Origin of the sequence: Stenotrophomonas pavanii (assembly GCF_900101175.1) — a bacterium.
Taxonomy (GTDB): domain Bacteria; phylum Pseudomonadota; class Gammaproteobacteria; order Xanthomonadales; family Xanthomonadaceae; genus Stenotrophomonas; species Stenotrophomonas pavanii.
This window is the reverse complement of the sequence record NZ_FNFQ01000011.1, coordinates 1-57,671: the sequence shown is the minus strand read 5'-3', so window position 1 is coordinate 57,671 and position 57,671 is coordinate 1. Positions and strand designations below refer to the sequence as shown.

Here is a 57,671-nt window from a genome sequence, read left to right as displayed (position 1 = left end):
CCCGCGACCTCCGGCGTGACAGGCCAGCATTCTAACCAGCTGAACTACCGCTCCGTTCTTGCAAAAACCCTTTCGTCTTCTTCCCGGACCTGCCGGTGAGAAGACAAGGCCCCCAGCTTTCGGCCGGGGGCCTCGATGTAATGGCGGAGCGGACGGGACTCGAACCCGCGACCTCCGGCGTGACAGGCCAGCATTCTAACCAGCTGAACTACCGCTCCGCGTTGTTACCTTTCTTGCTTTCAGCCGGCCTGGACCGGGGAGAAAACAAAGCCTCCAGCTTTTGGCCGGAGGCCTCGTTGAATGGCGGAGCGGACGGGACTCGAACCCGCGACCTCCGGCGTGACAGGCCAGCATTCTAACCAGCTGAACTACCGCTCCACACTCAAACTTTTACCGCGGTGCTGTGGTGGGTGCTGAGGGTTTCGAACCCCCGACCCTCTCCGTGTAAAGGAGACGCTCTACCGCTGAGCTAAGCACCCCAGCGAGCCGCTTAGTTTACAGCATCCTTCAGGGCCTTACCAGCCTTGAACGACGGATTCTTCGAAGCAGCGATCTTGATGGTGTCGCCGGTCTTCGGGTTGCGGCCGGTGCGGGCAGCACGGTCGCGGACCTGGAAGGTACCGAAGCCAACCAGGGTGACCGCATCGCCGTCCTTCAGCGCCTTGGTGATGGCAGCAACGACGGCATCGACAGCGCGGCTGGACTCTGCCTTGGTCAGGTCGGCAGCTTCAGCAACGGCATCGATCAATTCGGTCTTGTTCATTCTCTACAACTCCTTTGGCGGTGGGTTCCGCGGATTCGACAGGGAAGCAACCGCATGCCATCTGCATGCGGCCGCCATGTGGAAACGGTTCGCCGAATTCAGCGATCACCAGACTGCGATCACTCATTCGCGAGTGCTGCTTTTATACCAGCGGCCCTACCCCCACGCAAGCTGAAAGCCAGCAACGACGCGGGTTTCGGGCCATCGGACAGCGCGCGTCAATGCTTGACGCGCGCGTTTCCACTCGGTTTGGCCTTGCTGCGCACCGTGACGCGCTGCGCACTCTTGCGCGCCTTCTTCGGTGCCAACGGACGCTCCAGCGCCAGGTCCAGGACTTCTTCGATGTACTTCACCGGCACGATCTTCAGATCGCGGGTGACGTTGGCGGGGATGTCGGCCAGGTCCTTGCGGTTCTCCTCGGGAATGATGACCGTGCGGATTCCGCCACGCAGTGCAGCCAGCAGCTTCTCCTTCAGTCCACCGATGGCCGTGACGCGGCCACGCAGGGTGATCTCGCCGGTCATCGCCACGTCGGCACGCACCGGCACCTTGGTCAGCATCGATACCAGCGAGGTGACCATCGCCGCGCCGGCGCTCGGGCCGTCCTTCGGCGTAGCGCCATCGGGCACGTGCAGGTGCACGTCGTGCTTCTGCAGGAAGTCGCTGTCGATGCCAAAGCCCACGGCGCGCGAACGCACCACCGACAGCGCGGCCGACGCCGATTCCTTCATCACGTTGCCGAGCTGGCCGGTCAGGATCAGCTGGCCCTTGCCCGGCACCAGCGTCGATTCGATCTGCAGCAGGTCGCCACCGACTTCGGTCCAGGCCAGGCCGGTGACCAGGCCGATCTCGTTCTCCTCCTCGGCACGGCCGAAGTCGAAGCGACGCACGCCCAGGTACTTGTCCAGGTTCTTGCTGGACACGCTCACCAGCGCCTTCTTCTTCGCGCCCTTCTTCGCCTTCGCCGGCTGCGGGCCGGCCAGCGCGATCTCCTTCACCACCTTGCGGCAGATCTTGGCGATCTCGCGTTCCAGGTTGCGCACGCCCGACTCGCGCGTGTAGTAGCGCACGATGTCCTGGATGGCGTCACTGCCGATCTCCAGCTCTTCCGGCTGCAGGCCGTTGGCCTTGACCTGCTTGGGCACCAGGTAACGGGTGGCGATGTTGAGCTTCTCATCCTCGGTGTAGCCGGGGATGCGGATCACTTCCATGCGGTCCAGCAGCGGGCCGGGAATGTTGAGCGAGTTCGAGGTGGCCACGAACATCACTTCGGACAGGTCCAGGTCCACTTCCAGATAGTGGTCGTTGAACGCGTTGTTCTGCTCGGGGTCGAGCACTTCCAGCAGCGCCGAGGACGGATCGCCGCGGAAGTCCATCGACATCTTGTCGATCTCGTCGAGTACGAACAGCGGGTTCTTGCTGCCGACCTTGTTGAGGTTCTGCACGATGCGACCCGGCATCGAACCGACGTAGGTACGACGGTGGCCACGGATCTCGGCCTCGTCACGCACGCCGCCCAGCGACATGCGCACGAACTTGCGGTTGGTGGCCTTGGCGATGGACTGGCCCAGCGACGTCTTGCCCACGCCCGGCGGCCCGACCAGGCACAGGATCGGGCCCTTCATCTGCTTCACGCGCGACTGCACCGCCAGGTATTCAAGGATGCGCTCCTTGACCTTCTCCAGGCCGTAGTGATCGGCATCGAGGGTGTCCTGCGCCACCTTCAGGTCCTTGCGCACCTTGCTGCGCTTCTTCCACGGCACGCCCAGCAACCACTCCAGGTAGTTGCGCACGACCGCCGCTTCGGCCGACATCGGCGACATCTGCTTGAGCTTGTTCAGCTCGTTGCGCGCCTTGGCCTCAACGGCCTTCGGCATGCCGGCCTCGGCGATCTTGCGCGCCAGCTCTTCCAGCTCGCCAGGCGCATCGTCCAGGTCACCCAGTTCCTTCTGGATGGCCTTCATCTGTTCATTGAGGTAGTACTCGCGCTGGCTCTTCTCCATCTGCGACTTCACGCGGCCGCGGATGCGCTTCTCCATCTGCTGCACGTCGATCTCGCCGTCGACCAGGCCCACCAGCATCTCCAGGCGGTCACCCACGGCCAGCGTTTCCAGCAGGCGCTGCTTGTCGGCCAGGCGCACGCTGATGTGCGCGGCGATGGTGTCGGCCAGGCGCGCCGGCTCGTCGATGCCCGACAGCGTCTGCAGCAGTTCCGGCGGCAGCTTGCGGTTGGTCTTCACGTACTGCTCGAACAGCGACATCAGCGAGCGGGCGATCGCCTCGACCTCACGCGCTTCGCGCTCGTCGGTGGCGTCGATCTCCACTGCCTGCCCGTGCAGCGAGCCATTGCGCTCGTCGACGTGGGTGACCTGCACGCGCGACAGGCCTTCGACCAGCACCTTGATGGTGCCGTCGGGCAGCTTCAACAGCTGCAGCACCTGCGCCAGCGTACCGACCTGGTAGAGGTCGGCCGCATGCGGGTCGTCGGTTTCGGCAGACTTCTGCGCCAGCAGCAGGATGCGCTTGTCCGCTTCCATTGCCTGCTCAAGCGCGTGCATGGACTTGTCACGGCCGACGAACAGCGGGATGACCATGTGCGGGAACACCACTACGTCGCGCAGCGGCAGGACCGGCAGGTCGAGGGTTTCACTTGGGGAACGGGCCATGGGGGCTCCAGGGAAGGGGAAAACCGCCTCCGGGAGGGCATCTTCCGGAGACAAAAAAAGCCGATGGCCCCGTTATGGGGCCATCGGCTTTCAGATGCAAGGCATTCCTTGAAAATCCTTTCCAATCAACAACCTGGAAGGATCACTCGGCGCCTGCGGCCTTCTGTTCAGGGGCCGCCGGGGTCTGGTAGATCAGGTACGGCTCGGACTTGTGCTCGATCACCGATTCGTCCACCACCACCTTGCTGACGTTTTCCTGCGACGGCAGGTCGTACATGGTGTCCAGCAGGACCGATTCGACGATGGTGCGCAGGCCACGGGCACCGGTCTTGCGCTTGAGCGCCTTGCGGGCAATGGCCGACAGCGCGTCCGGGCGGAACTCCAGCTCGACGTTCTCCATCTCGAACAGCTTCTTGAACTGCTTGGTGATGGCGTTCTTCGGCTCGGTCAGGATCTTGATCAGGGCCGGCTCGTCCAGCTCCTCCAGGGTCGCCACCACCGGCAGGCGGCCGACGAACTCGGGGATCAGGCCGAACTTGATCAGGTCTTCCGGCTCGACTTCGGCCAGCACCTTGCCCACTTCCTGCTTGCGCTCGCTGCTCTTGACCTTGGCACCGAAGCCGATGCTGCCGATGTCGGTGGAACGGGCCTGGATCACCTTGTCCAGCCCGGCGAACGCGCCGCCGCAGATGAACAGGATGTTCTTGGTGTCCACCTGCAGGAATTCCTGCTGCGGGTGCTTGCGGCCACCCTGCGGCGGCACGCTGGCCACGGTGCCTTCGATCAGCTTCAGCAGGGCCTGCTGCACGCCTTCGCCGGATACATCGCGGGTGATCGACGGGTTCTCGCTCTTGCGCGAGATCTTGTCGATTTCATCGATGTAGACGATGCCCTGCTGCGCCTTCTCGACATCGTAGTCGCACTTCTGCAGCAGCTTCTGGATGATGTTCTCCACGTCCTCGCCCACGTAACCGGCTTCGGTCAGCGTGGTGGCGTCGGCCATGGTGAACGGCACGTTGAGCAGGCGGGCCAGGGTTTCGGCCAGCAGCGTCTTGCCCGAACCGGTCGGGCCGACCAGCAGGATGTTCGACTTCGCCAGTTCGACGTCGTCGTTCTTCTGCCGGCTCTCGATGCGCTTGTAGTGGTTGTAGACGGCCACGGCCAGGGTGCGCTTGGCACGGTTCTGGCCGATCACGTACTGGTCGAGGACCTCGAGGATCTCGCGCGGCTTGGGCAGCGAACTGCGCGCCGACTGCGCCTTTTCCTCAAGTTCCTCACGGATGATGTCGTTGCACAGCTCCACGCACTCATCGCAGATGAATACGCTCGGACCCGCAATCAGCTTGCGCACTTCATGCTGGCTCTTGCCGCAGAAAGAGCAGTAGAGGATCTTGCCGGTGTCCGTGGAACGACCTTGGCGGTCTTCGCTCATGCTTCGCTTACCCAGTTACCCCACCCGCTGAACGGGGGTTCGATTCGAGAATAGCACAGGGCCGAGGGGACACCAGTCCCGCCCGACCCTGCAGGAACGGAGCCTCCCTGGCCCCGTGAAGGCCGGTCAGCCGGCCTGGATCGACTCATCCGGACGACGCTCCAGGACCTGGTCGACCAGACCGTAGGCCTGCGCCTCGAAGGCGCTCTTGAAGTTGTCGCGCTCGGTGTCGCGGGCGATCGTCTCCAGCGACTGGCCGGTGTGCTTGGCCAGTATCTCGTTCAGGCGCGAACGCAGGGTCAGGATCTCACGCGCGTGGATGTCGATGTCGGTGGCCTGGCCCTGGTAGCCGCCCAGCGGCTGGTGGATCATCACGCGCGAGTTCGGCAGCGCATAGCGCTTGCCGGCTTCGCCCGCGGCCAGCAGCAGGGCGCCCATCGAGGCGGCCTGGCCGATGCAGGTGGTGCTCACATTCGGCTTGATGTACTGCATGGTGTCGTAGATCGCCATGCCGGCGGTGACCACGCCACCCGGCGAGTTGATGTAGATGTTGATGTCCTTTTCCGGGTTTTCCGATTCCAGGAACAGCAACTGCGCCACCACCACGTTGGCCATGTGATCGTCGATCGGGCCCACGAGGAAGATCAGGCGCTCCTTCAACAGGCGCGAATAGATGTCGTAGGCACGCTCGCCGCGGCTGGTCTGCTCGACCACCATCGGAACCAGGTTCAGGGCTTTGGTTCGGTTGTCCATTACGTGAGGTACCTATCTTGGGGGGCAACAACCCCGCGCCGGCAAAGGCGCGGGGCATCCGGTGATCCGCCGGCTTACTGGCGGATCGCGTCCTGGAACGACAGCTTCTCTTCGGTGTGCTGGGCACGCTCGGCGATCCAGTCGATCACCTGCTCTTCCATCACACGGTTCTGCAGGCCAGACATCAGCTGGGGGTCGTTGCGGTACATCTCAATGACCTGCTCCGGCTCTTCGTAGGTCGAGGCGATCAGACGCATCGTTTCGTTCAGGCGCTTGGCTTCCAGGCGCAGGTCGTTGATGCGGGCCACTTCACCGACCAGCAGGCCGACCAGCACGCGCTTGGCGGCAGCGTCCTTGAAGCCTTCGTGGGCATCGGCCGGGATCTCGCCGACGTTCTGGCCGTTGCGGCGCAGCTGCTCGACCTGCTGGGCCAGCATGGCGCGGGCTTCGTTCTCGACCAGGCGCGGCGGCATTTCCACCGACGAGTAGGCCGCGATCAGCTGCTCGCCCACTTCACGGCGCAGGCGGTTCATCAGCGCGCCCTTCAGCTCACGCTCCAGGTTGGCGCGGATGTCGCTGCGGAACTGCTCGACATCGCCACCCTTCACGCCGAAGCTCTTGATGAAGGCTTCGTCGACCGCCGGCACGACCGGCTCGGACACTTCGGCAACCTTGACGGTGACCTGCACGGTCTTGCCGGCCAGCACCGGCACGCGCCAGTCAGCCGGGAACTCGACGTCCAAGGTCTTCTCTTCACCCTTGGCCAGGCCGACCAGGCCCTTTTCGATGGTGTCGAACATCATGCCCTGGCCGAGCACGATCGAGCCCTTCTCGGTGCCCTCGGCCGGCAGGCGCTCTTCGCCGGCCTGCGACCAGGTTTCCACCGCGACCAGGTCGCCGTCCTGTGCGCCACGGCTGACCGGGGCCCAGGTACGACGCTGGTTCTGCAGGTTCTCGATCATCTGGTCGATGTCGGCGTCGGTGATCTCGGCAGTGTGGCGAACGACGGTCAGCTTGCTGACGTCGATGTCGCCGAAGTCCGGCACCACTTCCACGGTGGCCACGAAGGAGAACTCACCCTCGTCGCCCTTGTCGATGCGCGGGCTGCCGACGACGCGCAGGTCGTGCTCGCGCACGGCCGCGTCGAAGGTCTCGCGCAGCAGGCCGTCCAGCGCCTCGCCACGGACCTGCGCGCCGAAGCGCTGCTCGATCACCTTGGCCGGCACCTTGCCCGGACGGAACCCCTTGATGCGGGTGGTACGGGCGATTTCGCCCAGGCGGCCGGCGATGTGGCTCTGCAGACGCTCTTCCGGCAGCGAGAAGCTCAGGCGGCGTTCCAGGTTGCCGGTGGATTCGATCGAAGCTTGCATGTTGACTCCTGCCACCGGTGGCCCAGGCCCCCGGCTCGATGATTGGGATGAAACGGTTGTAAGGACACGACGTCTGGGACGCGCCTGCTTGCCGCAGCCCTTTAGTTTCGCCCAATTCGGCCTGCACTGCCAGCGCGTGCCGGTCAAGGGGGCGCCGAGGGCCCGATCAGGGCGGGGACAGGCCGGCACTGGTGCGAAAGGGGGGACTCGAACCCCCACGCCTTGCGGCACTGGAACCTAAATCCAGGGCGTCTACCAATTCCGCCACTTTCGCGTGGCCGGCACAGGCCCACATTGTCGCAGGCAGCGTCGGCCAGCGGAAGGCCTGCACAAAGATGAACACCTGCAACTGCCGGTTTCCGGGCACCGCGTCACTGACCCCGCGCACTGCGCGGCGCCGGCGTGACGCACAGGCAAGAAAAAAGCCACTTGGCGAACCAAGGGGCTTTCGTCTGGTGGGCTGTCAAGGATTCGAACCTTGGACCTATTGATTAAGAGTCAACTGCTCTACCAACTGAGCTAACAGCCCGAAATCGGGGCGCGAATTATGGCTTGATCACAGCGGTGGGTGCAAGCACTTTTTTCAACGATGTTGAACCAAGTACCGCTGTTCCAGCACCGCGGCAGATCCACGCCCTGCGCGGGTACCGCCACGTGTGATCCCGGAAATCGAAGGGGTCACACTTATAAGAGAAAAGCCACCTGGCGTGCCAGGTGGCTTCTGTCTTGGTGGGCCGTCAAGGATTCGAACCTTGGACCTATTGATTAAGAGTCAACTGCTCTACCAACTGAGCTAACGGCCCGTGAAACTCAGACGCACATTGTAACGTGCATTCTGTTTATTGCAATACCGCTCCGGCTGCGCCGATACGGTTGAAACAGTGGGGTGGCTGAGGGGATTCGAACCCCCGACCACCGGAATCACAATCCGGTACTCTAACCAACTGAGCTACAGCCACCACTGAAACTTCTGCTCCCCTGCCGATGCTGCCAGCAGTGGAACCTGATGCGTTGCGACCGGGTGGGACCAGAAGGCCGTCCCCTGAAGCGAGTCCGGCATTTTCCGGGAGTCGCGAAGGAATTGCAAGCATTTCTTCACATTGATGTGCCGGTCGCCATTCCGGCCCGCGTCGCGCTGCGCACGCGCCCGCCTCAGCGCTGATCCTCATCCAGCAGTGACTTGAACAGATCGGCCGACGGCATCTGCGAAAGCGGGATGTCCGCCATCTTGAACCACTGCGCCGGCGCTTCCGGATGCGGTCCCGACAGCACCACCCTGCCCTTCCCGTGGCGATACGACGCAGCCGCAATGTCGCCATTGGTGTAGCGGGAAATCACCTTGAACCCTTGGTCGCGTGGCGCCTTGGGCAGGTAGGGACCGTCCTGGAAGTACACCGTCTGGCGACGCCCGTCCCAGACGACGGGAATCACGGCATCGTCTTCATCCTGCACAGGGAATCCCGGCCTGCCGGCCTCGGCGTCCAGGTCCTGCGCCAGCAGGCCCAGATGCGATGCACCGGCCAGGTAGGCCCCCATGCACAGGCCGATGTAGGTTCCGCCTGCATCGACGAAACGACGGATGACTGCCGCCCCCTCTTCGCCCACCGCCGCCATCGCGGCGTCGATGTCCTGCCCGCCCCCCGGCTGCACATAGGCCCGGTAGCGCGACGTGGCCAGCGAATCGACATCCACTGCCTCACCCGGGCCGACGAACACCACGTGATAGTCCGGACGCGAACGATGGATGGCCTGTTCGACGGCCTCCGAACACCCTGGGCAACCGGCGTCGCCGCGGTACACCGCAATCACGGGGGCATTGGCGGACGCGTGCACGGCAAGCCCCAGGCCCATCGCCAGCAGCAGACAGCGCGATCGCGCAACGGTGTTCATCAAGGGATGGCTCAGCGCAGTCACCCCGGCATGGGGCAGGCCGACTATGCCTCGGCCACGACGGACCAGATTGAATGCGCGCCAACACAGCGCTGGACCAGGCAGAGGCCGGTAACGACAGGACCTGCAGGAGATGGGTGAAATGGCGCGCCCGACAGGAATCGAACCTGTAACCGCCGGCTTAGAAGGCCGGTGCTCTATCCAGTTGAGCTACGGGCGCCCGGACCGGAACGGTGTCCAATCCGACGTGATGTGGGATTGGTCGGGGTAGAGGGATTCGAACCCCCGACATCCTGCTCCCAAAGCAGGCGCGCTACCAGACTGCGCTATACCCCGGTCTTGCAATCCCCTCGGGCCAGGCCCGGGGAGCTGGTCATTGTCGCCAAGCCGGTCGCGAACTGTCAACGCGGCCGGCTCAACGCTGGTCCCCGCCACAGCGCCGTACGCAGTCATCGGCTATGCTCGCGGTCATCGGCCGGATGGCCGTCCCGATCCTCATTCGCACGGAGAATACGCATGCGCAGCGGCAACCCGGCTCTTTCCGAGTCGACCTTCCTCGACCTCGCCAGCGGTTCGGTGGTGACCAGCCCCGACCAGGTGATGACCCTCAACGGCACCGCCAACAAGACCGGCCTCCTGCTGCTGCTGACCGTGCTGACCGCAGCGTTCGCCTGGAGCCAGTCGGTCGACGACTACGGCCAGATCTCCGGCAGCGCGAGCCTGTACGCCATCGGCGGCGCGATCGGCGGCCTGGTGCTGGCGCTGATCACCATCTTCAAGAAGGAATGGTCGCCGGTGACCGCGCCGATGTACGCGCTGGTCGAAGGCCTGTTCCTGGGCGCCGTGTCGGCGCTGTTCAACATGAAGTACCCGGGCATCGTGTTCCAGGCCGTGCTGCTGACCTTCGGCACGCTGGCCGCGCTGCTGGTCGCGTACCGCAGCGGCGTGATCAAGGCCACCGAGAACTTCAAGATGGGCGTGGTCGCCGCCACCGGCGGCATTGCCCTGCTCTACCTGGCCTCGTTCGTGCTGGGCTTCTTCAACATCAACGTGCCGGTGATCCACGACGCCAGCTGGCTGGGCATTGCCTTCAGCCTGTTCGTGGTGGTCGTGGCCGCGCTGAACCTGGTGCTGGACTTCGACTTCATCGAAACCGGCGTCGCCCAGCGTGCGCCGAAGTACATGGAGTGGTATGGCGCATTCGGCCTGATGGTGACCCTGGTCTGGCTGTACGTGGAATTCCTGCGCCTGCTCTCGAAGATCCAGCAGCGCTGAGTCCAGCCACGCCGTAAACGACAGGCCGCGATCCGCAAGGGTCGCGGCTTTTTTTGTAGAGTCGAGCAAGCCCACACGTCCCCTGCCCCCATGCCCGACACCTTCCACAGCTACCGCCCGGCGGAGGGCCACCGCCTGCCGCATGACCCGTTCAACGCCATCATCGGCCCGCGCCCGATCGGCTGGATTTCCAGCCAGGACGCGGGCGGCACGTTGAACCTGGCGCCCTACAGCTTCTTCAACGCCTTCAACTACACCCCGCCGATCATCGGGTTCTCCAGCCAGGGCCGCAAAGACTCGCTGCGCAACATCGAAGCCACTGGAGAGTTCGTCTGGAACCTGGCCACCTTCGACCTGGCCGAGGCCATGAACGAAAGCTGCCGTGCGGTCGCGCCGGATGTCGACGAGTTCGTCCTCGCCGGCCTGTCCCCGCTGGCCTCCACGCAGGTCGCACCACCGCGGGTGGCACAAAGCCCGGTCAGCATGGAATGCCGCTGCACCCAGATCGTGCGCCTGCGCGATGCCGCCGGACAGGACACCCAAGGCTGGCTGGTGCTGGGCGAGGTGGTGGCGGTGCATATCGATGCACGGTTGCTGATCGATGGCATCTACGACACTGCCGCAGCGGCACCGATCCTGCGCGGCGGCGGCCCCGCCGATTACTTCCGTATCGGCGCCGAACAGCGCTTCCGCATGTTCCGCCCGACCTGATCCCAGCCCTTTGCGGGGCAATCCGCAGACTCACCGACGCTATCACCACCACGGCTGCGGCCACGCGGCTATCCGGCCGCGCCCATCGGTGCAGCGTAGTGCGCCGCGAGGTGCTCGACCAGCGCGCGCACCTTGGGCGCGAGCGCACGTGCATGCGGATACAGCGCGAAATAGCGCCGCTGGCCGGCATGCCAGGCCGGCAGCACCCGGATCAAACGACCGGCGCGCAGGTCCTCCTGCACCGTCAACGCGGTGAACAGGCTGATACCCATTCCGGCCAGCGCGGCGGCGTACAGCGCAGGCGTGGCATCCACACGCAGGCGCTGCCCGGCTTCAACGCACACGCAGGCGCCGCGCGGCCCCTGCAACTGCCAGGGCGGCATTGATGGGGTGGGACTGAAACCCAGCAGCGTGTGCTGCTCCAGATCCGCAGCCTGCCGCGGCAGGCCATGCCGGGCCAGGTAGGCCGGTGCGGCGACCAGGATGCGCGGGCAGCTGGCCAGCTCGCGCGCGACCAGCTGGCTGTCCGGCAACGAAGCCGCGATGCGCAGAGCCAGGTCGAAACCACCGCCCACTACATCGACCAGCTGATCATCCGCCGACAGGTCCAGCGTGACCTGCGGGTAACGCTGCAGGAACGAGGGCAGCCAATGCGGCAGTTCCTGGCTGGCCACCACCTGCGGCACGCTGATCCGCACACTGCCACTGGGTTGCGCCTGCCCGGCGCGGGCACGATCGTCCGCCTCCTGCAGGCGGTCCAGCAGCGTTGCCGCCTCGCGGTAGTAATCGCGCCCGGCCTCGGTCAACGACAGCCGACGGCTGTTGCGATCAAGCAGGCGCACCTGCAGGTGTTCTTCCAGCTGCCGCAGTTGCCGTGACATCGCCGAATGGGTGGTGCCCAGGCGTTCGGCGGCGGAGGTAAAGCTGCCCGCGTCAACGATGGCGCGCAGCGCACGCAGGGCGGCGAAGTGATCCATCGGCGGGCAGCTCCACGTGGCGGGGCCCACGGCATGCGGGCCCCGCCAGCTTATCAAGCGCCGTCGCCGGCCTTGCGCACCGGCAGTGCCAGGATCGCGTCAGTCGTAATGACATCACCAAAGGCGTCCTCGATCTGGGCCAGCGAGGCTTCATGCAGCGCGCGATGGCCGATGCGCTGCCCGCCAGCCAGATCCAGGTCGCGGCTGGCGCTGGCATCGGACGAGACGATCACCCGGTAACCACGGGGCGCGGCCGCCGCGTCGCGCGCGGCACCAGCCACGCAGGCATGGGTCTGCAGGCCGGTGACGATCAGGGTGTCGATGCCAGCGTTCTTCAGCACCTGATCGAGCACGGCGGCGGAGGCGCCGGCGAACACGCTGACGTTGTCCTTCTGCACCACGGTCTCGCCCTGGCGCGGCTGCAGGTCGCGATGGAAGGCCGCGTTGATGCTGCCCTGCGCGAACAGCGGCGCACCCGCCGGCAGGACGTGCTGCACATGGATCACGCGGATGCCATGAGCATCGGCGAAGTCGACCACCCGCTTCGCCTGGCGCAGCGCGGCCTGGCCATCGGGAATGACCATGCGGCCACCGACAAAGCCCGGTGCGGCCTTGGCATCGAAGTACTCGTTCTGGAAGTCGATCACCAGCACGGCGGTCTTCGCCGCGTCGAGCGAGCTCGCACGCGGTGCCCCTGCGATGTGGCGGATGGTGGGATGGGCCGGCTCGGCGGCGGCGACCGGGGCGGTGGCGGCCATGCCGATCAGACTGGCCAGGCCGAAAGCGGTGAGATTCATGTGCGGATTCCTGCGATGGGTGTGGAGCACAGGATGCGGAGCGCCTGGCGCACGAACCAGCCCCGCAGGGGCACATGATCTGTGCAAAATCCGCACAGGCCATCCCCCCGAAGCCACCCCATGGGTGGCTGCGGACCAACGCCCCGTCATCCACACATGGCGTGGATCTACCGGGTCTGCCCATAACGCAACGGGGCGCCCGAAGGCGCCCCGCTGTGGATCCAACCGAGGTCGGCCGGCCGCTTACAGGCGGCGGGCGATGGCCTGGGCAAAGCTCATGGTGGTGCCGGTGCCGCCCAGGTCGCCGGTCAGCGAATCCTTGGCTTCCATGGTTGCCACGATGGCCTTGCGCAGGCGCTCGGCGTTTTCCGGCTGGCCGACATGGTCCAGCATCTGCGCGGCAGCCAGCAGCAGCGCGCACGGATTGGCCTTGCCCTGGCCGGCGATGTCCGGCGCGGTGCCGTGCACGGCTTCGAAGATCGCCGCGTCCTTGCCGATGTTGGCACCCGGGGCCAGGCCCAGGCCGCCGACCAGGCCGGCGCACAGGTCGGAGATGATGTCGCCGAACAGGTTGGTGGTGACGATCACATCGAACTGTTCCGGACGCATCACCAGCTGCATGCAGCAGTTGTCGACGATCATTTCCTGGAATTCGATGTCCGGATACTGCGCGGCCACTTCACGGGCGACATTCAGGAACAGGCCCGAGGTCGACTTGATGATGTTGGCCTTGTGCACGGCGGTGACCTTCTTGCGGCCGGTGCTCTTGGCCAGCTCGAAGGCGTAGCGCACGATGCGCTCGGAACCCTTGCGGGTGATGCGGGTGCCGGAGAAGGCGGTTTCGCCGTCGGCCGACACTTCCTGGCCTTCGGCCAGGTAGGCACCTTCGGTGTTCTCACGGACGGTGATCAGGTCGACGTTGTCGAAACGCGACTTGGTGTTCGGGAAGGTGTGGGCCGGACGCACGTTGGCGTACAGGTCGAAGTGGCGGCGCAGGCTGACGTTGATCGAGGTGAAGCCACCACCGACCGGGGTGGTCAGCGGGCTCTTCAGCGCGACCTTGTTGCGCGCGATCGATTCAAGGGTCACCGCCGGCATCAGGTCGCCGTGCTTCTCCAGGGCCACCAGGCCGGCGTCGGCGTCTTCGTACTCCAGGCCCGTCTTGAGCTGGTCCAGCACGAACAGGGTGGCGTCCATGATTTCCGGGCCAATGCCGTCGCCGCGGATGACCGTAATTTTCTGCGTCATTGATCGATGTTCCGAACAGGGGGAAAAACGCCGTCCGGACGTGCCCGGAAACGCCGGCGCAAAGGAAGTTTCACCGGCAATTATGCCTGAGCCGGGGCCGAGGTCCCAAATAGACCATGGTCCCAGTGCCCGGCTCAGGCAGAATTGCCCGCGCATCCCACCTTATCCCCGCGCCTGTCGGCGCGCCCCTTCAACAAGAAGGGGCTCCTGGGCTGTTGGATCGTGGGGAAGGCCCCCTTGCAGGTCCGGTAGTGCCGGCCGCTGGCCGGCAACCTCGGCCATGCCGGGTTCAGGAAATGCCGGCCAGCGGCCGGCACTTCCGGAGCACTCAGTGCTCGTGCGCTGCCGGGGCGGCGGCGCCACCTTCAAGCTGGTCGAGGAAATCGACCGCGCGGCGCAGGTGCGGGATCACGATGGAACCGCCCACCACCAGGCCGACCGAGAAGGTCTCGAAGAACTCCTCACGGGTGACCCCGGCGTCCTTGCACTGGGCCACGTGGTAGCTGATGCAGTCGTCGCAGCGCAGCACCATCGAGGCCACCAGGCCCAGCAGCTCCTTGGTCTTCACATCCAGCGCGCCGGCCTGGTAGGTCTGCGTGTCCAGCGCGAAGAAGCGCCGCACCACCTGGTTCGGCTCACCCAGGATGCGCTCGTTCATGCGCTTGCGGAACTCGGTGAACTCGGCGATGCGGTCCTTGCTGCCGTCGTCGGCCGCGCTCATGCCTGGCCCTGCCCGGCCAGCAGCGGCTCGAGCTTGCCTTCACGGTGCAGGGCCATCATGTCGTCGTAGCCGCCGACGTGGACGTCGCCGATGAAGATCTGCGGCACGCTGGTACGGCGGGTCTTGGCCACCATCTTCTCGCGCTCGGCCGGGTCCAGGTCGATGCGGACCTCGGTCCACTGCTGGCCCTTGCTCTTCAGGAAGTTCTTGGCGGCCACGCAGTACGGGCAGACGGCGGTGGAATAGAGGGTGATGGCGGGGGCACCGCCGGCGGTCTGGGCTGTCACGGGAAACTCCACGATGGATCGACGGTCTACATATGGTACCGGTGCGCTGGAATTTCCACGCCACGGCCGCAACACTGTGGATTAACGAATGGTTGCCCCCTGCCCTGCCACGCTGGGCGCGCCCCGCCCGAGGACCTTCTGCTTGCGAGCCCTGCTGCTGACTACCGCCGTCACCCTGGCCCTGGCCATGCCGCTGGCCCAGGCCCAGGAGAAGCTGCCTGACATCGGCTCCTCGGCCGGCGAGCTGCTGACCCCGGCCCGCCAGGCCGAGTACGGCGCAATGATGCTGCGCGAGCTGCGCAACTATGGCTACCTGCTGGACGATCCGCTGGTCAACGACTGGCTGCAGACCATGGGTACCCGGCTTGGCTCCAACAGTGACCAGCCACGGCAGCCCTATACCTTCTTCGTGATGAAGGACCGCCAGATCAACGCCTTCGCCACCCTCGGCGGCTACATCGGCGTCAATGCCGGCCTGGTGCTGACCGCCGAGCGCGAGGACGAGGTGGCTGCGGTGCTGTCCCACGAAATCGCCCACGTCACCCAGCAGCATGTGCTGCGCGGCGTCGAGCGTGCCCAGCGTGACCAGATCCCGATCCTGCTGGGCATGCTGGCGGCGGTGGTGGCCGCGCAGGCCAGCAACAGCACCTCGTCCGGCAACGCGACGATGGCCGCGATCAGTTCAGGCATGGGCCTGATGCAGCAACGGCAGATCAACTACACCCGTTCCAACGAGTCCGAGGCCGACCGCCTCGGCATCCGTACCCTGTCGCGCAGCGGCTACGACGTGGATGCCATGGCCGGCTTCTTCGAACGGATGTCGGCGGCCATGCGCGGCAATGAAGGCGGCTACAGCGTGCCCGAGTTCCTGCGCACCCACCCGGTCAACATCACCCGCATCAGCGAGGCCAAGGCCCGCGCCGAGCAGATGAAGAAGGATACGGTGCTGCTGACCACCAGCACCCCCAGCGGCGAGCGCAGGGAGCGGGTGGACCCGGCCGATCCCAGCCTGGGCGAGCCGCTGCTGCGCGGCAACAACCCGCTGCTGCCCAGCAGTGTGCTGCGCCTGCCGATCGGCCAGCTCAACCGCGGCGCCAGCGGTGACTTCGAGTGGGCACGCGAGCGCCTGCGCGTGCTCAGTGCCGATTCCACCCCCGAGCTGGAACGCGAGTATGCCGATCTGGCCAAACGGCAGAAGGACGGTCTCAATGATGCACAGCGCTATGGCCAGGCCCTGGCGATGATGCGCGGTGGCCGTGCCGGTGCCGGCCAGGCCCGGCAGACCCTGGCGGGCCTGCTGCAGACCCATCCCGGCAACCTGTGGCTGGCGCTGGGCCTGGGCGAGGCGGAGTCGCGTGCGGGCCTGGCCGCCCAGGCCAACAGCCGCTTCGAGCAGCTGCTGCGCGAACATCCCAACAGCCGCCCGGTGGCGTTGACCTATGCCGAGATCCTGAACGAGCAGGGCAACCGCGAGGCCGGCCAGCGGGCGCAGGCGATGCTGCGCCCGCTGCTGTCGCAAAGCGGTAATGATCCGGTCTTCCAGCAGCGCTTTGCCCGCGCCAGCGAGCTGGCCGGTGACAGCGTGCGCGCCAGCGAAGCCTATGCCGAGGCGGCGTTCCTCAGCGGGCGGCCGGAACAGGCGCTGCTGCAGCTGCAGGCGCTCAAGCGCAACCCGGCGCTGGACTATATCGGCCGCGCGCGCGTCGACGCCCGCATCGAATCGATCACCCCGACCGTACTGGAGCTGCGCCGCCAGGGCGTGCAGGACCCGGACCTGGACCGCCGCTGAGCGCTGCATGACCGGCCGATGGCAATCCCGGCCGGTTCCGCCCGGGAAGTCACAAACATGTCATCAAACCGTAGTCTACTGGCACCACTCCAGTAACCGAGCCCTACGGTGTCCTCGTGCAGAAACGCATCCTGATCGTCGATGACGAGCCCGCGATCCGCGAAATGGTCGCCTTCGCCCTTCGCAAGGGCGATTACGAACCGGTCCACGCCGGCGATGCCCGGGAGGCCCAGACCGCGATCGCCGACCGCGTCCCCGACCTGATCCTGCTGGACTGGATGCTGCCCGGCACCAGTGGCCTGGACCTGGCCCGTCGCTGGCGCAAGGAAACGCTGACCCGCGAAGTGCCGATCATCATGCTGACCGCCCGTGGCGAAGAGAACGACCGCGTCGGCGGGCTGGAGGCCGGCGTCGATGACTACGTGGTCAAGCCGTTCTCGGCGCGCGAACTGCTGGCCCGTATCCGTGCGGTCATGCGCCGCGCGCGCGAGGATGACGAGGACGGCAGCGTGGCGGTCGGCCCGATCCGCATCGACGGCGCCGCGCATCGCGTGTTCGCCAACGACCAGCCGGTGCCGATCGGCCCGACCGAATACCGCCTGCTGCACTTCTTCATGACCCACCCCGAGCGCGTCTACACCCGCGCCCAGCTGCTGGACCACGTGTGGGGCGGCAGCGTGTACGTCGAAGAGCGCACCATCGACGTGCACATCCGCCGCCTGCGCAAGACGCTGGAACCGTTCAACGCCGAGAACATGGTGCAGACCGTGCGCGGCGCCGGCTACCGCTTCTCCACTGCCACCTGAGTCTCGTCGTGCCGGCGCCGTGCACCTGCGGGTGCCGGTGCCGGCAACTCTGCTATAACCCTCGGTTCACCCCAGTGAACCGCCGCACCTCAACGACGAGATCGCAATGCCCCGCCACATCCGCTCTGCCTGGTTGAAGACCCTGGCCACTGTTGCCGCGGTACTGCTGTTCGCCGGACTGGTGGGGGGAGTCACGGGCCACCTGTGGCTGTGCATCGCGCTGGCCGCCCTGGCCACCCTGGCCTGGCACTACTGGCGCCTGCGCAGCGTGCTGCGCCGGCTGACCGCCCGCCAGCGCTGGGACACCGCCGAAGAAGGCACCGGCGTCTGGAACGAACTGGACCGCCTGCTGTACCGCAACCAAGTGGAAATGCGCGTGCGCAAGCGCCGCCTGCTGGACATGCTGCGCAGCTACCGCGCCGCTGCCGCCGCACTTCCCGATGCAGTGGTGGTGCTGGACCGCAACAGCCAGCGCGTGCAGTGGTTCAACGAAGCGGCCACCGCCCTGCTTGGCCTGCACCACCCCGGCGACCTCGGCGAGGCCCTGGTCGAGCGCCTGCAGCCGATGCCGCTGGCGCACTGGCTGGCCGGTGGCCGCAATGCCGAACCGATCCTGGACGTGCCCTCGCCGGTCGACCCGGCGATCCGCCTGAACCTGCGCCTGATTCCCTATTCGTCGGACTACTGGCTGCTGATCGCGCGCGACGTCAGCAAACTGCTGCGCCTGGAACAGGTGCGCCGCGACTTCGTGGCCAATGTTTCACACGAACTGCGCACGCCGCTCACCGTGGTCCACGGCTACCTGGACATGATGGACCCGGAGGATTTCCCCGGCACCGGCCCGATGCTGGAAGAAATGCGCAAGCAGAGCCAGCGCATGGCCCAGCTGGTGGAAGACCTGCTGACCCTGTCGCGGCTGGAATCGCAGGAGCACAGCGAGGAAGAGACCGTGGCCATGCAGCCGATGCTGGCGACCCTGCGCCGCGAGGCCGAGGCGCACAGCCAGGGCCGCCACCAGATCAGCATCGACGATCTGGCCGGTGTCGACCTGCAGGGCTCGACCAAGGAACTGCACAGCGCGTTCTCCAACCTGGTCACCAACGCGGTGCGCTACACCCCGGCCGGTGGCCGCATCGCGGTGGAGTTCCGCCGCGAAGGCGACGGCGCCGTGCTGGCGGTGCGCGATTCCGGCTACGGCATTCCCGCCACCCACCTGCCGCGCCTGACCGAGCGTTTCTACCGCGTGTCCAGCAGCCGCTCGCGCGAGAGCGGTGGCACCGGGCTGGGCCTGTCGATCGTCAAGCACATCCTCGGCCTGCACCACGCACGGCTGGAGATTGAAAGCGAAGTCGGCAAGGGCTCGGTGTTCTCCTGCCATTTCGATGCCGACCACGTGCGCCCGCGCGAGTCCGCCCCCCTGACCTCCATCGAAGAATGACGCCATGAGCAGCCTCGGATCCCTCCCCCTCCCCGTGAGCCCGGACAACGATCCGTTGCGCGACCCGGCGCTGTACATCAACCGCGAGCTGTCGCAGCTGGATTTCAACTTCCGCGTGCTGGCGCAGGCCATGGACCCGCAGGTGCCGCTGCTGGAGCGCCTGCGCTTCATGTGCATCTCCTGCACCAACCTCGACGAGTTCTTCGAGATCCGCGCCGCGGCCGTGCGCCACGCGCAGGAGTTCGGCCTGCCGCCGGCACCGGACGGCATGAGCCCGCAGGCCATCCTCAACGCCATCCATGACCGCGCTGCGGAGCTGGTGGACCAGCAGTACCGCTGCTGGAACGAGACGCTGCGCCCGGCGCTGATGGAGGCCGGCATCGGCGTGCTCGGTCGCCATTCCTGGACCGATCGCCAGAGGCGCTGGCTGCGTGCCTACTTCCGCAACGAGATCATGCCGGTGCTGTCGCCGCTGGGCCTGGACCCGGTGCACCCGTTCCCGAAGATCCTCAACAAGTCGCTGAACATCGTGGTGGTGCTGAAGGGCACCGATGCCTTCGGCCGCGCCGGCCACCTGGCGATCGTGCGTGCACCGCGCTCGCTGCCGCGCATCATCCAGCTGCCGGAGAAGCTGGGCGGATCGCAGAACTTCGTGTTCCTGTCGTCGGTGCTGTCGACCTTCGTCGATGAGCTGTTCCCGGGCATGGAAGTCCAGGGTGCCTACCAGTTCCGCGTCACCCGCAATTCCGAGCTGGTGGTGGACGAGGAGGAAGTGGAAAACCTGGCGCTGGCGCTGCGCGACGAACTGGTCGACCGCGGCTACCGGCCGGCGGTGCGCCTGGAAATCGCCCACGACATGCCGCGCGAGATCGTGCGCACGCTGCTGCAGAATTTCGGCCTGACCGAGAACGCGGTGTACCGCATCGATGGCCCGGTCAACCTCAACCGCATCATCCAGCTGTACGACCTGATCGCGCAGCCGGACCTGAAATACCCGCCGATGACCCCGCGCACGCTGCGCGACAGCGACGGCATCTTCGAGACAGCGGCGCGCCAGGACCTGCTGCTGCACCACCCGTTCGATGCGTTCACTGCGGTGCTGGACCTGATCCGGCAGGCGGCGATCGACCCCAACGTGCTGGCGATCAAGCAGACCCTGTACCGCACCGGCAAGGATTCGCTGATCGTCGATGCGCTGATCCAGGCCGCGCGCAACGGCAAGGACGTGACCGTGGTGGTGGAGCTGCGCGCCCGCTTCGACGAAGAGGCCAACCTGGGCCTGGCCGATCGCCTGCAGGAGGCCGGGGTGCAGGTGGTGTACGGCGTGGTCGGCTACAAGACCCACGCCAAGATGCTGCTGATCGTGCGCCGCGAGGGCCGCAAGCTGCGCCGCTACGTGCACCTGGGTACCGGCAACTACCACAGCGGCACCGCCCGCGCGTACACCGACATCAGCCTGATCACCGCCGACGCGGACATCGGCAACGACGTGCACCTGCTGTTCCAGCAGCTGTCCGGGCTGGCCTCGAAGATGAAGCTCAAGCGCCTGCTGCAGTCGCCGTTCACCCTGCACACCGGCATCCTCGGCCGCATCGAGCGCGAGACGCGCATCGCCGCCGCCGGTCGCCCCGCGCGGATCATCGCCAAGATGAACGCACTGAACGAGCCGCAGGTGGTTCGTGCGCTGTATGCCGCGTCGCAGGCCGGCGTGCAGATCGACCTGATCATCCGCGGCGCCTGCACCCTGCGCCCGGGCGTGCCGGGCATCTCGGACAACATCCGCGTCCGCTCGATCGTCGGTCGTTTCCTGGAACACAGCCGGGTCTACTGGTTCGGCAACGACGGCGCGCCGGAGATGTACTGCGCCAGCGCCGACTGGCTGGAGCGCAACCTGCTGCGCCGGGTCGAGACCTGCTTCCCGATCCTCGATCCGGAACTGGCCAAGCGGGTCTACCGCGAAGTCCTGCAGAACTACCTGGACGACAACCTCAATGCCTGGGAGCTGGACGCGGACGGCGTGTACCACAAGCGCACCCCGGCCCACGACGAAGCCCCGCATTCGGCACAGATGGCGTTGATGCAGGGGCTCTGACCCGGTAGGTGTCGACCAAGGTCGACACCCACCAGCAGCAGCGCAGAACGCCGTCCGGCAGGTCGCAGAGAACTGTCGAAGGCGGGGTGGGTCCGGTGGCAGGGGTGTGAGCCGCATGGATGCGGCGACCAAGCCCCCATGGACGGGTTCACGGCGTCTCCTGCCATCGGACCCAGCCCGCCATCCCACGGATAGCCTGCTGTTGCTGTGGCTGTTGCCGTTGATTCGGCAGGTGCAGGGCGCAGCCCTGCCGCACTCCCCTCTTCCAATATGTGAAGGCCGCGCGGTGACGAGCACACCGCCCCTTCGGCTAACATTCGTCCATGCCGCATACCACCACGACTCCGCCCGCATTGCAGGATGGCGACCTGCTGGCCGCCATCGACCTTGGCTCCAACAGTTTCCACATGGTCATCGCGCGCTACACGCTTGGCCAGCTGCGGGTGATCGACCGCCTGCGCGAGACCGTGCGCATGGCCGATGGGCTGGACGGCAAGGGCGGCCTCTCCGCTGCGGCCCGCCAGCGCGCGCTGGAGTGCCTGGCGCGCTTCGGCCAGCGCATCCGCAATGTGCCGCCGCACCGGGTACGCGCACTGGCCACCAACACGGTGCGCCAGCTGCGCTCGCCGCAGTCGTTCCTGGTCCCGGCCGAAACCGCACTGGGGCATGCCATCGAAGTGGTCAGCGGCCGCGAAGAAGCCCGCCTGATCTACCTGGGCGTGGCCCATGCGCAACCGCCCAAGCCCGGCCAGCGCCGGCTGGTGATCGACATCGGCGGCGGCTCCACCGAGTTCATCATCGGCATGGGCATGCAGACCCTGGAGCGTGAAAGCCTGCAGGCCGGCTGCATCGCCAGCACGCGGCGCTTTTTCCCGGGCGGCAAGCTGAGCAAGAAGCGCTGGAAGGACGCGCTGGCCGAGATCGGCCGCGAGTTCCAGCCCTTCGCCAGCAAGTACCGTGCGCTGGGCTGGCAGGAAGCACTGGGCTCGTCAGGCACGCACAAGGCGATCAGCGAGATCTGCGCGACGATGAAGCTGAGCAAGGGCGCGATCACCGCCGAAGCCCTGCCGCAGCTGCGCGATGAACTGCTGAAGGCCAAGAAGATCGACGATATCCAGTTGCCGGGCCTGTCCAGCGACCGCCGCCCTATCATCGCCGGCGGCATCCTGGTGCTGGAAGCCGCGTTCCAGGCGCTGGGCCTGCAGAAGCTGCTGGTCAGCAAGGCCGCGATGCGCGAAGGCATCCTGTATGACATCGTCGGCCGCGCCGGCGAGAACGACCTGCGCGATGAATCGGTGGCTGCACTCAGCCAGCGCTACGGCATCGATACCGTGCAGGCCGAGCGCGTGCAGGAGACCGCGCTTTCGCTGCTGGAACAGGTGCAGGAACGCTGGCGGCTCGACGCCGACGATGCGCGCATGCTCGGTTGGGCCGCGCGCCTGCACGAGCTGGGCCTGATGATCGCGCACAGCGGCTACCACGTGCATGGCAGCTATGTGCTGGAACATTCGGACATTGCCGGCTTCTCGCGCCAGGAGCAACAGATGCTGGCGGCGCTGGTGCGCAGCCACCGCCGCAGCGTGGCCAAGACCGCCTTCGACGCCCTGCCCGAACGCCTGCTGCTGACCGCGCGCCGGCTCGCGGCGCTGCTGCGGCTGGCGGTGCTGCTCAACCGCGCCCACGAGGATGCCCCGCTGCCGGCGCTGGAACTGACCGCCGACGATAACCGGCTGTCGCTGATCGTGCCGCAGGCGTTCATCGATGCCCGTCCGCTGCTCCGCGCCGACCTGATCGGCGAGACCGACGGCATCGCCGGGCTGGGCATCCAGTTCCGCCCGTTCGTCGCCTGAATACGCTGCCCCGTGCCTTGCACGGGACCGCTCAAGTGACGCACTTCGCTGTCCCACTTTGCGCAGTCTGGCGGTTTTTTGTGCTGCTTCGCAACACGACGGCACCGTATCGCGTCCCGGCCCTCTCACGTAAGCGCCTGCTTTTGTTCACGTTTCGTGAAGGCAGAAGGTGCCTCGTGACATAAATTGATACGAACTCTTTACAGAGCATTAACTAACGAGACTACTATCGGGTCACCGGCTCGGTCATCAACCCAGCTGGCTCCTTCGACGCCCACTTTGGCGTCTTGTGCACGACCTGAGAGAGAGAGCTCGCCATGACTTCACGCACCACCGCACTGGGGCAGGCCATCCGCTATGCCCTGGTTACCACCGCAACGCTGGCCGCCCTGCCCGCGTTCGCCCAGGACGGCAGCAACGCTACGCCCACCAACCTCGACCGCATCGAGATCACCGGCTCGCGCATCCGCCAGGTGGACGTGGAAACCGCCCAGCCGGTGTTCGCGATCAGCCGCAACGACATCGAAAAGCAGGGCTTCAGCTCGGTTGCCGACATCCTGCAGAACGTCACCGCGATGGGCAGCCCGACCATCAGCCGCGCCAATGCGCTGACCGCGGGTGAAAACGCGGGTGGCACCTACATCGACATGCGCAACCTGGGCACCCAGCGTACGCTGGTGCTGGTCAACGGCAAGCGCCTGGGCATCAGCACGTCCGGCTACCAGGACATCTCCACCCTGCCGGTGTCCGCCGTGGAACGCATCGAGGTGCTGAAGGACGGCGCCTCTGCGATCTATGGCTCCGACGCCATGGCCGGCGTGGTGAACATCATCACCCGCTCCAATGTCACCGGCGTGACCGCCAACGTCTACCACGGCCAGTACAGCCAGGGCGACGGCGCACGTGACCGCTTCGACGTGGTCGCCGGCTGGAGCAACGATCGCCTGTCGCTGACCCTGTCGGCCGAACACGCCGAAGAAAAGGGCGTGTGGGCGCGCGATCGCGGCTTCAGCAAGTACGGCATGACCGATCGTCATCCGTACGACAGCAGCAACTGGACCACGATCAGCCAGTACGGCCAGTTCACCGGTCTGCGCGGCCCGGGCTGTACCGCCACTGCGGGTTGCGGCTACTCCCTCAACCGCGGCGCGGATCCGACCAATCCGGCCAATTACCACCTCACCGATAGCACGCCGTTCACCGGTGACGTGAGCAACGCTAACGACCAGATGCACGTGATGTATCCGGTCAAGCGTGACTCGGTCTATTTCGACGGCCGCTTCAAGATCACCGACAACGTCAACTTCCGTACCGAGCTGGGCTACAACCAGCGTGAGTCCACCCGCCAGATCGCGGGCTATCCGCTGCAGTCGAGCACCGCCGGTGTCGGCTCGATGTCGATCAACAGCTACTTCAATCCGTTCGGCCGCCAGCACGGTTACGCTACCCCGACCGCCGTGGCGTGGAACCGCCGCACCTGGGAGGTGCCGCGCGTGACCACCAGCGAGCTGAAGACCTACCGCGCGGTGGCGTCGTTCGACGGTTCGTTCGAGATCGGCAGCCGCTACTTCGACTGGGAAGTGGGCTACCAGTACAACCGCAATGAACTGGAATCGGTGGCGACCGGCAACCTGCACAAGGCTCGCGTCGCCGGCGGCGTCGGCCCGTCGTTCTACAACGCCGCCACCGGCAAGGTGCAGTGCGGCACCGCCGCTGCACCGATCTCCTATGACGTGTGCAAGCCGTGGAACCCGCTGGTGCCGTACGGCACGACGGCGGCCGATGGCCTGTACGGCAACGAAGAACTGCAGGCGTGGCTGTTCCCGGAAGAGATCACCAAAGGCCGCACCACCTCCAAGAACTTCTTTGCCAACATCGCCGGCAGCATCGTGACCCTGCCGGCCGGCGACCTCGGCTTCGCGTTCGGCGTGGAAAGCCGCAAGGAAGAAGGCAAGTACACCCCGGATGCCCTGGCCCAGACCGGCGCGACCACCAACCTGGCCGCTGGCCCGACCGGCGGTGACTACACCGTCAACGAAGCCTACCTGGAAGTGAACGTTCCCGTGCTGGCCGACCTGCCGGGCGCGAAGGAACTGACCTTCAACGGCGCAACGCGCTTCTCGGACTACAACACCTTCGGCAACACGCTCAACAGCAAGTTCGGCTTCAAGTGGAAGCCGATCGACTCGCTGATGGTGCGTGGCACCTGGGCCGAGGGCTTCCGTGCACCGACCATCAGCGACCTGTTCGGTGGTGGTTCGGAGACCTTCGCGCAGTTCAGCGATCCGTGCGACACCCGCTTCGGTTCCTCGGCCTCCAGCGCGGAAGTCCGTGCACGTTGCGCACGCGACATCGCCAATGCGAATACCTTCCGCCAGCTGCGCCAGGGTGGCACCCCGGTGAACACGTCGACGGACGCGACCCCGGTGCCGTTCACCTCCGGGTCGAACCCGCTGCTGACGCCGGAAACCTCGACCAGCAAGACGCTGGGCCTGGTCTGGAGCCCGAGCTTCATCCAGGGCTTCAACGCCTCGCTGGACTGGTGGAAGATCCGCATCGACAACACGATCATCGCCGACACGCCGACCCAGATCCTGCAGGACTGCTACGAATCGGGTATCCAAGCGCGCTGCTCGCGCTTCCAGCGTGACCCGGTGACCGGCATCGTGACCAACCTGAAGTTCGGCAACCGCAACGCGGGCTTCATGGAAACCGAAGGCTACGACCTGGACGTGAGCTACCGTCTGGATACCCGGTTCGGCAAGTTCAACGTGAACTCGGCCACCACCTACGTGTCCAGTGCGACCTACCGCACCTCCAACGACAACTCGATCGTCCCGATCGTCACCAACGGCATCGGCAGCGCCTTCCGCGTCCGTTCCAACCTGGTGCTGGGCTACGAGCGGGGCAACTTCGGCGCGAGCTGGACCGCGCGTTACTATTCGGGCGTGAAGGAAACCTGCTCGAACATCGCGCTGTACCCGGACGAGTGCTCGGATCCGGGCGTGTACGCACCGTGGTACAAGGGCGCACGCAACTACAACGAGCGCGGCGCGGTCACCTTCCACGACGTGCAGGTGCGTTACTCGCTGCCGTGGGATGCCACCGTGTCGGTCGGTGCCAACAACGTGTTCGAGAAGTACGGCCCGGTCATGTACAGCAAGCCGAACTCGGCCTTCTCGTACTACGGTGGCTACGATATCGGCCGCTTCATCTACATGAAGTACCAGCAGCGCTTCTGATCCATCGCGCTGTAACGGAAGCATGACGACCACGGCCCTTCGGGGCCGTGGTTTTTTATGGGCCGCAGCGCCCATGCGGTGGCCGGCGCCGCCGTCATCTGATGGTCGCAAAGCGGTCATGTCGGCTACATCGCCAGGCCCGAGCATGCCGGAAACCGGGAGGCCCGCCATGCGCTATGCCATCGTCACCGAGACCTATCCGCCGGAAGTGAACGGCGTCGCTCTCACCGTACAGGGCCTGGAGCAGGGTCTGCGTGCAGCCGGCCACGAGATCGACCTGGTCCGCCCCCGCCAGTCCAGCGAAGCGCTGGACTCGGCACCCGGCACCTTGCTGGTTCCCGGCGCCGCGCTGCCGCGCTACCCCGGACTGCGCTTCGGCCTGCCGGCCCCGATCCGGCTGGGCCGCCATTGGCAGAAACAACGCCCGGATGCGGTGTACATCGCCACCGAAGGACCGCTGGGCTGGTCGGCACTGCGCACCGCGCGCCGCCTTGGCATTCCGGTCGCCAGCGGTTTCCACACCCGCTTCGACGAGTACCTGCCCGACTATGGCGTGGCGTGGCTGCAGGCCGCGGCCATGCGCTGGATGCGCCGTTTCCACAATCAGGCCGACGCCACCCTGGTGCCGACCCGCGAGCTGCAGCAGTTCCTCGGCGAACAGGGCTTCGAGCGCGTGCGCCTGCTGGCCCGCGCGGTGGACAGCCAGCAGTTCGATCCGGGCCGGCGCGATCCCGCGCTGCGCGAGGAATGGGGCGTGGATGGCAACGGCCTGGTGGCGATCTATGTCGGCCGCATCGCTGCCGAAAAGAACCTCGGCCTGGCAGTGAAGGCGTTCCGCCGGCTGCAGCAGATCCGGCCCAAGGCACGCTTCGTGTGGGTCGGAGATGGCCCGGCCCGCGAAAAACTGGCACATGAAAACCCCGACTTCATCTTCTGTGGCATCCAGCGCGGCGATGCGCTGGCCCGGCACTTCGCCAGCGGCGATCTGTTCCTGTTCCCCAGCCGCAGCGAGACGTTCGGCAACGTGACCCTGGAAAGCATGGCCAGCGGTGTGGCCACCGTGGCCTTCGACTACGGCGCCGCGCGCGAGTACCTGCGCAATGGCGAGAACGGCGCAGCCGTGGACAGCGACGAGCAGTTCATCGATGCCGCCGTGCGACTGGCCGCCGATGACGCGCAACGCCGCGAACTGGGCGGCAATGCCGCACGCGCGATGAAGCGACTGCATCCACAGCAGGTGGTGGCCGAGTTCGATGCACTGCTGGCCGAACTGGCACAGTCGCGGAGGAACGGCCATGCGCACTACGCCGCTTGAGCTGCTGGCCGGGCGCGAAGCACGCTGGTGCCGGCGCGCAAACCACTACTGCCGGCGGCGGCGCGTGCGTCGCCTGTTCGCAGTCATCAGCCGGCTCGGCGATGGCGTGTTCTGGTACGTGCTGATGGCCGCGCTGGTGATGCTGGACGGCTTCGACGGCCTGCGCGCCTCGGTGCACATGGCCGCCACGGGCCTGGCCGCGCTGCTGCTGTACAAGGGCCTCAAGCGCTGGACCCGGCGCCCGCGGCCCTACGCGGCCGACCTGCGCATCCGCGCCTGGGTAGCGCCGCTGGACGAGTTCAGTTTTCCCTCCGGGCACACCCTGCACGCGGTGTCGTTCACCATCGTGGCACTGGCCTACTACCCGTGGCTGGCACCGCTGCTGGTGCCGTTCACCTGTGGCGTTGCGCTGTCGCGGGTGGTCCTGGGCCTGCACTATCCTTCCGATGTGCTGGCCGCCACCGCCATCGCCATCGTGCTGGCCTCGGCCAGCCTGACCTGGTTGCCACTGCCGGTGTAAACCGGGGTCAGATCCCTGTTCCCCCGGTGAGGGATCTGAGCCCACGATGCCGGCGGCGCTACCGTCCTCCTTGATGGCCTAGAATGCGGCCATGACCACGCTGTTCATTTCCGACCTGCACCTGGACCCCAGCCGTCCGGAGATCACCGACCTGTTCCTGCGCTTCCTGCGCGAGCAGGCGCCCGGCGCCGATGCGCTGTACATCCTCGGCGACCTGTTCGAAGCCTGGATCGGCGACGACACCCCCTCGCCCGCCGCCGATGCGGTGGCCGACGCGCTGAAGGTGCTGTCCGACAGCGGCGTGCCGGTGTACTTCATCCGTGGCAACCGCGACTTCCTGCTTGGCGAGGACTACGCACGCCGCGCCGGCCTGCGCATCCTGCCCGACCCCTGCGTGATCGAGCTGTACGGCCGCCCGGTGCTGCTGCAGCACGGTGACCTGCTGTGCACCGATGACATCCCCTACCAGCAGTTCCGCGCGCAGACGCGCGACCCGGCGTTCCAGGCGCAGTTCCTGTCGCAGCCGCTGGCCGCACGCATCGCCTTCGCGCAGAAGGCGCGCGAAGCCAGCCAGGCCCGCCAGTCGGAAATGAAGCAGGGCGATCGCGCGCAGTTCGAGACTGTCACCGACGTGGCCCCGTCCGAAGTCGATGCCACCTTCGTGCGCCACGGCGTGGACACCATGATCCATGGCCATACCCACCGCCCGGCCATCCATACGCTGCAGGCCGGCGGCCGCGACCGCACCCGCATCGTGCTCGGCGACTGGTACGAACAGGGTTCGGTGCTGCGCGTGGACGCCAATGGCTGGTCGCTGGATACCCTGCCCCGCGGGTAATTCCCGCCGGCAGGAAATCCGCGGCCGCGCAAGGCGGCCGCGGACAGTACGGACTCAGCGGAAGGCCGCGATGGTGGCCTTGGTGTTGACCAGCACGCGCTGGTTGTCGGCGGTACTGGCATTGCCCATCGGGATGCCGTTGTAGCTGATGTTCGGGTTGGACCAGTAGTTCAGGCGCGGGCAGCTGCGGGTGCAGTTGTAGGCCATGATCGTGCGCCAGCCGGTGCCGGTGGCCGGCTCGTAGCGGTAGCCATGCCCATAGGCATAGGGCGAGGTGCTCGAGTCGGTGGCGATGTCATGCCGTGCACTCTGCAGGTGGCCGATCTCGTGCGCGAACGAGTAGTAGCCGGTCGCGCAATCCCAGTACACCGCCGCGAACGCGGTCGATGCCGTCGAGCCGATGCCGGAGGCCAGCCCGCAGTAGGCCGTGTTGTTGATCAGCAGGACGCCCACGTCGGCGGCGGTGTTGTTGCGGCTGGTATGGATGCTGTCCATGTAACCGTCGCTGGTGCCGCGGAAGCGCGCCAGGTCGGTATCGAAGCTGCCCGACTCGGTGTAGCTGGTGGTCTCGTAGCCGGCCAGCTGCATGGTGATGCCGACGTTGCTGTTGACATAGCCCTGGTTGGACTCGGCCACCGCCAGCTGCACCAGTGACTGCATGTTGCCGCCGTAGGCGGTGACGGCGGCATTGGTCGCCACCACCAGCACGCGGATGGTGGCCGGCGTGCCCGACGACGCCTGCGCGATGCCGATGCGATCGTTGTTGCCCATCGGGATCTTCGGCAGCTGGTTGTAGTCGGCCGGATGGTCGGCCGGCATCCGCGATTCATCCACTTCCACCAGCACGTGGCGGTTGCCCAGCGGGCGCAGGCGGTACAGCTTGCCGTCCTTGCGGATCGAACCGGTGATGGTGTTGCCCGAGCGCACCAGGATCAGCGAATTGCCGGGATCGTCCTGCCCGGTGGACGTCGCTGCGGTCAGCTTGTCCGAGGGCGAACGGAACTGGCCATACCAGATGCTGCCGCCGTCGGGCAGCGCCTCGACCTTGCTGCGTACCGCCTGCACGCGCTGGCCGAGCAGTTCGAATTCCAGCTGCGGCTGTGCAGTCGCGGCTGCATCAACGCGCACTTCCTGTACCGTCGCGGTGGACGGGGTGGCCAGCAGCTTTCCCAGCGCCGGCTCACTGCTTGCCGATGCCCGGCTGATGACCGTCACCGGCTCGAACAACGGTGCCGCCTGCGCGGCCGCTGCGACCGACAAACCCAACACCAGGCCACCTGCCGCTTTACCAATCGATCTGGACAACATTGCGTCGCTCCTTGAATGATGTGAACAGCGTTGATGCAGCACGACCCGGTTTGCCGGGTTTGGCCATATGGCCTGCGCGGGTCGCGTGAATTCAATAGGCGCGAGGAATGAAAGTCAGGATTTGTGATCCACCGCAGCTGCGTTCAGTCAGGTCAAAAGCGTCACTACACTTCGACAATACACCGCTTTCGCGCTACCGTGACGCGGCCACCACGGGAAATACACATGGCACCCTCGCAGGACACGGACGAAGATGTCGGCTTGCTGCGGATCGGCCTGTTCTTCGATGGCACCCGCAACAACGCACACAACCTGGCGCGTGGCCGACCACGGCCGCCCCAGCCGCGCCCGGCGCAGCTGCGTGCGGATGACGATTCGACCTACCAGAGCCGGCTGACCAGCAGCTACGACAACGGGCCGACCAACATCGCGCGCCTGCAGCAGCTGTACCCGGACAGCCGCACCGGCACCTCCGCTTCTCCCTCGTTGTCGATCTACGTCGAAGGTGTCGGCACCCGCGATGACGCCGACGACGATCTGATCGGACTGGCGTTCGGCATCGGCGCCAGCGGTGTGCGTGCCAAAGTGCAGCGTGCACTGCAGGTGCTGCTGCCGGCTGCGCTGAGCGCGCTCGCGGCACGCTGGCGGCAGCCGCTGCGACGCGTGCAGCTGGATCTGTTCGGCTTCTCGCGCGGTGCAGCGGCCGCGCGTGACGTTGCCAACCAGGTGCAGGCCTGGGATGGCGCGCACTGGCGCCAGCTGCTGCAGGGCGCCGGCCTGGCGTGCACTGCGGACTTCGACCGCGCCGATCCGGTGCTGCGCTTCATCGGCCTGTTCGACACCGTGGTGGCGGTCAACGGCGGGCGTGCCGATGAACAGCCCCGCGTCGCGCTGCGGCCCGGCGTTGCCAGGCAGGTGCTGCAGCTGTGTGCGCGTGACGAGCACCGCCAGCACTATCCGCTCACCAGCGTCGCGCCGCCCTTTGCCGAGATCGCGCTGCCTGGCGTGCACGCCAACATCGGCGGCGGCTACAACCAGCTCGACGAAGGGCCCAAGCTGCTCAGCCGTCCGCGCCGGCAGATGCTGCGCCGCGCGGGCGTGGCCGACTACCAGACGCCACCGCTGGCGGTCCTGCAGGCGACCACCGCCTACGCCGAGGCACAGGCCGACGCCGAGCGCTGGCGGCAGCAGCTGGGCGTGGACGAAAAGGAAGTGTGGGTGGATGTCTGGCACCAGTGGCAGCAGCAGCGGCGCGCCGGCAGCCGCAGCGTGCTGCTGTCACCGGTGCTGTACGTGACGGCCGCCGTGGTACTGCGGCGGCGCATCGACTGGCGCTACCAGCTGATCGCGCTCCAGGTGATGCAGCAGCATGCCATCGATGCCGGCGTGACCTGGCGCGCCAACGCTGCCGGGGTTCCCGGCTGGGAACTGCCGTCGGCCCTGCAACCGATCGCACGGCGGCTGGTGGCCGGCCGGGCGTTGACCCAGCCTCAGGAGGCACTGTTGCGGCGACGCTACCTGATGCAGTCGGCGCACTGGAATTTCGACGCACTGGGCGACACCGCCCTGACCTATGCCGCCGACGCCGGTGTCAGCGAGCTGCCGTATCGGCCCGGCCCCGGCCTGTTCTACATCAACCGGCCCACCGTGGATGGCAAGCGCGTGGTGCTGCCCAACGCATGAAAAAGGGGACGGAGGGGATTAAGTCGTTTGTGCCACAAACGACTTAATCCCCTCCGTCCCCTTTTCTTCAACCGGCCTGTTCGACCAGGTTGGCCAGCTCATCGGCGTCGAAGCCGGCCAGCAGGCGCGCTTCGATGTTGAACGGCCCGTGCAGGTAGCCGCCGGCGTATTCCACCAGCAGCGCCTTGAACCGTGCGCGCGGTTCGACGCCGGCGCGGTCGCAATACCAGCGGTACCAGCGCGAACCGGCGGCAACATGCGCCACTTCCTCGCGCAGGATCACTTCCAGTACATCGGCGGTTTCGCCATCACCGACGTTGCGCAGCTTCTCGATCATGCCCGGGGTGACGTCCAGGCCGCGCGCTTCCAGCACGCGCGGGACCAGCGCCATGCGCGCCAGGCCGTCATGCGCGGTCTTTTCGCACATTTCCCACAGGCCGTTGTGCGCGGGGAAATCAGCGTAGTCGTGGCCGAGCGCCTGCAGGCGCTCGCGCAGCAGCATGAAGTGCCGTGATTCGTCGTCGGCACAGCTGACCCAGTCGGCATGGAACGCTGGCGGCAGGCCGCGGAAGCGGTACACCGCGTCCCAGGCCAGGTCGATCGCATTGAGTTCGATGTGGGCGATGGCGTGGATGAAGGCCGCTCGCCCTTCCACGCCGCCCAGTCCACGCCGCGGCACGTCGCGCGGATGCACCAGCACCAGCTGCGCCGGCCGGCCGGGCATGCGGATCGGTTCCGGCGGCGGCGCATCGGCGGCCACCTTCAGGCGGCCGGCACGGAACGCGGCGGCATAGGCCTGGGTCAGCGCGACCTTGCGCAGCGGGTCGGCCTCGGCCAGGCACTGCTGCGCCGCGCGCAGCAGGTCACCTCCGGCGTCGGGCACCGCGACCACGCCTGGACCTCAGGCGCGGCGCTTGTGCTTGGCGTCGTCCGAACGCAGCTGCTGGATGCGCTCGAAGTAGCCCGGCTCGATACCGGTCGGGTAGTGGCCGTTGAAGCAGGACGAATCGAAACTGCGCAGCGCCGGGTTGCCCTCGCTCACCGCCGCTTCCATGTCCTCGATGTCCTGGTAGATCAGCCAGTCGCACCCCAGGTGGGCTTCGATCTCTTCCACGCTGCGGTTGTGCGCGACCAGCTCTTCGGCCGCCGGCATGTCGATGCCGTAGATGTTGGGATAGCGCACCGGCGGTGCCGCGCTGGCCAGATAGACCTTGCGCGCGCCGGCATCACGGGCCATCTGCACGATCTGCTGGCTGGTGGTGCCACGCACGATCGAGTCGTCCACCAGCAGCACCACGCGGTTGCGGAACTCCAGGTGGATCGGGTTGAGCTTGCGGCGCACCGACTTCACGCGTTCCCCCTGCCCCGGCATGATGAAGGTGCGGCCGATGTAGCGGTTCTTGATGAAGCCTTCGCGGTACTTCACACCGAGCACGTTGGAAATCTCCAGCGCGGCGTCGCGCGAGGTATCCGGGATCGGGATGATGGTGTCGATGTCGTGGTCCGGGCGCAGGCGCAGGATCTTCTCGCCGAGCTTGATGCCCATGCGCATGCGCGCCTTGTGCACCGAGACGTTGTCGATCATCGAGTCCGGGCGCGCGAAGTACACGTACTCGAAGATGCACGGAGTGTGCTCGACCGGCTCGGCGCAGATCTCCGAGAACAGCTCGCCGCGTGCAGTGATCACCAGCGCTTCGCCCGGCTGCACGTCGCGCACGCGCTGGAAGCCCAGCACGTCCAGCGCCGCCGACTCGGACGCCACGATGTACTCGTCGCCCTCGGCATGGCTGCGCTTGCCCAGCACCAGCGGACGGATGCCATGCGGGTCGCGGAAGGCGACCAGGCCCAGGCCCAGCACCACGCTGACCACCGCATAGCCGCCCTTGCAGCGCCGATGCACGCCGGCCACCGCGCGGATCGCGGCTTCCGGGCTGAGCTGGCGCTGCTGCTCCAGTTCGTAGGCGAACACGTTCAGCAGCACTTCGCTGTCCGAATCGGTGTTGACGTTGCGGCGGTCCTGTTCGAACACCTGCTGGCGCAGCGCCTCGGTGTTGATCAGGTTGCCGTTGTGGGCCAGCGCGATGCCGTACGGCGAATTGACGTAGAACGGCTGTGCCTCGTCCATGCCTTCCGAGCCCGCGGTCGGGTAGCGCACGTGGGCGATGCCGACGCTGCCTTCCAGGGTGGACATGGTGCGGGCGTCGAACACATCGCGGACCAGCCCGGTGGCCTTCTGCACGCGCAGGCGGCTGCCACTGGCGGTGGCGATGCCTGCCGCGTCCTGGCCGCGGTGCTGGAGAACGGTCAAGCCGTCATACAACTGCCCGGCGACGTTCTGGTTGCCGACGATTCCGACGATGCCACACATGGTGCGAGGTCTCCGCTGGGCTGTGCCCAGTTACAAGGAAGGTGGCCGTACCTGGCCGCGGTGGTCGCCGCGCCTGCGGTCGACGTTGGCCGGATCGCCCGGCTCGATACTGTCCGGCAGTGCTGGGGCGTCCGGGCGCACTTCGGCCGGATCGTATGCATCGCCCTGTTCCGCTTTCGCGGGCCGCAGCCATCCGCCGCCCGCCACTACCTGGTTGAGGATGCCATTATCGCCTGCCTCGCCCGGCTTTCCCAACCCGGCGCCCGCGTTCTTCCCCAACTCCATCAGTGCAGATGGGGACAGCATGTCGGTGGGCAAGGCCTTGGGCAGCATATCGGCGCCGGGCACCTGCCAGTGCGGCAGCTTGCCGTTCATCCAGGCCACGGCCGGATTCAGCACCGGGCGTACCGCCGAACGCTTCCAGGACGGCTCGGCGGTCAGCGGCGTGAAACCCGCCAGCAGTACCAGGATCGCCGCGATCAGGCCGCCGCGCACGGCGCCCAGCACGCCGCCCAGCAGGCGGTCCAGGCTGGTCAGCATGCTGCGGTGGATCATCGCCTTGATGACCATGCCGATCACCGCGACCACGATCATCACGCCGATGCCCACGCCCAGGTAGCCGCCGACGAAGTGCTCGCCGCCGGGCGCGGCCGGGGCCGCCCACCAGCGCGCGGCGTCGTTGCCGAAGGCGAAGGCCGCCCATGCAGCCAGCAGCCACGACAGCGTGCCGATGACGATGCCAACAAAGCCGCGCAGCATCCCCAACAGGGTCGAGGCGGCGATCACGATCAGCAGCACCACGTCGATCATGGCGCCCCGCTCCTTCGGCGGCGCTGGCAACGGGCCTGCGCGTCGGTCATGGGTGCGGTCGGACCATGCCGGCGACGCCGACCTTGGCAGCGACCTGCGCCTTCAGCTGTTCGGCATCCGCGCGGTTGGCCACCGGACCCACGCGGACGCGATGCAGGGTGCCCTTTTCGGTGCGCACCTGCTCGACGAACGCACTGAAGCCGGCGGCGCGGACCTTGTCGCGCAGCGCAGCGGCATCGCTGGCCTGGCCGAACGCGCCCAGCTGCACGGCGAAGCCGACGCCACTGGCCGCCGGTGCGGCCGGCGTGGCCGGCGCCGTGGCCGGCTTGCTGGCGGTGGCCTCCGGCTTCGGTTCCGGCTTGGCCTCAGGCTTCGGGGCCTCAGGCTTCGGCGCCGGCTTGGCCGGCTCCGGCTTGGTGGCCGGCGGCGTAGTCACGGTCGCCGTGCTCGGCGGCAGGCTTTCGCTGCGCACCGGGTTGCTGGTGGCCGACGGGCTGGTCGCTGCGGCCGGTGTGCTGGCCGCCGGTGCCGGTGTGGCAGCGACCGCGGCACTGTTGCCTGCGGCCGCATCCAGCGTGATGACTTCGGCCTTCACGTCGGCGCGGATCTTCACTGCCTGCAGGCGGGCGGCCTCGGCCTGGGCACGGTCGTCATACGGCCCGACGCGCACGCGCCACGCCTGGCGCCCGCTGATGGTGGTCGCTTCTGCGAAGCCCGGCAGCTGCGAGCGCTGCAGGTAGGCGATCACCGCATCGGCGTCGGCCTTGCTGCCGTATGCGCCAAAGGTGACCGCGAAGTTGCCCGCGGCAACGGCCGGGGAGGTGTCCACGGTCGGCGGCGTGGCCGGCGCGGCCGCTTCCTGCAGTGGCTTGGCCTGCCCGGTCTGCAGCCCGGTGGCGCCACCGGCCGGGGCGACCAGCGGCAGCTCGCGGGTCTCGAACTGGCCATCGGCCGGCGCATCCGGCGCGGCGATCGGCACCGAGGCCACGCCACTGTCCGGTGCCGGACCCTTGACCAGCATCGGCAGGAAAATCACGGCCAGCGCCACCAGCACGATGGCACCAATCAGACGCTGTTTCAGAGGCGTATCCACGTGAGGCAGGCAACGGTCCGGAGATTGCCGTCGATTATACGGGTGCCGGACCGGCCGGCGTCGGCATTGGCTGAACGCGGATCAGGCGGCGCCCTGCAGCCAGCGCAGCGCGGCCGCAGCGGTATGGAACGAGCCGAAGACCAGGACGCGGTCGCCGCGCCCGGCCTCGGCCAGGACCTGGGCCAGTGCCTGTTCGACGGAACCGGCCAGCTGCGCACCGGCGGCGGCTGCGGTGCCGGCCAGGCGCGCCTGCAGCTGCGCCGCGCTCTGCCCACGCGGGCCGTCCAGGCCGGCCAACGTCCACGCGCCCACGACGTCCTGCAGCGCCTGCACCACGCCCGCCGCGTCCTTGTCCTGCAGCGCGGCGTACACCGCCAGCGTGCGCCCGGCCGACACATCGGCCTTCAATGCGCGTGCCAGCTGACCGGCGGCCTGCGGGTTGTGGCCGACATCGACGCGGATCTGCACACCGTCGCGCTCGAACGCCTGCAGGCGGCCGGAGATCCGCGCCGCCGCGATACCGGCCGCCCACGCCGCACGCGGCACCGGCTTGTCCAGCGAGCGCAGCGCGGCGATGGCGGCACCGGCGTTGGCCAGCTGGATCGGGCCGGCCAGGGCCGGGGTCGGCAGTTCCATGCGCAGGCCGACATCGCGCCAGCGCCAGCGCTGGGCATCGATCGGCTCGTAGAAGTAATCGCTGCCGCCGCGGATCGCATTGGCGCCGACCAGGTAGGCGCGGCGCAGCACGCTCGACGGCGGGTCGGTTTCACCCAGGATCACCGGTTTCCAGCCACGGATGATGCCGGCCTTCTCGGTGCCGATCGCTTCGCGGTCCTCGCCCAGCCACTCGGCATGGTCGATGTCCACGGTGGTGATCACCGCCACGTCGGCGTCGACGATGTTGACCGCATCCAGGCGACCGCCCAGGCCCACTTCCAGCACCGCCAGGTCCAGCCCGGCGTCGGCGAACAGGTGCAGGGCGGCCAGCGTGCCGTACTCGAAATAGGTCAGCGTGGTCTGGCCACGCGCGGCCTCGACCGCATTGAACGCAGCGACCAGCGCCGCATCGTCCACCTCCTGGCCGTCGATGCGCACGCGCTCGTTGTAGCGCAGCAGGTGCGGCGAGGTGTACGCGCCGACCTTCCAGCCAGCGGCGCGTGCAATGGCTTCGATGAAGGCCACGGTCGAGCCCTTGCCGTTGGTGCCACCGACCACGATGGTGCGCTTGGCCGGCGCCCCCAGGCCCATCGCCGTGGCCACGGCGCGCACGCGCTCCAGGCCCATGTCGATGCTCGCCGGATGCTGGCGTTCAATGTAGTCCAGCCAGTCGGCCAGGGTGGTCGGGGTGTTCGTCACGGCAGCGGTTCCAGCAGAAGCAGTTGATGCAGGGGGATGGATCAGAGAGCGCGGTGCTTGGCTTCGCCGAAGAATGGCGTGTGGTGGGCGCAGTCGTTCAGGCGCACCACTTCCAGGCTGTCCAGGTCGGCGCCTTCGAGCAGGTTGAGCGTGGTCGGTGCCTGGCGGAAGGTCCACAGCCGGGAAATCGGCAGCCCCAGCACCTTGCACAGGATCACGCGGTTCACCGCGTCGTGGGCGACCACCAGCAGGGTGTCGTGCTCACCAAGGCCTTCGGTGGCGCGGGCCAGGCCGCGCCAGCTGCGCTCCAGCACCAGGCGCAGCGACTCGCCGCCGGGCATCAGCACGGTATCCGGTTCCTCGCGCCACGCTTTCAGGCGTGAGGGATCCTTCTCATGGATCTCACTGGCCAGCAGCCCTTCCCATTCGCCGTGGGCGATTTCCTGCAGTTCCGGTTCGGTCTGCAGCATCCCGGCACGGGCGGCGCCGAGCGCCAGCTGCGCGGTGCGCTGCGCGCGTGACAGCGGCGAGGCGACGGCACGGGTGATGTCCACCGAGGCCAGGCGCGCGCCGAGGGCCTGGGCCTGGGCTTCGCCGATCGGCGAAAGCGGGATGTCGATCTGGCCCTGGTAGCGGCCTTCGGCGTTCCACGGCGTTTCGCCGTGGCGGGCAAGCAGGATGCGCATGCGTGCAAGGGGTCCTGGGGGAGGAAGTTCCGCGTTTCGTTCACATCCTGTGAAGTGCGCGGAACAGGGATGATACCTGTTCGGCGCGCCGGGCCGGGCCGGGCATGAAAAAACCCCGCGACGTGGGTCGCGGGGTTTCGGAATCGCGGACGGCGCGCCGGGCAGCAGATCCACGCCATGCGCGGATGCACCGCCCGGCAGTGTCTGCAGGCGTTGCCGGCCAGCGGCCGGCACTACCTCACTTGGCCAGGTTCAGTTCCTTCAGCAGCTGCGGCGCCGGCGCCACTTCCTGCATGATCCACTGCATGTAGCGGCTGTCGACGGCGATCATGCGGGTCATCACCGGGTCGAATACCCAGTTGGAGCTGACCGATTCCCAGTTGCCATCGAAGGCCAGGCCGACCAGCTTGCCGTTGGCATCCAGCACCGGCGAACCCGAGTTGCCGCCGGTGATGTCCAGGTTGGACAGGAAGTTCACCGGCACCGAACCAATGCGCTTGTCTTCCAGGCCGCCGTAACGCTTGGCCTTGACCGCATCGAGCAGCGCCTTCGGCGAATCGAACGGATCTTCACCGGTTTCCTTCGCTGCCACGCCTTCCAGGGTGGTGAACGGGGTGTACTTCACGCCGTCCTTGCCATACCCCATGACGTTGCCGAAGGTGATGCGCAGCGACAGGTTGGCGTCCGGGTAGACGAATTCACCCTGGCTCTTCTTGTAGTCGGCCACGGCCTGCAGGTACAGCGGGCGCGCGGTCAGCGATTCGCCTTCGCGGATCTTCTTCTGCTCTTCCTGCTTCAGCAGTGCCGGCATGACAGCCACGGCGTACTGGATGGCCGGATCGCTGCTGGCTTCAAACGCGGCACGGTCGGCCTTGAACCACTTCAGGCGTGCATCCAGGCTGCCCAGCTCGGTGCCCGACAGCTTGGCCACCAGCGACTTCACCGCAGCGGCATCGCTGCCGGCCAGCCACTTGTTCAGCACTTCATTGTCGCGCTGCGCGGCCGGCAGGGCCACGTACTGCTCCAGCCAGTAGGCCTGCAGCTGCTGGTCCATCTTCGCCACGTAGCGGCGGTCCATCTGCTTCAGGCCGCCTTCGATGGTGGTCAGGTCACGTTCCTGGTAACCGGCTTCGCGTTCGGCATCGGGCTTGCTGCGCTCGATCGACAGGCGGTAGAGGGTGATCGCTGCGCCCACGGCCGAGGTGTTGTTGAACTGGCCGACGAACAGGTCACGCTCGCGGGTGGCCTTGCTGGTGTCCAGGTGCTTGACCAGCTGCGCGTGTGCGGCCAGCGCCGGCTTGCCGGCCGCGCCCTGCTTCTTCAGCCACGCCAGCACGGCGGCTTCCTCGGCCTGCTTCTGGCCAGCGGCGTCGATGCGCTTGAAGCCTTCCAGCTGGCCCAGGTAGTTCTTGGCCACGTTGTTCATGCTGGCGGCAGTGGCGGCGTACTTCACCTTGACGTCGGCGTCGGCCTTGCCGGCGTCGGCGATCATCTTCAGCACCGCGTTGTAGTGCTTGGCGATGGTCGGGTAGGTGAAGCTGGCGGTCTCGTTGAACTCGCCGGCCAGTGCATAGCGGTTGGTGCGGCCCGGGTAGCCGGCCACCATCACGAAGTCGTCGGCGCCCAGCGGCTGGTCGGCGAACTTCAGGAAGTGCTTGGGCTGGTACGGCACGTTGTCGGCGGCGAAGGCGGCCGGCTTGCCGTCCTTGCCGACGTAGGCGCGGTAGAACGAGAAATCGCCGGTGTGGCGTGGCCACATCCAGTTGTCGACGTCGCCGCCGAACTTGCCGACGCTGCCCGGGGGCGCGTAGACCAGGCGCACGTCCTTGATTTCCATGTTGCGGAACAGGCGGTAGGTGTTGCCGCCGGAGAAGCTGTACAGGCGGCAGCGGAAACCGGCATCGGCTTCACAGGCGGCAACCTGGGCCTTGTCGAAGGCGTCCAGCGCGCGGCTGCGGGCCAGCGGGTCGTTGCCGGCAGCGGCGATGGCGGCCTTGGCCTGGGCGGTGACGTCGGTGATCTGGTCGAGCACGAACACGCGGGCGTTCGGGCCGGCGCTCAGTTCGTCCTTCAGGGTCGGCGCATTGAAGCCGTCCTTGATCAGGTTCTTCTGCGCGGTCGAATTCAGCTGGATGGCGCCATACGCGCAATGGTGGTTGGTGACCACCAGGCCCTGCGGCGAGACGAAGCTGGCGGTGCAGCCGCCGAGGGCGACGACCGCGCCCATCGGGTCGCCGGTCAGGTTGGACAGCTGTTCCGGGGACAGCTTCAGGCCGGCCTTCTGCAGCGGGCCGGCGATTTCCGGCAGCTGCTGCGGCACCCACATGCCTTCAGCGGCATGGGCGACCTGGGCCAGGCCGAGGCTGGCGACGATGGAAAATGCAAGCAGGTTCGAGCGCATGGAGCAGCCCCTGGTAGTGGAACCCTCGATTGTAGCCCGCCGCCCTGCCCCGGCCCGAACCCCGGAAGTCATGGGCCTGCTTCTTGCTCTGCCATGCGCACGTCGGCCGCGCACATGGAATCGTCCTGAGGGGGCGTGGCCACCCTGGCCGGGACCGTTGGCGCCATGGATGGCGCCATCGAGCACCATGGATGGGCTTTTGCGTGTCCCGGCCAGGGTGACCACGCCCCCTCCCCCGGAATCAAGGAGGCGCTGCTGTTTGCGGCACGTTCGAAACGCCCGCCGGCGCACGCCTTTCGTTCCGCCAAAGCACCCGCAGCGCAACATGGGAATTCCGTCCGGCACCCTATAATCCGCGCTTTCCCCCTGATGAGTTCCACCCCGATGGCGCAGCAAACGATGAAGGCCCTGGTCAAGCGCGAAGCAGCCAAGGGCATCTGGCTGGAAGAAGTTCCGGTGCCGACCCCCGGCCCGAACGAGGTCCTGATCAAGCTGGAGAAGACCGCGATCTGCGGTACCGACCTGCACATCTACCTGTGGGACGAATGGAGCCAGCGCACGATCAAGCCGGGCCTGACCATCGGCCACGAGTTCGTCGGCCGCATCGCCGCGCTCGGCTCGGCAGTGACCGGTTATGAGATCGGCCAGCGCGTTTCGGCCGAAGGCCACATCGTGTGCGGCCATTGCCGCAACTGCCGTGGTGGCCGCCCGCACCTGTGCCCGAACACCGTCGGCATCGGTGTCAACGTCAATGGCGCCTTCGCCGAATACATGGTGATGCCGGCCAGCAACCTGTGGCCGATCCCGGACCAGATCCCGTCGGAGCTGGCCGCGTTCTTCGACCCGTATGGCAACGCCGCCCACTGCGCGCTGGAATTCGACGTGATCGGTGAAGACGTGCTGATCACCGGTGCCGGCCCGATCGGCATCATCGCCGCCGGCATCTGCAAGCACATCGGCGCGCGCAACGTGGTGGTGACCGACGTCAACGATTTCCGCCTGAAGCTGGCCGCCGACATGGGCGCCACCCGCGTGGTCAACGTCGCCAACCAGTCGCTGAAGGACGTGATGAAGGAGCTGCACATGGAGGGCTTCGACGTGGGCCTGGAAATGAGCGGCAACCCGCGTGCGTTCAACGACATGCTCGACTGCATGTACCACGGCGGCAAGATCGCCATGCTCGGCATCATGCCCAAGGGCGCCGGCTGCGACTGGGACAAGATCATCTTCAAGGGCCTGACCGTGCAGGGTATCTACGGCCGCAAGATGTACGAGACCTGGTACAAGATGACCCAGCTGGTGCTGTCCGGTTTCCCGCTCGGCAAGGTGATGACCCACCAGCTGTCGATCGACGAGTTCCAGAAGGGCTTCGACCTGATGGAAGAAGGCAAGGCCGGCAAGGTCGTGCTCAGCTGGAATTGATCCTCGGTTCCGCGCACGAATGGTGGGTGCCGAGCTTGCTCGGCACACCATGAAATTGAAAAAGGCGCCCGATGGGCGCCTTTTTCCGGTGTTGCCGGCCAGCGGCCGGCACTACCGGTAACGCCTGCGGCGTTACTTGCCGACGGCCACGGTCAGCAGCACGCGGCTGTGCGCCAGCTTGCCCGAGTTTTCGCGCCCGTTGCTGTCGGTGCCGTAGTAGCCGAGGCCGACATTGAACAGGCCGAACTGGCGGCTGACGCCGACGTTCCAGTCGGTGTAGTCCTTGGCCAGGCCCTTCTCGAAGCTGCTGCGGCCGACGTTGGCACTGAGGGTGAACTCCTGCGGCAGGCCCCACTGGCCGCCGACGCCGTAGTACCAGCCATCGGTGCCGCTGTTCCACTGGTCGTTGGTGTAGGCCACGGTCAGCTTGTAGGTTTCGTCCAGCGTGGTGGTGGTGATCAGCTCGTTGTAGTTCAGGTCGCTGGCACCCAGGTAGGTGTAGCGGTTCAGCAGCACGTCGAAGTTGACGCGCGGAGTGACGTCCACGCCGTAACCGATCTGGTAGTCGATCTCGGTGCTCGGGTCGCCCGGACCGAAGTCCACGCCCGAACCCCAGACACCGGCATACAGGCCGACCGGCGAGGTGTAGGTGAAGCCCGCCTGCAGGGTCGGCTTCTCGTCGGTCTGCGACACACCACGGAACAGGTAGTCCGACACCGCAGTGACGTTCCAGCTGTACGGCGATTCGGTCTCCTGGGCACTGGCCGCGAACGGCGCAAGGGTCAGGGCGGCGGCAATGGCGAGGCAGGCATGGGCGTGCTTCATGAGCGTCTCCGGGGGCGGGGGGCGGGAAGGGGGCAGCAGTGAAGCCAATGCCAGACAGGCACGGTTCACGAATATTTAACCATTTGTTACTGCATTGCAACATGTGCCTGCCATGGTGGTGCCCTGCCCACCGCGGTCGGTGAACCTCGTTGCCCGGTAGAATCGGCGGTTTCCCGTGCAGAGCCGTGCCCACGCCATGACCGACGCCTCCTCCGCCCTGACCCGCCACTATGCCGAGGAACTGGACGCCATCCGCGCCCAGGGCCTGTTCAAGTCCGAGCGGATCATCACCAGCCCGCAGTCGGCCGAGATCACCCTCGATGACGGCCGCCAGGTGCTGAACTTCTGTGCCAACAACTACCTGGGCCTGGCCGACCACCCGGACCTGATCCAGGCCGCCAAGGACGCGCTGGACACCCATGGCTTCGGCATGGCGTCGGTGCGCTTCATCTGCGGCACCCAGGACCTGCACAAGCAGCTGGAAAAGCAGATCGCCGACTTCTTCGGCAAGCAGGACACCATCCTGTACGCGGCCTGCTTCGATGCCAACGGCGGCCTGTTCGAGCCGCTGCTCGGCGAGAACGACGCCATCATTTCCGATGCACTCAACCATGCGTCGATCATCGACGGCGTGCGCCTGTGCAAGGCCAAGCGCTTCCGTTACGCCAACTGCGACATGGCCGACCTGGAAGCCCAGCTGCAGGCCGCCGATGCCGCCGGCTGCAAGACCAAGCTGATCACCACCGACGGCGTGTTCTCGATGGATGGCTTCATCGCGCCGCTGGACGAGATCACCGCGCTGGCGAAGAAGTACAACGCGCTGGTGCACATCGACGAATGCCATGCCACCGGCTTCCTCGGTGCCACCGGTCGTGGCTCGGCCGAAGTGAAGGGCGTGCTGGACAGGATCGACATCATCACCGGCACCCTGGGCAAGGCCATGGGCGGCGCACTGGGCGGCTTCACCTGCGCCAGTGCCGAGGTGATCGAACTGCTGCGCCAGCGCTCGCGCCCGTACCTGTTCTCCAACTCGCTGCCGCCGCACGTGGTGGCTGCTGGCATCAAGGCGTTCGAAATGCTGGCGGCCGCCGACGACCTGCGCAGCACGCTGGCCGACAACACCGCCTACTTCCGCGAGAAGATGACCGCCGCCGGCTTCGACGTGAAGCCGGGCGTGCATCCGATCAGCCCGGTCATGCTGTACGACGCACCGCTGGCGCAGAAGTTCGCCGAGCGCCTGCTCGAGGAAGGCATCTACGCGATCGGCTTCTTCTTCCCGGTGGTGCCCAAGGGACAGGCCCGCATCCGGACCCAGATCAGCGCCGCGCACAGCCGCGAGCACCTGGATCGCGCGATCGATGCGTTCACCCGCATTGGTGTCGAGCTGGGCGTGATCAAGGGCTGATCACGCCGGGGCCGGGTCTCTTTCCACAGGAAAGGGCCCTGGCCCCATCACCCCACCCCAAGCGTCACTTCTTTTTCTTCTTGCCCTTCGGCTCGTCCTTGCTGGCCACCACCACCGGCTTGGCGGCGGCGTCCTGGCCGTTGCCCTTGGCGACGCGGATGCCGTTGGCCTTCATCCAGGCATCGAACTCATCGGCGGTCATCTTCTTGTCGCCGTTGCTCATCAGGAAGCGGTAGCTGCCGCGACCATCCAGCTCCGGGGTCTTCACTTCCACCACCGGGGTTTCGGCCGGCGTTTCCGCCTTGGCCACCTTCTTGTGGCCGCCACAGGCGGTCAGCAGCACCATCGGCAGCAGCAGGCCTGCGCAGCGCAGGGTTTGATTGAGGGTCGGGTGGTACATGGGCAGGCTCCGTTCGGGAAATTCAGCAACCAGGCGCCCCCTACGCCTGGAACGGTGGCCGGCAACTGCCGGCCGCGGGCGGTGATCAGCCCGGTGCAGCGGCCCCCAGCCGCTGCTGGTCGCTGACCTCCAGCACCCGCCACTGGCCCTTGCCGAGATCGCCGAGCAGCAGCCCACCGATCGCGACCCGGACCAGGCGCAGCACCTGCAGGTCGAAAGCCGCCAACAGGCGGCGGATATGGCGGTTGCGGCCCTCGTCGAGGACCACCTCCAGCCATGCGGTCTTGTCGCCACGGCGCAGCACGTGCACGGCGCGGGCAGCGAGGAACTCGCCCTCGTCCTCCACCCCGGCCTGCAATGCCGCCAGGGTGGCGGCATCGGGCAGGCCATCCACCTGCACGTGGTAGGTCTTGTCCGGCCCGGTCTGCGGGTCGGTCAGGCGCGCGGCCCACTGCGGATCGTTGCTGAACAGCAGCAACCCTTCGCTGGCCTTGTCCAGGCGCCCGACCGGTGCGATCCAGGGCAAGCCGGCGCCATCAAAACAGCGGTACACCGTGTCACGGCCACGCTCGTCCTGCGCCGTGGTCACGACCCCGCGCGGCTTGTTGAGCATCAGGTACAGGCGCTGCGGCGCAGCCATCGGCTGGCCATCGACCTCGATCGGCGGCGCAGGCTGTCCGATCGGGAACTCGGGATCACGCACGACGCGGCCGGACACGCGCACCCGGCCTTCGGCGATCCAGCGCGCGGCCTCGCTGCGCGAGCACACGCCGGCCTTGGACAGCACGCGCGCCAGGCCATGACGCGCACCGCTGGAGACGTTCGGCGCCGCACGCCCACGCGGTGCGTGGGAGCGGGCGGCGGGGGTGGCAGGTGGGCGGCGCGTGCGCAAGCCTCTGCTCCCCGCGGCGCTTACTTCTTGTCGACCGGCTTGGTCTCAGCCGGTGCTTCGGCCGCAGCCGGAGTGGCGGCCGGGGCCGGGCGCGCCTTGACCACGCGCACGCCGCGCGCCTTCATCCAGGCGTCGAATTCTTCGGCGGTCATGCGCTTGCCGTTCTGGCTCATGTCGAAGCGCCACGGCGTATTGTCGAACTCGGTCTGCGGCTTGTAGGCCGCCGGATCGTTCGGCTTCACCGCTGGCGCGCTCGGGATGGCCTTGGCGATGTTCTGGCAGCCATCGATGCGCAGGCGCTGAAGCACCTGGTCCAGCGACTGCGACGGATCGTAGTTGCTGCTCAGCACGCCGGCCGGCATGCCCAGCTGGTTGCCACGGATGTACAGCTCGTCGGCCACCGGCGCGATGGTCGTGGCCGGCAACGGCAGCGGCGAGGCGCTGGTGTTGACCGAGCAATCAACCGCGGCGTGGGCGGCGGGAACCAGGGCCAGCGCCAGAACGGCGGCCGATGCAGAGCGCAGCATGAGGGGCATCCACGGAAGGAAGTGACGCGGCGAGTTTAGCAATGCCGCGTCAGCTTTCAAGCGCCACTTTCAATGAATACGGCAACTCATTGGATTTACGGGCAAAATCCCGACGAACGGCGATTCCCCGCCCGCCCCAGGCCGGTTTCCCGGCGGCAGAAACAACAAGACCCGGCCGAAGCCGGGTCCTGCTGTGTCCTACTGGCAGAGCGTCAGAACTTAGTTCTGGACGTTCAGCTCGGTACGACGGTTCTTGGCGCGACCTTCCGGGTTGTCCGAACCATCCGGGTTGGTGTTCGGAGCAATCGGACGGCTCTCGCCGTAGCCGATCGGGCCGACCAGGCGACCGGCGTCGACGCCGTTCTTGGTCAGGTAGTTGTACACGGCGGTGGCGCGACGCTCCGACAGCTTCTGGTTGTAAGCGTCGGTACCCTTCGAGTCGGTGTGACCGGCAACTTCAACGCGCAGATCCGGGTAACGCTTCAGGATCTCGGTGGCTTCGCTCAGGATCGCCACGGCGTCCGGACGCAGGTTCGACTTGTCGAAGTCGAAGTTGACGCCCTTCAGGTCGATGGAGACCGGAACCGGGCAACCGTCCGGACCGATGGTCTGACCCGGCTGCGAGTTCGGGCACTTGTCGTCGCAGTTGTTGACGCCGTCACCGTCGTCATCCAGGTCGGCGCAGCTCGGGGCAACCGGAGCCGGAGCCGGAGCAGCCGCGACCGGAGCCGGGCCCAGCGGGATCACGACGCCGACCGAAGCCAGCACGTCGCCGAACCAGCTTTCGTCGCGTGCAGCGACGCTCTGGTCGTCGAAGTCAGCGCGGTAGGCCACTTCGGCGCGGACAGCCACGCGCTTCTCGAAGGTGGTCTGCAGGCCGACGCCCAGCTTGGCGGCCAGGTTGCCGTCCTTACGCTGGCGCGGACCGTTGTTGTCGATCGCAGCGTACTCTTCTTCCGACTTCTGGTAGCCCAGGCCACCGACGATGTACGGGTTCCAGCCGCGGCCTTCCTTGATGAAGTGGCGACGCAGGTCCAGCGAGACGCCGTACTGCGACCAGTTCAGGTCCTGGTTGCTGTCGAAGTTCGGGTTCTGGTAGTTCAGCTCACCGTCCAGCGACCAGTTCGGGCTGATGAACTTACCCAGGCCCAGGGTCACGAACGGAGCGTCATTGGTCAGACGGTCGCTGTCCTGGAAGTTGAAGCCGGCCGAACCGGTCAGGTACCAGCGGTCATCGAACTCCTGCGCCGAAGCTGCCTGGGCGAAAGCCAGGCCGCCCAGCAGCGCGGCAGTAAGGATCTTCTTGTTCATTGAGTACAGCTCCTATTTCGGGGGTATGAAACCGGTAGAGGCATGGGCCAGCACTAGTGCATCGATGTACGACAGCCGATTCAGCACGCCACCGCCGCGAACATTATGCTCAGGCGGGTGAAGGCCATGTTAACAGTCCCGTAACATGTGAAGTGTTGCGCCCGACCGGCCACCGGTCCGACGTTGAAACCCTATACAGGATGATGAAAATCCGCAAGACCCACGCACTGCAAGGGTTTGACGGGGTTTAAGTGTCGAATGCGACATATTGCGCAACGCGCCGCATCACACGGTTCAGCGCGTTTGCGGAAACGTGAGGAACCTTATGATGGGATCACGAACCCAGCCGGAGCCGTGATGAAAGCCGTCGCCCTGAGTCGTGAATACGCCCCTGCCCTGCGTGATGTCCTGCTGCCACCACCGTTGCCTCCACGCGGCCGGGACCTGCTGGTCCGGATCGAAGCGGTCTCGGTCAACCCGGTCGACGCCAAGCAGCGGGCCGCCACCGATCCGGCAACGCTGGAGACGCCGCGGGTGCTCGGCTGGGACGCCGCCGGCGTCGTTGAAGCCATCGGCGATGAGGCCAGCCTGTTTGCCTCCGGCGACGAGGTCTACTTCGCCGGCGACGTCACCCGCCCGGGCTGCAATGCGCAGTACCAATGGGTGGACGAACGGCTGGTCGCCCGCAAGCCGACCACGCTCGATTTCGCCGAAGCCGCCGCGCTGCCCCTGACCACGCTGACCGCGTGGGAGCTGTTGTTCCAGCGCATGCCCCTGCATCTGGACGACCGCCGCCATGGCGGCCAGCACCTGCTGGTGATCGGCGGTGCGGGCGGCGTGGGCTCGATGGCGATCCAGCTCGCCCGCCACGCCGGTTTCGAGGTGATCGCCACGGCTTCGCGCGACGCTTCGATCGAGTGGTGCCGGCAGATGGGGGCCACGCACGTGATCGACCATCGGCAGCCACTGCAACCCCAGTTGCAGGCGCTGGGCATCGCTGCGGTGCAGGTTGCGCTGAATCTGGCCGACACCGACCACTACTGGGACGAGCTGGGCCAGCTGCTGGCACCGCAGGGTCATGTCGGACTGATCGTGGAGCCGCGTGGCGCGCTGCGCATCGGCGATCCGTACAAGGCCAAGTGCATCGGCATCCACTGGGAATTCATGTTCGCGCGCTCGCGCTTTGCCACCCCCGACCGTATCGAACAGCACCGCATCCTCAGCCGCGCCGCCAGCATGATCGATGCCGGCCAGCTGCGCGGCACGCTCAGTGAGACGCTGGGCACGATCAACGCAGCCAACCTGGACATCGCGCATCAGCGCCTGGCCAGCGGGCACACGGTGGGCAAGCTGGCGCTGGTCGGCTGGGACGACTGACGCGGTCATGTAGAGCCGGGCCCACGCTCGGCTGCTGTGCCTGCCGCCACCCGCAGAGCACGGGCTCGGTCCTGCATAGCCGCCCGCATGCAGGTTCGGCGCCGCCTGTAGCGCCGGATTGGCTTGAATCTGTATCTATGGCATCAAGGAAATCAGGGATACGGTGGGAACAGATTCCCCCTCCCCTCCCCTCCCCCGAGCCCGCCATGCCCACCGCCCTGCCCCTGCGCCTGCTGCAACTGATCACTGGCCTGTTCCTGTACGGCTTCGGTGCTTCGCTGATGATCCGTGCCGCGATCGGCGTGGCGCCCTGGGATGTCCTGTCGCAGGGCATCGCTGCGCAGACCCCACTGTCGTTCGGCCTGGCGACCAACGTGATCGGCGCGCTGGTGCTGCTGCTGTGGTGGCCGCTGCGCCAGAAGCCGGGCGTCGGCACCGTGCTCAACGTGATGCTGATCGGTCCCTCTGCGCAGTTCGGGCTGTGGCTGCTGCCGCCGGCCGTCGGCCTTGGCTGGCAGCTGGCGATGTTCTGCGCGGGCATGCTGCTGGTGGCCCTGGCCACCGGCCTGTACATCGGCGCCCGCCTCGGCCCGGGCCCACGCGATGGCCTGATGACCGGCCTGCATGCCCGCACCGGCTGGCCGATCTGGAAGGTGCGCAGTTTGATCGAAGGCAGCGTCCTGCTGCTGGGCTGGTGGCTGGGCGGCAACGTCGGCCTCGGCACCCTCGCCTTCGCCCTGCTGATCGGCCCGCTGTGCGGGGTGACCCTGGGCTGGTTCGGGATCGGTCGCCCCGCAGTCGTGCCGGCCGCTGCCCGGCAACCGCAATCACTCTGAGCTGCCCCGTACCCGGCCAGCGGCCGGCACGACCGCCCCGGAGTTCGGGGGCGCCGCCACCGGCGCCATCCAGCAACCCTTGCCCCGGCCGCCGTTTCGCGGCACGCTTCGCGCTTCCGTACGCAAGCGTATCGACCATGTCGCCAGCCAACGAAAGCGCCTATCCCCATCTGTTCGCCCCGCTGGACCTGGGCTTCACCCAGTTGCGCAACCGCGTACTGATGGGCTCGATGCACACCGGCCTGGAGGATCGCGCCCGCGACTTCCCGCGGCTGGCGGCCTACTTCGCCGAACGCGCCGAGGGCGGCGTCGGCCTGATCGTCACCGGCGGCTTCGCACCGAACGTGGTCGGCTGGCTGAAGCCGTTCGGCGGCAAGCTGTCCTGGCCCTGGGAAGTGCGGCCGCACCGCCAACTGACCGCCGCCGCGCACCAGCATGGCGCGAAGATCTGCCTGCAGCTGCTGCATGCCGGCCGCTATGCCTACCACCCCTTGTCGGTGGCACCGTCGAAGCTGAAGGCACCGATCAACCCGTTCACCCCGCGCGCGCTGTCGGCCAGCGGCGTCGAGCGCCACATCGCCGACTACGCGCGCAGCGCGAAGCTGGCCCGCGAGGCCGGCTACGACGGCGTGGAAGTGATGGGCTCGGAGGGCTACCTCATCAATGAGTTCATCGCACCGCGCACCAACAAGCGCACCGATGCCTGGGGCGGCGACGCGCGCCAGCGCATGCGCTTCGCGGTCGAGATCGTGCGCCGCATCCGCGAAGCCTGTGGCCCGGACTTCATCATCATCTACCGCCTGTCGCTGGTCGACCTGGTGGAAGACGGCAGCAACTGGGAAGAGATCGTGCAACAGGCGCAGGCCATCGAGGCCGCCGGCGCGACGATCATCAATTCCGGTATCGGCTGGCACGAAGCGCGTATCCCGACGATTGCCACCTCGGTGCCGCGCGCGGCCTTCGCCGGGGTCACCGCCAAGCTGAAGCCGCACGTGGCGCTGCCGCTGGTGGCGACCAACCGCATCAACATGCCCGAGGTCGCCGAACGCATCCTCGCCGATGGCGGCGCCGACATGGTGTCGCTGGCACGCCCGCTGCTGGCCGACCCGCAGTGGCCGAACAAGGCCCGCGCCGGCCGCGCCGAGGCGATCAACACCTGCATCGCCTGCAACCAGGCCTGCCTGGACCACGTGTTCGAGAACAAGCTGGCCAGCTGCCTGGTCAACCCGCGCGCCGCGCACGAGACCGAGCTGGTCTATCGCCCGGCCGCCACGCCGAAGAAGGTTGCCGTGGTCGGCGCCGGCCCGGCCGGCCTGGCCTGTGCCACCGTCGCCGCCCAGCGCGGCCACCAGGTCACCCTGTTCGATGCCAGCGACGAGATCGGTGGCCAGTTCAACGTCGCCAAGCGCATCCCCGGCAAGGAAGAGTTCCACGAGACCCTGCGCTACTTCCGCCACACACTGCAGGAGACCGGCGTGCAGCTGCGCCTCGGCACCCGCGCCGACGCCGCCCACCTGGCCGGCTTCGACGAGGTGGTGCTGGCCACCGGCATCACCCCGCGCAAGGTCGACTTCCCCGGCGCCGACCACGCCAAAGTGGTCAGCTACCTGGACGTGCTGCTGGGCCGGGTCGAAGTGGGCGCCAGCGCGGCGATCATCGGCGCCGGCGGCATCGGCTTCGATGTCGGCGAGTTCCTCAGCCACGCCGGTGAGTCGCCCTCGCTGGACCCGCAGCGCTGGATGGCCGAATGGGGCGTGGACAGTACGTTCGAGGCCCGTGGCTCGCTGGCCCGGCCGCAGGTCGAGGCCTCGCCGCGCCGGCTGTGGCTGCTGCAGCGCAGCCCGGGCAAGCCCGGCGCGCGGCTGGGCAAGACCACCGGCTGGATCCATCGCGCCACGCTGAAGGCCAAGGGCGTGCGCATGCTCGGTGGTGTCGAGTACCTGGGCGTGGACGACGCGGGCCTGCGCATCCGCGTGGACGGCAGCGAACAGCTGTTGCCGGTCGACCATGTGGTGATCTGCGCCGGGCAGGAACCCAACCGCGCGCTGCAGGCCGAACTGCAGGCCGCCGGCATCAGCGCGCAACTGATCGGCGGCGCCGACGTGGCCGCAGAACTCGACGCCAAGCGCGCCATCGACCAAGGCAGCCGGGTCGCCGCCGCGCTTTGACCTGCGGATGAATGGGGGACGGAATGTGATTTCCGTCACCCCCGGCGAACCTGAATGTCAAGCCGGGCGGTTCACGATGCGTTCGGCTACGCCCCCCTACCTTGCGCCATCTTTCCGCTCACCAGCCAGTTTCCGGTGAGCCGGCGCAGCCCCCACGACCGGTACTGGTCGTTTCTTTTGGGGCTGCCCACGGGGCGGCCCCGATGGCCGCCTCCCCATGACGCCAAGTCGTACCCCGCCTCCTGTCGCCCCCGCGGCCGGAACCGGAGAGTGCGACCCATACGGAGCAAGGAGTTATATGAAACTGGCCTGGATTCTCTGGCTGTCGCAGTTGTTGCCTCAGCCGGCCGCTGATTCACTGTGTTTGAGCACCACCGTTTACCTGGAAGCCCGCGACCAGACCCTGCGCGGCCAGCAGGCCGTCGCCGAGGTTGCGCTGCGCCGCCTCGACAGCGGCCTGTGGGGTGATTCGATGTGCCAGGTGGTCACCGCACGCAAGCAGTTCGCACCGACCATCGTCTCCCCCGGCACCCAGCTGGGCAACGACGCGGCCTGGAGCGAGGCCATGAACGTGGCCTTCGACGCCGAGCGCAACTGGGCGCTGCCGGCCGGCGAGCGCCGCGAGATCGTGCCCGGTGCCAGCCACTTCGCCGCGCTGTCCATCGCCAGCCCGAACTGGCGCAATGCCTACCAGGTGGCCACCATCGGCGATCACACCTTCTATAAGGTGCAGAACCTCAAGCCGCGGCAGTCGTAACGATCCGTGCCGGCGGCAGCGTTGCCGCCTGCTGGCAGGCTCTGGGATAGTGGGCGTTTCCCGCCCGCATCACCTGGAGTTCCCATGAAGCTGTACAGCAAGCCCGGTGCCTGTTCCACCGCCGACCACATTGCCCTGCAGTGGACCGGCCAGCCGTTCGAGGTCGAACTGCTGAACAAGGACACCCTGAAGGGTCCGGAATTCCTCAAGATCAATCCGGCCGGTGCGGTGCCCGCGCTGGTCGACGGCGACTTCGTGCTGCTGCAGAACGCCGCGATCATGGGCTATATCGCCGATCGCTTCCCGCAGGCCGGCCTCGGCGGTGATGGCAGCCCGCGCCAGCGCGCCGAAGCCACCCGCTGGCTGGCGTTCGTCAATTCCGACGTGCATCCGGCCTTCTCGCCGCTGTTCGCGCCGGGCAAGTTCATTGCCGACGAAGGCCAGTACGACGCGATCCGCGCCGACGCGCACAAGCGCCTGCGTGGCCTGTTCGAGACCGCCGACAGGCAGCTGGCCGACAAGCCGTGGCTGGCCGGCTTCCGCAGCTTCGCCGACCCGTACTTCTACATCACCCTGCGCTGGGCCGCCGGCACCAAGGTCGACCTGTCGGGCCTGGACAACCTGGCCGCCTACAAGGCGCGCATGGACGCCGACGCCGGCGTGCAGGCCGCGCTGAAGGCCGAAGGCCTGGCCTGACCTTGGTCAGGGGTCAGAGCCGTTCGCGTGGCGAACGGATCTGACCCCATCGGCTACCACGCGGCTCCGACCCCCTCGATGTCATTGGCGCGATCAGCCGATCTGGCGGATCACTTCCCCCTTGGCATCGCGCAGGCAGGTCGGCACCACCTCGATACGCAACCTTACTGCCAGCGGGTAGACCCCGCGCTCGGCGCGCACCCCTGCCAGGGCCTGCAGGCCCGCCTCGTCCAGTGACCAGCGCGCGCTGTCGGCGGATACGTCCGCCACTTCACCGCCCCCGTCCGCGATGAACTCCCACTGCCGCTCGCGGCTGACCAGTTCCAGCGATCTGCCGTGGCGCAGGCGCAGCGGCAGCAGTTCGCACACGCTCGCCACCTGGCCGGCGCCAAGCACCAGCGTGGTCATGCCCGCCTCCTGGCGCCAGTCCAGTGTCTCGATGAACAACATGCCGGTGCTGGAGCCTTCGCGCTCGCTGCCGGCCCGCACCTCTGCCGCCAGCACCGGGTCCTCCAGCAGGTTGCCGCGGTGCAGGTCGCTGACCCACAGCGGCATTGCCGGCTGCAGCGCCTGCAGCACGCCGCGCGTGGACCAGCGCTTGACTGCCTCCATTTCCTCATCGGTCAATCCGACCAGCTGCAGGAACTGCAGGTGGCCATTGGCGGTGTCGCGTGCCGGCAACTGCGGGTCGGCAATGAACGCCAGATGGCACAGCCGCGTGTCGGTCTCCAGCGCGATCGGGCCGTTGGCATTGAGGTGGTGACCGTCCTCGAACACGTTGCCACTGCCGAACACATAGCGCGCCAGGTTCTGCAGCAGGTTCATCGGCCACACCGGTGGCGGGCTGCCGGCGTCCTCGCCGGCTTCGGCCGCGAGGCGGAAGGTCAGCTCGAAGCCATAGCCGCTGGCGGCGGCATCGCGGCTCTCCTTGGCATACAGCTCGGAGAAGCCATAGGTGATGTAGTGCCAATGCGGCAGCGGCGCGTCCACCCAGTACACGCTGATGCCATCCAGTGGATCCTGGCCCCCCAGCGTGTACGGCAATGCCGTGCCGTAGTGGCGGGGTTCCTGGCCCGCGTACAGCGGTGCCAGTGCCGCATTGATCGCGTCCCAGCCAGGGGTATCGGTGTCGTCGTGGTCGTCCTGCACGCGGGACTCCTTGTGGGGAAGTGAACCGATCACTTTACGCGTTGGCTCAGGCCTGCACGACCTCGCTGCCGGTGTCCAGCAGGGCCAGCCGGGTTTCCTGCCACCAGCGCTGGGCCAGCGCCGGGCTGCGCGCCTTGGCGACCGCCGCCAGCAGTTCCGGGCACAGGCGTTCCAGTGCCAGTGCATCGGTGCAGCGTTCGATCTTCAACTGCATGAAATACCCCTTGAGGCCCAGATGACGCCGCACCGCCTCGCTCATTGCGTCGTACAGCTGCTGGTACAGCGCCGGGTCGTGTTCGCGACCGGTGCTGAGGCCACGTGCGGGCGCCACGTCTGCGCTTCCACCGATCACTTCGATCAGTCCCTGCGCGGCCAGCTGCTCCAGCGCATCGGCAGGCGCGCGCAGGCCTTCCAACAGGCCGCGCAGTTCAGTGTCGTCGCGACGGCCATCGACCATCAGCAGGATCGAGCGCAGCCCCGCCGGCAGGCGCCGGCCACGGTCTTCGATTTCCTGACGGCCAGCAGCCGTCTTGGCGTGCAGCAATGCCATTGCCTCCCCCTCCCTCGATGCGCCATGCCGGCGGGCCCTCGCGGGCACGCCCCCCTGTGTGCCATCCCCCGAGGGCACGCGCCTTCCCCGGCGCGCGCCGCGTATTGCAGGTCGATGACAGGCCGAGCTTAGCGCAAGTGCAGAGGGGAGTGCCGGCCGCTGGCCGGCAACCTCGGGATTGATGGGGGTGCCGGCCAGTGGCCGGCACTACCCGGTCAACGCCCCAGCGCCCGCCGGATCTCTTCCAGCGCGCCGGGGTCGTCCAGCGTCGACAGGTCGCCCGGGTCGCGCTGCTCGGCCAGCGCCTGCAACGAGCGCCGCAGCAACTTGCCCGAACGGGTCTTGGGCAGCGCGTTGACCACGTGCACGTGCGCCGGGCGCGCGACCGCGCCGAGCGAGGTGGTCACCGTGGCCATCATCTCGGCCACCACCGGCGCCGGATCCTCGCCATCCAGGCCCTGCTTGAGGGTAACGAACACCAGCGGCACCTGCCCCTTCAGTTCGTCCTTGACCCCGATCACCGCCGCCTCGGCCACCCGCGGGTGGCTCGAAATGGCCTCCTCGATCTCGCGCGTGCCCAGCCGGTGTCCGGCCACATTGATCACATCGTCGGTACGGCCGAGGATGAAGGTGTAGCCATCGTCGTCGCGGATCGCCCAGTCCAGCGAGCTGTACAGCAGTTCCTTGAAGTGGCTGAAGTAGCTCTGCAGGAAACGGTTGTCGTCGTTCCACACCGTGCTCATGCAGCCCGGCGGCAACGGCGGCGACACCACCAGCACCCCCTTCTGCCCCGCTGCGACTTCCTCGCCGGTGTTCTCGTCGATCACCTTCATCCGGTAGCCGAGGTTGGGGAAGCCCGGCGAACCGAAGCGCACCGGCTTCATCTCCAGGCCCGGCAGCAGGGTCAGCGCCGGCCAGCCGGTCTCGGTCTGCCAGTAGTTGTCGATGATCGGCTTGCCGAGCGCTTCGCTGATCCAGTGCGCGGTCGGTTCGTCCAGCGGCTCGCCGGCCAGGAACAGGTACTTCAGCGCGCGCAGGTCGTGGCGATGGATGAAGTCCGCATCGTGCTTCTTCAGCACGCGGATGGCAGTGGGCGAGGAGAACATGGTGCGCACGTTGTACTGCTCACACAGCGCCCACCAGATGCCCGGGTCCGGATTCGTCGGCAACCCTTCGTACAGCAGCGACGTGCAGCCGCCGATCAGCGGGCCGTACACGTTGTAGGAATGACCCACCGCCCAGCCGACATCGGATGTGGAGAACATCACTTGCCCCGGCTTGCAGTCGAATACGGTTTCCATCGACTGCGCCATCGCCACCGCGTAGCCGCCGACATCGCGCTGCACGCCCTTAGGCTTGCCGGTGGTGCCGGAGGTGTACAGCAGGTAGCTCGGCTCGCTCGCTTCCAGCCACTGCACCGGCACATCGACTTCACCCACCTGTGCGCGCAGCGCGGCGTACTCCACGTCGCGACCCGGCACGCGCGGTTCGGCGGCATCCAGCCCACGCGAGACGATCAGCACGTGTGGCGGAGGCGACGCCGCTTCGGCGCAGGCGGCGTCGACCATCGGCTTGTACGGAATCAGCTTGCCACCGCGCATGCCCGCGTCGGCGGCGATCAGCAGCCTGGGCTTGGCGTCGTCGATGCGCAGTGCCAGGTTGTGCGCGGCAAAGCCACCGAACACCACCGAATGCACCGCGCCGATGCGCGCGCAGGCCAGCATTGCGAACACGGCTTCCGCCATGTTCGGCATGTAGATCACCACGCGGTCGCCGTGGCCGACGCCGAGGTGCTTGAGCACGGCGGCGAAGTCGTTCACTTCGCGATACAGCTGGCGATAGGTGATCTCGCGGGTGCTGTTGGTTTCGGTGGAAATGGCGACCAGCGCGAGCTGGTCGGCGCGCTCGGCCAGGTGGCGGTCGACGGCGTTGTAGCAGAGATTGGTTTCACCGCCGACGAACCAGCGCCGGAACGGCGGATTGCTGTAGTCGAGCACCTGCTGCGGCGGTTTGTGCCAGTGGATGCGCTTGGCTTCCTCGCCCCAGAAGGCCTCCGGCTCGTCGATCGAGCGACGGTAGGTTTCCTCGTAGTTCATGACGCAGCCCTCCCAGACAAAGTCATGGGTTCGAGGATAGTCCGGCGCTGCCGCGCGGGCCGCCCTACCTTGGTAGGGGGTGGGGTTTGTTCTGCAGGGCTGCGCCCTGCACCCGCGGTAGTGCCGGCCGCTGGCCGGCAACCTCAGAAGCAACAGCCGAAGCAACAGCGGGTTTCCCGTGGGATGGCGGGGTGGGTCCGGTTGCGGGGGACGCCGTGAATCCGTCCATGGAGGCTCGGTCGCCGCATCCATGCGGCTCACGCCCCCGCAACCGGAGCCACCCCGCCTTCGACAGACTGCCGCGATCTGTCGGAACTGCGTTCTGCCTTGGTGGGTGTCGACCTGGGTCGATTGCTCTGGTAGGTGTCGACCTGGGTCGACACGGTAGAGCCACGCCATGCGTGGATGCATTTCGATTTCAATTCGGAAAATTCGATTCCGATTGAGATTCATCCACGCATGGCGTGGATCTTATCTCTTGCCGATCTGGCACCTTGGGTGCCGAGAGCCCGGCGTGGGCGACCGTGTGGATCCAGGTCTTGCGACCGAGAAGTAGCTTGGGTCCCCACGCCGGATTCTCCCTGAACCGCCCGAACAGTTGGTTGAGTTGGCGCTCGAACTGATAAGACTGGGCAAGCGGGGAGAGCTCTCGACCCTGTCAGCCTAGCGGAGTTCTGCCATGTTTGGGATCGGGATTGATGTGAGCAAAGCCACGCTGGATGTGGCCGTCCATGGAGAGCAGTTTCGCCAATTCAGCAACGACAAGCGCGGCTTT

Annotated in this window: 46 protein-coding genes, 10 tRNA genes and 1 pseudogene (1 of these 57 running past the window's edge); 20 read left to right on the top strand and 37 right to left on the bottom strand. The window is 67.0% G+C overall.

Features of this window, described 5'->3' with window-relative positions; translation table 11 throughout:
- The 16 genes from BLS66_RS16920 to BLS66_RS16845 all read right to left on the bottom strand — a co-directional run.
- Positions 1 to 54, bottom strand: a tRNA-Asp gene (locus tag BLS66_RS16920); it reaches 23 nt to the left of the window's first position.
- An 87-nt stretch (positions 55 to 141) separates the two neighbouring features.
- A tRNA-Asp gene (locus BLS66_RS16915) sits at positions 142 to 218 on the bottom strand.
- An 83-nt stretch (positions 219 to 301) separates the two neighbouring features.
- Positions 302 to 378, bottom strand: a tRNA-Asp gene (locus BLS66_RS16910).
- A gap of 26 nt (positions 379 to 404) precedes the next feature.
- Positions 405 to 479 (bottom strand) — tRNA-Val (locus BLS66_RS16905).
- 11 nt (positions 480 to 490) lie between these two features.
- Entirely contained in the window at positions 491 to 763 is a 273-nt protein-coding gene (locus BLS66_RS16900; protein WP_005408270.1) for an HU family DNA-binding protein, read from the bottom strand.
- 218 nt (positions 764 to 981) lie between these two features.
- The gene (gene lon, locus BLS66_RS16895) at positions 982 to 3,429 is read right to left on the bottom strand and encodes an endopeptidase La (RefSeq protein ID WP_049466057.1); all 2,448 of its coding nucleotides are present in this window, start codon (positions 3,427 to 3,429) and stop codon (positions 982 to 984) included.
- Between the two features lie 142 nt (positions 3,430 to 3,571).
- A complete protein-coding gene (gene clpX / locus BLS66_RS16890) occupies positions 3,572 to 4,861 on the bottom strand; it encodes an ATP-dependent Clp protease ATP-binding subunit ClpX (RefSeq protein ID WP_049466059.1) in 1,290 nt (429 codons plus the stop codon).
- A gap of 126 nt (positions 4,862 to 4,987) precedes the next feature.
- The gene (clpP, locus tag BLS66_RS16885) at positions 4,988 to 5,614 is read right to left on the bottom strand and encodes an ATP-dependent Clp endopeptidase proteolytic subunit ClpP (protein WP_019659528.1); all 627 of its coding nucleotides are present in this window, start codon (positions 5,612 to 5,614) and stop codon (positions 4,988 to 4,990) included.
- A gap of 74 nt (positions 5,615 to 5,688) precedes the next feature.
- The gene (gene tig, locus BLS66_RS16880; protein ID WP_032961818.1) at positions 5,689 to 6,984 is read right to left on the bottom strand and encodes a trigger factor; all 1,296 of its coding nucleotides are present in this window, start codon (positions 6,982 to 6,984) and stop codon (positions 5,689 to 5,691) included.
- Positions 6,985 to 7,173: 189 nt separating this feature from the next.
- Positions 7,174 to 7,258, bottom strand: a tRNA-Leu gene (locus BLS66_RS16875).
- A gap of 179 nt (positions 7,259 to 7,437) precedes the next feature.
- Positions 7,438 to 7,513, bottom strand: a tRNA-Lys gene (locus BLS66_RS16870).
- A 198-nt stretch (positions 7,514 to 7,711) separates the two neighbouring features.
- Positions 7,712 to 7,787: transfer RNA gene (locus BLS66_RS16865), tRNA-Lys, on the bottom strand.
- Between the two features lie 79 nt (positions 7,788 to 7,866).
- Positions 7,867 to 7,943 (bottom strand) — tRNA-His (locus BLS66_RS16860).
- 193 nt (positions 7,944 to 8,136) lie between these two features.
- Positions 8,137 to 8,874 carry a BPL-N domain-containing protein gene (locus BLS66_RS16855; protein WP_074726376.1) on the bottom strand — a complete coding sequence of 246 codons (738 nt, stop codon included), beginning with the start codon at positions 8,872 to 8,874 and terminating at the stop codon, positions 8,137 to 8,139.
- A gap of 143 nt (positions 8,875 to 9,017) precedes the next feature.
- Positions 9,018 to 9,094 (bottom strand) — tRNA-Arg (locus BLS66_RS16850).
- A 39-nt stretch (positions 9,095 to 9,133) separates the two neighbouring features.
- Positions 9,134 to 9,210 (bottom strand) — tRNA-Pro (locus tag BLS66_RS16845).
- A 180-nt stretch (positions 9,211 to 9,390) separates the two neighbouring features.
- On the opposite strand from BLS66_RS16845, the gene BLS66_RS16840 reads away from it, so the two are divergent.
- Positions 9,391 to 10,149: a Bax inhibitor-1/YccA family protein gene (locus BLS66_RS16840; RefSeq protein WP_057495144.1), complete on the top strand. Its 759-nt coding sequence runs from the start codon at positions 9,391 to 9,393 to the stop codon at positions 10,147 to 10,149.
- A 90-nt stretch (positions 10,150 to 10,239) separates the two neighbouring features.
- The gene (locus tag BLS66_RS16835) at positions 10,240 to 10,860 is read left to right on the top strand and encodes a flavin reductase family protein (RefSeq protein ID WP_074726375.1); all 621 of its coding nucleotides are present in this window, start codon (positions 10,240 to 10,242) and stop codon (positions 10,858 to 10,860) included.
- Between the two features lie 68 nt (positions 10,861 to 10,928).
- Here BLS66_RS16835 and BLS66_RS16830 read toward each other — a convergent pair whose 3' ends face one another.
- The 5 genes from BLS66_RS16830 to grxC all read right to left on the bottom strand — a co-directional run bounded on the left by BLS66_RS16830 (position 10,929) and on the right by grxC (position 14,890).
- Positions 10,929 to 11,837 carry a LysR family transcriptional regulator gene (locus BLS66_RS16830; RefSeq protein WP_074726374.1) on the bottom strand — a complete coding sequence of 303 codons (909 nt, stop codon included), beginning with the start codon at positions 11,835 to 11,837 and terminating at the stop codon, positions 10,929 to 10,931.
- A 53-nt stretch (positions 11,838 to 11,890) separates the two neighbouring features.
- Positions 11,891 to 12,634 (bottom strand): cysteine hydrolase family protein, encoded by a 744-nt coding sequence (locus tag BLS66_RS16825; RefSeq protein ID WP_074726373.1) that lies wholly within the window; start codon positions 12,632 to 12,634, stop codon positions 11,891 to 11,893.
- 243 nt (positions 12,635 to 12,877) lie between these two features.
- A complete protein-coding gene (locus BLS66_RS16820; protein ID WP_049464919.1) occupies positions 12,878 to 13,882 on the bottom strand; it encodes an isocitrate dehydrogenase in 1,005 nt (334 codons plus the stop codon).
- A gap of 328 nt (positions 13,883 to 14,210) precedes the next feature.
- Entirely contained in the window at positions 14,211 to 14,603 is a 393-nt protein-coding gene (locus BLS66_RS16815; RefSeq protein ID WP_004154542.1) for a carboxymuconolactone decarboxylase family protein, read from the bottom strand.
- Positions 14,600 to 14,890, bottom strand: coding sequence for a glutaredoxin 3 (grxC, locus tag BLS66_RS16810; RefSeq protein WP_074726372.1), 291 nt, complete (start codon positions 14,888 to 14,890; stop codon positions 14,600 to 14,602). The genes BLS66_RS16815 and grxC overlap by 4 nt, the downstream gene beginning before the upstream one ends.
- Before the next feature lie 142 nt (positions 14,891 to 15,032).
- Between grxC and BLS66_RS16805 the strand changes: the two genes are divergently transcribed.
- The 9 genes from BLS66_RS16805 to lpxH all read left to right on the top strand — a co-directional run bounded on the left by BLS66_RS16805 (position 15,033) and on the right by lpxH (position 28,780).
- Positions 15,033 to 16,679 (top strand): M48 family metalloprotease, encoded by a 1,647-nt coding sequence (locus BLS66_RS16805; RefSeq protein WP_049468159.1) that lies wholly within the window; start codon positions 15,033 to 15,035, stop codon positions 16,677 to 16,679.
- A 116-nt stretch (positions 16,680 to 16,795) separates the two neighbouring features.
- On the top strand, positions 16,796 to 17,485 hold the full coding sequence (gene phoB, locus BLS66_RS16800; protein ID WP_005408258.1) for a phosphate regulon transcriptional regulator PhoB: 690 nt from the start codon (positions 16,796 to 16,798) through the stop codon (positions 17,483 to 17,485).
- 106 nt (positions 17,486 to 17,591) lie between these two features.
- Positions 17,592 to 18,923 (top strand): phosphate regulon sensor histidine kinase PhoR, encoded by a 1,332-nt coding sequence (gene phoR / locus BLS66_RS16795; protein ID WP_049468161.1) that lies wholly within the window; start codon positions 17,592 to 17,594, stop codon positions 18,921 to 18,923.
- 4 nt (positions 18,924 to 18,927) lie between these two features.
- Positions 18,928 to 21,015: a polyphosphate kinase 1 gene (gene ppk1, locus BLS66_RS16790; protein WP_049468163.1), complete on the top strand. Its 2,088-nt coding sequence runs from the start codon at positions 18,928 to 18,930 to the stop codon at positions 21,013 to 21,015.
- A gap of 323 nt (positions 21,016 to 21,338) precedes the next feature.
- The gene (gene ppx / locus BLS66_RS16785) at positions 21,339 to 22,865 is read left to right on the top strand and encodes an exopolyphosphatase (protein WP_049468166.1); all 1,527 of its coding nucleotides are present in this window, start codon (positions 21,339 to 21,341) and stop codon (positions 22,863 to 22,865) included.
- Between the two features lie 317 nt (positions 22,866 to 23,182).
- Positions 23,183 to 26,107 (top strand): TonB-dependent receptor domain-containing protein, encoded by a 2,925-nt coding sequence (locus BLS66_RS16780; protein WP_053462269.1) that lies wholly within the window; start codon positions 23,183 to 23,185, stop codon positions 26,105 to 26,107.
- Positions 26,108 to 26,276: 169 nt separating this feature from the next.
- The gene (locus BLS66_RS16775) at positions 26,277 to 27,422 is read left to right on the top strand and encodes a glycosyltransferase family 4 protein (RefSeq protein ID WP_049468169.1); all 1,146 of its coding nucleotides are present in this window, start codon (positions 26,277 to 26,279) and stop codon (positions 27,420 to 27,422) included.
- Complete coding sequence (locus tag BLS66_RS16770) at positions 27,403 to 27,942, top strand: phosphatase PAP2 family protein (protein WP_049468171.1); 540 nt, start codon at positions 27,403 to 27,405, stop codon at positions 27,940 to 27,942. The genes BLS66_RS16775 and BLS66_RS16770 overlap by 20 nt, the downstream gene beginning before the upstream one ends.
- Before the next feature lie 91 nt (positions 27,943 to 28,033).
- On the top strand, positions 28,034 to 28,780 hold the full coding sequence (gene lpxH / locus BLS66_RS16765) for a UDP-2,3-diacylglucosamine diphosphatase (protein ID WP_057495138.1): 747 nt from the start codon (positions 28,034 to 28,036) through the stop codon (positions 28,778 to 28,780).
- 54 nt (positions 28,781 to 28,834) lie between these two features.
- Here lpxH and BLS66_RS16760 read toward each other — a convergent pair whose 3' ends face one another.
- Positions 28,835 to 30,088 carry a zinc-dependent metalloprotease gene (locus BLS66_RS16760; protein WP_049468176.1) on the bottom strand — a complete coding sequence of 418 codons (1,254 nt, stop codon included), beginning with the start codon at positions 30,086 to 30,088 and terminating at the stop codon, positions 28,835 to 28,837.
- A gap of 225 nt (positions 30,089 to 30,313) precedes the next feature.
- Between BLS66_RS16760 and BLS66_RS16755 the strand changes: the two genes are divergently transcribed.
- Complete coding sequence (locus BLS66_RS16755) at positions 30,314 to 31,771, top strand: DUF2235 domain-containing protein (protein ID WP_074726371.1); 1,458 nt, start codon at positions 30,314 to 30,316, stop codon at positions 31,769 to 31,771.
- Between the two features lie 67 nt (positions 31,772 to 31,838).
- On the opposite strand, the gene BLS66_RS16750 is transcribed toward BLS66_RS16755, so the two are convergent.
- The 7 genes from BLS66_RS16750 to BLS66_RS16720 all read right to left on the bottom strand — a co-directional run bounded on the left by BLS66_RS16750 (position 31,839) and on the right by BLS66_RS16720 (position 40,485).
- Positions 31,839 to 32,663, bottom strand: a complete 825-nt coding sequence (locus tag BLS66_RS16750) for a ferritin-like domain-containing protein (protein WP_074726370.1) — start codon at positions 32,661 to 32,663, stop codon at positions 31,839 to 31,841.
- 9 nt (positions 32,664 to 32,672) lie between these two features.
- Positions 32,673 to 34,139, bottom strand: coding sequence for an amidophosphoribosyltransferase (gene purF, locus BLS66_RS16745; protein WP_049465904.1), 1,467 nt, complete (start codon positions 34,137 to 34,139; stop codon positions 32,673 to 32,675).
- Between the two features lie 30 nt (positions 34,140 to 34,169).
- Positions 34,170 to 34,949 (bottom strand): CvpA family protein, encoded by a 780-nt coding sequence (locus BLS66_RS16740; protein WP_057495134.1) that lies wholly within the window; start codon positions 34,947 to 34,949, stop codon positions 34,170 to 34,172.
- 46 nt (positions 34,950 to 34,995) lie between these two features.
- Positions 34,996 to 36,042, bottom strand: coding sequence for an SPOR domain-containing protein (locus tag BLS66_RS16735; RefSeq protein WP_074726369.1), 1,047 nt, complete (start codon positions 36,040 to 36,042; stop codon positions 34,996 to 34,998).
- Positions 36,043 to 36,123: 81 nt separating this feature from the next.
- On the bottom strand, positions 36,124 to 37,398 hold the full coding sequence (gene folC, locus BLS66_RS16730; protein WP_074726368.1) for a bifunctional tetrahydrofolate synthase/dihydrofolate synthase: 1,275 nt from the start codon (positions 37,396 to 37,398) through the stop codon (positions 36,124 to 36,126).
- 41 nt (positions 37,399 to 37,439) lie between these two features.
- On the bottom strand, positions 37,440 to 38,084 hold the full coding sequence (locus tag BLS66_RS16725; RefSeq protein WP_049465896.1) for a histidine phosphatase family protein: 645 nt from the start codon (positions 38,082 to 38,084) through the stop codon (positions 37,440 to 37,442).
- A gap of 238 nt (positions 38,085 to 38,322) precedes the next feature.
- The gene (locus BLS66_RS16720; protein ID WP_053462263.1) at positions 38,323 to 40,485 is read right to left on the bottom strand and encodes a S46 family peptidase; all 2,163 of its coding nucleotides are present in this window, start codon (positions 40,483 to 40,485) and stop codon (positions 38,323 to 38,325) included.
- A 399-nt stretch (positions 40,486 to 40,884) separates the two neighbouring features.
- On the opposite strand from BLS66_RS16720, the gene tdh reads away from it, so the two are divergent.
- A complete protein-coding gene (gene tdh / locus BLS66_RS16715) occupies positions 40,885 to 41,907 on the top strand; it encodes an L-threonine 3-dehydrogenase (RefSeq protein ID WP_049468340.1) in 1,023 nt (340 codons plus the stop codon).
- 132 nt (positions 41,908 to 42,039) lie between these two features.
- On the opposite strand, the gene BLS66_RS16710 is transcribed toward tdh, so the two are convergent.
- Positions 42,040 to 42,732, bottom strand: a complete 693-nt coding sequence (locus BLS66_RS16710) for a TorF family putative porin (protein ID WP_049468338.1) — start codon at positions 42,730 to 42,732, stop codon at positions 42,040 to 42,042.
- 196 nt (positions 42,733 to 42,928) lie between these two features.
- Between BLS66_RS16710 and kbl the strand changes: the two genes are divergently transcribed.
- Positions 42,929 to 44,137 carry a glycine C-acetyltransferase gene (kbl, locus tag BLS66_RS16705; protein ID WP_049468337.1) on the top strand — a complete coding sequence of 403 codons (1,209 nt, stop codon included), beginning with the start codon at positions 42,929 to 42,931 and terminating at the stop codon, positions 44,135 to 44,137.
- Between the two features lie 64 nt (positions 44,138 to 44,201).
- Here kbl and BLS66_RS16700 read toward each other — a convergent pair whose 3' ends face one another.
- From BLS66_RS16700 to BLS66_RS16685, 4 genes are all read right to left on the bottom strand, one after another.
- Entirely contained in the window at positions 44,202 to 44,537 is a 336-nt protein-coding gene (locus tag BLS66_RS16700) for a hypothetical protein (RefSeq protein WP_005412356.1), read from the bottom strand.
- A gap of 85 nt (positions 44,538 to 44,622) precedes the next feature.
- Entirely contained in the window at positions 44,623 to 45,429 is an 807-nt protein-coding gene (locus BLS66_RS16695; protein ID WP_064237733.1) for a pseudouridine synthase, read from the bottom strand.
- A gap of 20 nt (positions 45,430 to 45,449) precedes the next feature.
- Positions 45,450 to 45,956 carry a hypothetical protein gene (locus BLS66_RS16690; RefSeq protein ID WP_049468334.1) on the bottom strand — a complete coding sequence of 169 codons (507 nt, stop codon included), beginning with the start codon at positions 45,954 to 45,956 and terminating at the stop codon, positions 45,450 to 45,452.
- 219 nt (positions 45,957 to 46,175) lie between these two features.
- A complete protein-coding gene (locus tag BLS66_RS16685; protein ID WP_049468332.1) occupies positions 46,176 to 47,267 on the bottom strand; it encodes an OmpA family protein in 1,092 nt (363 codons plus the stop codon).
- A gap of 357 nt (positions 47,268 to 47,624) precedes the next feature.
- Here BLS66_RS16685 and BLS66_RS16680 point away from each other — a divergent pair, with 357 nt between their 5' ends.
- The 5 genes from BLS66_RS16680 (at position 47,625) to BLS66_RS16660 (ending at position 53,101) form a co-directional block, all read left to right on the top strand.
- Positions 47,625 to 48,644: a zinc-binding alcohol dehydrogenase family protein gene (locus BLS66_RS16680; protein WP_074726367.1), complete on the top strand. Its 1,020-nt coding sequence runs from the start codon at positions 47,625 to 47,627 to the stop codon at positions 48,642 to 48,644.
- Between the two features lie 206 nt (positions 48,645 to 48,850).
- Positions 48,851 to 49,480: a membrane protein YczE gene (gene yczE / locus BLS66_RS16675; RefSeq protein WP_053506577.1), complete on the top strand. Its 630-nt coding sequence runs from the start codon at positions 48,851 to 48,853 to the stop codon at positions 49,478 to 49,480.
- 137 nt (positions 49,481 to 49,617) lie between these two features.
- Positions 49,618 to 51,648: an NADPH-dependent 2,4-dienoyl-CoA reductase gene (locus BLS66_RS16670; RefSeq protein WP_074726366.1), complete on the top strand. Its 2,031-nt coding sequence runs from the start codon at positions 49,618 to 49,620 to the stop codon at positions 51,646 to 51,648.
- 298 nt (positions 51,649 to 51,946) lie between these two features.
- Entirely contained in the window at positions 51,947 to 52,405 is a 459-nt protein-coding gene (locus tag BLS66_RS16665; RefSeq protein WP_004154513.1) for a cell wall hydrolase, read from the top strand.
- A gap of 84 nt (positions 52,406 to 52,489) precedes the next feature.
- A complete protein-coding gene (locus BLS66_RS16660) occupies positions 52,490 to 53,101 on the top strand; it encodes a glutathione S-transferase N-terminal domain-containing protein (protein WP_074726365.1) in 612 nt (203 codons plus the stop codon).
- A gap of 93 nt (positions 53,102 to 53,194) precedes the next feature.
- Here BLS66_RS16660 and BLS66_RS16655 read toward each other — a convergent pair whose 3' ends face one another.
- From BLS66_RS16655 to prpE, 3 genes are all read right to left on the bottom strand, one after another.
- On the bottom strand, positions 53,195 to 54,250 hold the full coding sequence (locus BLS66_RS16655) for a suppressor of fused domain protein (protein ID WP_074726364.1): 1,056 nt from the start codon (positions 54,248 to 54,250) through the stop codon (positions 53,195 to 53,197).
- Positions 54,251 to 54,296: 46 nt separating this feature from the next.
- A complete protein-coding gene (locus BLS66_RS16650; RefSeq protein WP_049468321.1) occupies positions 54,297 to 54,800 on the bottom strand; it encodes a hypothetical protein in 504 nt (167 codons plus the stop codon).
- Positions 54,801 to 55,015: 215 nt separating this feature from the next.
- A complete protein-coding gene (prpE, locus tag BLS66_RS16645; protein ID WP_053462258.1) occupies positions 55,016 to 56,896 on the bottom strand; it encodes a propionate--CoA ligase in 1,881 nt (626 codons plus the stop codon).
- A 679-nt stretch (positions 56,897 to 57,575) separates the two neighbouring features.
- Between prpE and BLS66_RS20630 the strand changes: the two are divergent.
- Positions 57,576 to 57,671 (top strand): annotated as a pseudogene (locus tag BLS66_RS20630) (IS110 family transposase); the annotation flags it as partial.

Coding starts and splice junctions, on each gene's coding strand:
- BLS66_RS16900 (WP_005408270.1), bottom strand. CDS start 763: ATGAACAAGACCGAATTGATCGATGCCGTTGCTGAAGCTGCCGACCTG.
- lon (WP_049466057.1), bottom strand. CDS start 3,429: ATGGCCCGTTCCCCAAGTGAAACCCTCGACCTGCCGGTCCTGCCGCTG.
- clpX (WP_049466059.1), bottom strand. CDS start 4,861: ATGAGCGAAGACCGCCAAGGTCGTTCCACGGACACCGGCAAGATCCTC.
- clpP (WP_019659528.1), bottom strand. CDS start 5,614: ATGGACAACCGAACCAAAGCCCTGAACCTGGTTCCGATGGTGGTCGAG.
- tig (WP_032961818.1), bottom strand. CDS start 6,984: ATGCAAGCTTCGATCGAATCCACCGGCAACCTGGAACGCCGCCTGAGC.
- BLS66_RS16855 (WP_074726376.1), bottom strand. CDS start 8,874: ATGAACACCGTTGCGCGATCGCGCTGTCTGCTGCTGGCGATGGGCCTG.
- BLS66_RS16840 (WP_057495144.1), top strand. CDS start 9,391: ATGCGCAGCGGCAACCCGGCTCTTTCCGAGTCGACCTTCCTCGACCTC.
- BLS66_RS16835 (WP_074726375.1), top strand. CDS start 10,240: ATGCCCGACACCTTCCACAGCTACCGCCCGGCGGAGGGCCACCGCCTG.
- BLS66_RS16830 (WP_074726374.1), bottom strand. CDS start 11,837: ATGGATCACTTCGCCGCCCTGCGTGCGCTGCGCGCCATCGTTGACGCG.
- BLS66_RS16825 (WP_074726373.1), bottom strand. CDS start 12,634: ATGAATCTCACCGCTTTCGGCCTGGCCAGTCTGATCGGCATGGCCGCC.
- BLS66_RS16820 (WP_049464919.1), bottom strand. CDS start 13,882: ATGACGCAGAAAATTACGGTCATCCGCGGCGACGGCATTGGCCCGGAA.
- BLS66_RS16815 (WP_004154542.1), bottom strand. CDS start 14,603: ATGAGCGCGGCCGACGACGGCAGCAAGGACCGCATCGCCGAGTTCACC.
- phoR (WP_049468161.1), top strand. CDS start 17,592: ATGCCCCGCCACATCCGCTCTGCCTGGTTGAAGACCCTGGCCACTGTT.
- ppk1 (WP_049468163.1), top strand. CDS start 18,928: ATGAGCAGCCTCGGATCCCTCCCCCTCCCCGTGAGCCCGGACAACGAT.
- ppx (WP_049468166.1), top strand. CDS start 21,339: ATGCCGCATACCACCACGACTCCGCCCGCATTGCAGGATGGCGACCTG.
- BLS66_RS16780 (WP_053462269.1), top strand. CDS start 23,183: ATGACTTCACGCACCACCGCACTGGGGCAGGCCATCCGCTATGCCCTG.
- BLS66_RS16775 (WP_049468169.1), top strand. CDS start 26,277: ATGCGCTATGCCATCGTCACCGAGACCTATCCGCCGGAAGTGAACGGC.
- BLS66_RS16770 (WP_049468171.1), top strand. CDS start 27,403: ATGCGCACTACGCCGCTTGAGCTGCTGGCCGGGCGCGAAGCACGCTGG.
- lpxH (WP_057495138.1), top strand. CDS start 28,034: ATGACCACGCTGTTCATTTCCGACCTGCACCTGGACCCCAGCCGTCCG.
- BLS66_RS16760 (WP_049468176.1), bottom strand. CDS start 30,088: ATGTTGTCCAGATCGATTGGTAAAGCGGCAGGTGGCCTGGTGTTGGGT.
- BLS66_RS16755 (WP_074726371.1), top strand. CDS start 30,314: ATGGCACCCTCGCAGGACACGGACGAAGATGTCGGCTTGCTGCGGATC.
- purF (WP_049465904.1), bottom strand. CDS start 34,139: ATGTGTGGCATCGTCGGAATCGTCGGCAACCAGAACGTCGCCGGGCAG.
- BLS66_RS16740 (WP_057495134.1), bottom strand. CDS start 34,949: ATGATCGACGTGGTGCTGCTGATCGTGATCGCCGCCTCGACCCTGTTG.
- BLS66_RS16725 (WP_049465896.1), bottom strand. CDS start 38,084: ATGCGCATCCTGCTTGCCCGCCACGGCGAAACGCCGTGGAACGCCGAA.
- BLS66_RS16720 (WP_053462263.1), bottom strand. CDS start 40,485: ATGCGCTCGAACCTGCTTGCATTTTCCATCGTCGCCAGCCTCGGCCTG.
- tdh (WP_049468340.1), top strand. CDS start 40,885: ATGAAGGCCCTGGTCAAGCGCGAAGCAGCCAAGGGCATCTGGCTGGAA.
- BLS66_RS16710 (WP_049468338.1), bottom strand. CDS start 42,732: ATGAAGCACGCCCATGCCTGCCTCGCCATTGCCGCCGCCCTGACCCTT.
- kbl (WP_049468337.1), top strand. CDS start 42,929: ATGACCGACGCCTCCTCCGCCCTGACCCGCCACTATGCCGAGGAACTG.
- BLS66_RS16700 (WP_005412356.1), bottom strand. CDS start 44,537: ATGTACCACCCGACCCTCAATCAAACCCTGCGCTGCGCAGGCCTGCTG.
- BLS66_RS16690 (WP_049468334.1), bottom strand. CDS start 45,956: ATGCTGCGCTCTGCATCGGCCGCCGTTCTGGCGCTGGCCCTGGTTCCC.
- BLS66_RS16685 (WP_049468332.1), bottom strand. CDS start 47,267: ATGAACAAGAAGATCCTTACTGCCGCGCTGCTGGGCGGCCTGGCTTTC.
- BLS66_RS16680 (WP_074726367.1), top strand. CDS start 47,625: ATGAAAGCCGTCGCCCTGAGTCGTGAATACGCCCCTGCCCTGCGTGAT.
- yczE (WP_053506577.1), top strand. CDS start 48,851: ATGCCCACCGCCCTGCCCCTGCGCCTGCTGCAACTGATCACTGGCCTG.
- BLS66_RS16670 (WP_074726366.1), top strand. CDS start 49,618: ATGTCGCCAGCCAACGAAAGCGCCTATCCCCATCTGTTCGCCCCGCTG.
- BLS66_RS16665 (WP_004154513.1), top strand. CDS start 51,947: ATGAAACTGGCCTGGATTCTCTGGCTGTCGCAGTTGTTGCCTCAGCCG.
- BLS66_RS16660 (WP_074726365.1), top strand. CDS start 52,490: ATGAAGCTGTACAGCAAGCCCGGTGCCTGTTCCACCGCCGACCACATT.
- BLS66_RS16650 (WP_049468321.1), bottom strand. CDS start 54,800: ATGGCATTGCTGCACGCCAAGACGGCTGCTGGCCGTCAGGAAATCGAA.
- prpE (WP_053462258.1), bottom strand. CDS start 56,896: ATGAACTACGAGGAAACCTACCGTCGCTCGATCGACGAGCCGGAGGCC.